Here is a 57671-nt window from a genome sequence, read left to right as displayed (position 1 = left end):
ATTCACGTATGCGTACTATTGTGGGTTATGCGCCGCTTCCGGTTGCAGGATTAACTTCAGAGGATACATCAGGAGATGGCTCAGATGTATTGATAAATCCTTTAACGTCTGTTTCTGATAATGATCGCCAACAGTTTCGTAAGAACTATAATATGTTAGGTAGTTTTGGATGGGAGCTTGCAGATAATTTAAAATTGAAAGTAGATTTAGGTCTGGATAATTATAACACGTTAGATTATCGTTTTTACGGATTAACTACTTATTACATTGCTAATGCTCCGGTAGGACCATTGCAAGGTATGCCTGCCATGATTATGAGTGATACTAAAGACAGACGTTTTAGAAATGCTAATACGCTGAATTATGATTTCAAAAAAATAATGGGTGAAAATCATCATTTAAGTGCTCTTTTAGGAGAAGAAAGCATTACCTACAATTCAAATACGGTAACGAATACTATTCATGGGTACCCTGTTTTTTTTGATTTTGATCAGGCAAAAAAATTAACAACACAAGGAACACCACAATCAGTAGATAATTACTACAGCCCTGATGACAAATTATTGTCGTTTTTTGGCCGCGCCAATTATGACTACAAAAATCGTTATTTATTAACTGCTACATTTCGTGCAGATGGATCAAGTAAATTTTTAAAAGAGAATCGTTGGGGATACTTCCCGGCCTTTGCAGCAGGATGGAAAATTTCTGAAGAGAATTTCCTGAAGGGTAAAACCTGGTTAGATCTTTTAAAAGTAAGAGCGAGTTATGGTGAAGCAGGAAATAATAACATACCTGTAGGACAGCAAATTCAAATTTTTCAATCTACACCCACAACATGGATTAATGGGGTTACCAGCGTTTGGGCACCTTCGAAAACAATGCCTAATCCTGATTTGAAATGGGAAACAACAGTTACTCAAAACGTTGGTTTGGATTTTGGGTTTTTCAGAAATCGCCTGAGCGGTACTTTTGATGTGTATAAGAATGTTACGAGTGATCTATTAATTAATTTTCTAGTTCCAGGATCCGGATACGATTATCAATATCGTAATATGGGTCAAACACAAAATACAGGTTTCGAGGCTACTATAAATGTTGTTGCAATCGATAAAGCCAAATACGGATTGAATTTTTCATTCAATATGGGAATAAACAAAAATCGTATTAACTCATTAGGTGTTATGAATAATTTTGGAGTAGCTACAGGTTGGGCTTCTTCACAAATTGGAGATGATTATCTGGTAGAGGTTGGTTCATCACTAGGTTCTATGTACGGTTATAAAAATGATGGAAGATATGAAGTTTCGGACTTTGATTATGCCGGAGGAAAATATACTTTAAAAAGTGGCGTAATGAGTACTTCTACTTCTTTAGTTGGAGACGGAAGTTCTCTTAAACCCGGAGATATGAAATTGAAAGATGTTAATGGAGATGGTAAAGTAGATATAAATGATAAAACAATTATTGGGAATGTTAATCCAAAAAGTTATGGTGGTTTTATTATTAACGGAAATGCTTATGGATTCGATTTAATGGCAGCTTTTAACTGGAGTATTGGGAATGACGTATATAATGCTGATAAAGTTGAATTTTCGACAGCTACTGCTTCAGGGAAGTACAAAAATTTGAATTCTACTATGGCCGACGGACAGAGATGGACGAATTTAGATCCTGTTTCAGGTCAGTTAGTAACAGATCCTACTGCATTAGCAGCTCTTAATGCCAATACAACGATGTGGTCTCCTTATATGAGAAGTGCTATACTTACTGATTGGGCAGTTGAGGATGCATCTTTTTTAAGATTGAATACTTTAACATTAGGGTATACAGCCCCACAGATGTTTACATCTAAACTTGGAGTTTCTAAATTGAGATTTTATCTGACCGGAACCAATGTTTTTGTTTGGACTAACTACTCGGGTTCTGATCCGGAAGTGTCTACAAAAAGAAAAACGCCACTTACACCTGGAGTTGATTCAAGTCCTTATCCAAGAAGCAGACAAATGGTTTTTGGAATGAATCTTAATTTCTAATTTTAAATTACTACAAAATGAAACATAAAATAATAATAGCGGGATTGATTATTTCTGGTTTATTCAGTTCTTGCCAACAATTTGAAGATGACTATTTAGAAGCACCTGCAGAATCAACATTAGATGCATCTGTGATTTTCTCTACAGCGGGACTTGCTAAAGGAGCTATTGATGGAATAAAAGTACCATTTGCCGAAACTAACTCTTACAGAGGGCGTTTCTTACCTTATTACGGATTAAATACGGATGTAGAATGGTATAGTACTTCGCAAACGGCAGGAGATAAGTCGGATTTGTGTGTTTATGATGCAAAGCCAAGTAATACGGAGATGAATACCACCAATAATGCTTATTCAATGATGTACTCAGGTATTGAACGGGCTAATATTTGTATTAAAGGTTTACGTCAGTATGGAAATCCCTTGCCGGGAACAGAAATGGGGCAATTATTAGGAGAGGCTTTAACACTTAGAGCTATTTACTATGCTGATCTAATTAAAGCATGGGGTGATGTTCCGGCTCGTTTTGAACCTATCACTTCTGCAACTTTATATTTGCCTAAATCAAGTAGAGATATTCTTTACAAACAATTAATTGCAGACTTAGGAGAAGCATCAACTTTGGTGGCATGGCCTAACGAAACGGCATATACAAGTACTGTAGAACACGTAAATAAAGCTTTTGTAAAAGCATTTAGAGCACGTCTGGCTTTGGTAGCAAGTGGTTATCAACAATATCCTGACGCGGTAAGAAGAAGTACTGATCCGGAACTTTCGGTTGGTAATATGTATGCATTGGCATTAAAAGAATCCCGTGAAGTGATCCAAAGTGGTGCTGCGCGTCTGGAATCTACTTTTGAAGGCCTATGGAGAAAATACAATGAGGAAAATACTACTGCCGGAGGAGAATCTCTTTGGGAACTTCCTTTCGCTGATGGCCGTGGTAGGATGTTGTTTACTTTTGCTGTAAAACACACTGCTGCTAGTGATCAGTTTCAGGCCAATGGAGCTAACCGTGGCGGTGTAGCAGGTCCGTTACCATTTGTTTTTTATGATTATGACCAGATTGATGCCCGTAGAGATGTTACTTGTGTACCTTACAAATATGGTGCAGCAGTTAATAATATTGCGAAACAAGAATTAAATACGCTGGATACCTGGTATTTTGGTAAATATCGTTACGAGTGGATGAAGCGTTATGTGACTTCTACCAATGATGACGGAGTTAATAAAATGTACATGCGTTATGCTGAGGTGCTTCTTATTGCTGCTGAAACAGCTAACGAATTAGAAGGTCCTGGTGCAGCTGCACCTTATTTAAAAGAAATTCGCAGAAGAGCATTCCCTACTGCTCAGACGATAAAAGTAGATAATTATGTAAATGCTTTAACCAGTAAAGAAGCGATGTTCAATGCTCTTGTTGAAGAAAATAAATTTGAGTTTACCGGAGAAATGGAACGTAAACAAGCACTTATTCGTTGGAATTTGCTGAAAGTAAAATTAGATCAGGCAAAACAAAAAATGACAAATTTATCAGCTCGCACAGGTGAATATGCAGATGTACCAACCACTTTGTACTATAAGTTTAAAGCAGATAATGTATCTCTTGATATCTATGGATTAAACAGGGGGGAAACAACAAATCCGGGAGTGCTATATTCATCTGCTGCCTGGACATGGACAGGAACCGCCGCAGATGCTAAGATAAATTCATTGTACAAACCAGGTATTAACCCTGATAACAGACAATTCTGGCCAATATGGCAAGTATTTATTGATGGAAGTAATGGTCAATTGAAAAACGATTACGGTTATTAAGATCTTATAAAAAATTAATAAAGTTATTATGATGAAAAAAATAGATATATTAAAAGGATTAATAGCCACAGTACTGCTAACACTTATTTTCGCTAATACAAGTTGTGAAAGTTATAATGAGCCACTATTGGATGGTATAGGGAACACACAGGAATTTTCTCCTATTGGACTAACGGCAAAAGTTAGAAATCAAACTTTTGTGGAGTTGGCATGGACAGTAAAAGAAGGTGAAAATAAATTTGTCGTAGAATTAAGTGCAGATGACACCGAATTCAAAACCATTTATAAAACCATTGAGGTAACTCCAAGTCAATTGCCAATATTGGTTTCATTAGAGGGGGAAACGACGTATTCAATTCGAGTAAAAGCAGTTACACCGGGATTGACGGATTCTAAATGGTCAGTAATAACGGCAACAACTTTATCTGAGCAGTTATTCCTGCCTGTACAAGCAGTAGATATCGAAGCCAAACAAGTAACTTTAAGATGGACCCCTAATAGTAATGTAACGCAAATTACCGTTGCACCGGGTGGTATTACTCACGTTATAACTCCGGCAGAAAAAACAGCAGGAGTTGCGGTAGTAAGCGGGTTAACGGCAGAAACGGCATACACAGCCACTTTGCTTAACGGAGCTAAGAAAAGAGGTGTAATTACTTTTACAACCGGAATTGATATTGGAACGGGTATTTTAGTTAAAAATACAGACGACTTATTACAAAAAATTGCCGATGCAGCAGCTGGTGCTATACTGGTTTTAGAGCCTGGCGATTATACAGCTGCAAATCAGACTGGAGCAATTACATTAAATAAAGCAATTACATTAAGAGGATTACGAAGCTATAACACACCAAAACTTCATGTAAACTTTGTAATGGCAACCGGAGCAGCTAATGTTAGTTTGATAGATCTGGATTTAAAAGGAGATAAAGGCGCTGCCGGAGCCGCAGTTTCAGTTATTAAATATAATGATAACAGTGTAACGTACGGTGCTCTTTTAATAAGTGGCTGTAATATTCATGACTTTGGTGTATCATTGATTAGTGCTAATCTGGCTGCTGCTAAAATTACTTCTGTCATTGTAGAAAATACTGTTGTTACAAATGTATTAACAACTGGTGGTGAATTTATTGATGTAAGAGGTTCTCAACTGGCACAACTTACTCTTAAAAACAGTACTTTTAATAATTGTGCGACTGCAAGATACTTTATTCGTATGGATGCCGGTCTTACCGGTTTAACCACCAATATATTAATTGACAGCTGTACAATCTCTAACCCAAATATGTTAGGTACTGCTGCCAATTCAATTTTATACACACGTTTTGTTACTAATGTAATAGCCGTTCGAAATACATTGTTTGCAAACACACCTGCTCCATACACGAGAGAAGCTGTTACTGCAAACCCAACTTTTGCAAATAACAATTATTTTAATTCGCCTAATTTAAACAGCACTGCTGGTGCATTGGCGAATAATAGACCTGATACAGGCGGAACTGCATTAGACCCACAATTTGTGAATGCAGCGGGCGGTAATTTTACGATCAAAAATCAAACACTAATTGATAACAAAGTGGGAGATCCACGTTGGAGACAATAGTTCATTTTTAAGTTAAAAAAAGGGATGCAGGTTTTTGCATCCCTTTTTTTTTATAAATAAAATCCGTTATAATAACTTACTCTATATCCAAATCAAATTTTTCAAGCAATCCGGCAAGTGCGGCATGAGACACTCTGGTTTTTTTGATTTTATTTTCAGACGGATCGAAAGCATAATTTCGTGAAGACCTGAAATCGGTTTTTTCTAAAATACAATCCTGAAAAGTAGCGTTGGCAAGATCACAGTTTTTAAAAACAGCCAAAGACAAATCGGTATTCGAGAAATCAACATCTTTTAGGGAGCAGTCAATGAAATTGGTTTTCTTTAATTTTTTATATATAAAAGTGGAATAGTCCAGAAGGCAATCCTGAAAGTTCATTGCAAACAAAAAACTATTACCCGAACTAAAATCCAATCCCATTAATTTACAGCCAATAAATGTAATATTCTTTAGACCTGTGCCCTTAAGGGCTGCCAGTGAAATATTGCAGTTTTTAAAAGTACAATCTAAAAAATCGATATAACTAAAATCACTTTTAGAGAAATTGCAATTGATAAATTCACAGTTTACAAATTCATTGTCTGATAGTTTTTGATCTGAATAGTCAATAGTATCAAATGTTTTGTTTTGATGCAGCGCAGTGTCCATAATGCTAAGTTGAGGTTTAAAAAAAGAGGTGTGTAAAGGCGATTTATTCTAATTCGATACAATCGAAAATATCATTTTTTAATGCGACTTCGGTTATTTCGGCTTCACATTCAATTCTCAAAATGTTATCACAATCTTCCAGGTCAAAATTCCATAAAGCATCAGGTAATACTTCCTGAAGTAATGCATTGGCGAACTCTAATTTCGATTTTGAATCAACAGTTGTTTTAAAAACATAAATCATAATTTGCTTTTTTTTACAAGGCAAATTTCAGAAAATGCTTTTGGAGTTAATAGGATTCTGTAATCAATAATTAGGACTTATCAATCAATTTTCGATATTGAATAGGTGTGATACCTTCATTTTTTTTGAAAAAACGACTAAAGTAAGAATGATCTTCGTGCCCCACCTGCATGGCAATTTCACTTACAGAAAGTGAAGTTTGAAAGAGTAAATATTTAGCTTCTAATAAAATGGTTTCATCAATCCATGATGCAGCTGTTTTGTTTGTGACCGCCTTAACAGATTTGTTTAAATGATTGGGTGTCACGTTTAGTAAAGAGGCATAATAATTAACCTGATGATAGGTTTTGATATTCTGATGAATTAATTCCCTGAATTTACCGGTAAGGATTTCTGCTGCCGACAGATTTTTAGAAGTTTTTACCGTATTTTTATTGATCTCATAAAACAGGGCAATTAAATAGGCTTGTACAATATTCAGATTTGCAGTTTCAGTTTCTGAGTATTCTGTTTGCAGCCGATTTAAGATCGCAACAATTGATGCCGCATCATGCGCTGATAAACTAACTTTTGGATTTCCGGATATTTTTAAAAAATCAAAATCATTCAATATTTCGCGATTAGCATATTTTCCAATTAATATATCGGGATGAAACTGACAGACATAACCGGTATGCGAACTGTTAATATTTTTTATGGAAAAAACCTGACCCGCCGGAACCACAATAATTTCATTAGAAACAGTTTCATATTCCTGGTATCCTACTTTCATGGTATGACTGCCGGATGTGATAAAAAGTAAAGTGTGGCAACTGTGTTTAGAAGGAGGAACAGGATATTGCAAGCCCATTATTTCATCCATTTTTAAACAAAAAAAGTGATCTGAATTTGATTTAAAAAGCAAATGTACAGGATTGTCCTCACCCAAAAACTTCTCCCGGAATCCTTTTGCTTCGTAAGTTTTTACCTTTTCAATTGTTTTACCTTTCATGTCTTAATAATACAATCTAAAATCGAGCAATTTGCACAAGGCATAATGTTTCTGGTACAATTCTTCAACAACTTCTATAAGGTCATCATTTTCCTGATATAAACTAAAAAAGGCTTTGTCGATTGTGCTGCAACTGGCAATTTGGTTATACGAAGATCCGTAACCGGAAATAGCACGGGCGCCCGTAATGTCTAAGAAATACTGTGCTTCATCCTCGTTTAAATCCAATACTTTTAAATTGGCAAAATGTATAATTTTTCCTTTCATTTTTCCTTCAAAAAGTTCCGCGATTTCTTCAAGGCTGTAATAATAATCATGAAGACAAATGTTGTTGGATTCGCCTGGCATTACTAAGTAAATGATCTCATAATCCTTAAAATTATGATCTTCATAAAGCAGTACATTTAAACTTTCTTCAAGGCCTTCTATGGTGTCACAGGTTTTATAAATACTGGAAATACCCTGATCAATAGCAATTTCTTCTAAGTTTTTTACTACTTGTGTTGCATTGTCGTTGTCTACGTCCGGAACGCCTTCGAGGCAGAAGATGAATTTTTCGTAATCCATATCGCTATATTTTCTGATTGCAAATAAGTGTTTGGTTTTTTCCTTTCTCACAAAAGTATTTTTTATTGTGGAAAAACCGTTATACAGAAAGTTTTTTAACGCATTTTTGACATTGAAGAAATGTTTTACTGTCGCTGTAAAACAAAATAATCCCTTTTTAGCTTTCTAAAAAAGGAATTAAATATGATATGCTATTTTTTATTACGATTTTAAATATTTCAACTTTTGCTTATATCAAACAAAGAAAAAACTTTAAATAAATGTTTGGCTTTTTTATTAAACCCTTTGTCGATAGATTCCTGGAATTTGCGAAAGAAACCCTGAAAAGCACCGTGATTCAAAATAGAATGCTGCAAACTAATCTAATGTGCTTAATGTGAGTATTTTTTGCCACCATTTTGGTTTTTCGAGAGTTTCAGTATAATTAATTACGGTGGACACCCTTTTATGTCCGCAGGAGGCACAAAAAGAAGCTTTTGAAGTTCTGTACGGTTTAGAGCAACTTTCGCAGGGCGGACCATACAAATCAATTCTATGGTGCATGATGGCATTAGGGTTGGTTAATTTAACTCCCGTTAAATCGTGATAATAATCAAGAAGCTCTTTAAAACGCTGCGACCTGGTCATACTACACTTTCCTTTTTCGAAACCATCGCGATAGAGTTTAGAGGCTACTAGATATTCTTCTGTATTCAGCATCGGAACTTCCATCTTGCAACGCCAACACCAAAGTTTTTTCATGGTTTGTTTTTTTTTATGGTTAGATGAGTAATAATTGTTTTTTTAAGAAATTTGATTTTTTATTTAGCTAAATTAAGTTCTTTTATTAGGAATAATTTACGTGTTTCCTCATTTTGAAACAAAAATCGCTTTTTTAATATTAAAAGCACTACGTATAAATACCTGTTTTTGAATTTAAATTCTTAATAAAAAGGAAAAAGAAAGGATAGCCAGCAGTAATGAACCTGTTTTTTAATGATTCTTTTTTTTTTGTTTTTTACCAAAGAATAATCAGTCTGAAGGGGGCAGAACTAAAAATTGATACAATTTAGAACAGTGAGATTCTGTACTTTTTTACCTCAATTGAGTAGTTTTGATGAGATGAATTTTCATTCCAAAAACAAAAAAATAGCTCAGGATGGTGCACGAAAGAGTAATGGAGAAATTGGCAATCTTAGCCGATGCTGCAAAATATGATGTTTCCTGTTCATCAGGACAAAGTAATCGAAAGAACAAAGACAAAGGTTTGGGAGATTCTTCGGGTTATGGAATTTGTCACGCTTATACTGAAGACGGGCGTTGTGTTTCTTTGCTGAAAATTTTACTAACCAATCATTGCATTTTTGACTGTGCTTATTGTGTGAGCCGAAAAAGCAATGATGTAAAAAGGGCGGCTTTTACGGTACAGGAAGTTGTAGATCTCACCATTGGTTTTTACAGAAGAAATTATATCGAAGGATTGTTTTTAAGTTCGGGCATTTTTGATAATCCTGATTATACGATGGAGCGTTTGGTGCGGATTGCAAAGAAATTGCGACTGGAGGAAAATTTTAATGGTTATATCCATCTTAAAGCAATTCCCGGTGCCAGTGACGAATTGCTGCAGCAAGCGGGAATGTACGCTGACCGCTTAAGCGTAAATGTCGAAATGCCAACCGAGCAAAGCCTTAAATTGCTTGCACCAGATAAGAATCACATCGATGTAATTAAACCGATGGAATATCTAAAAAAAGAAATCACGGGCCATAAAGAAGAAAAAAAGCTCAATTATAAAGCACCGGTTTTTGCCCCCGCAGGTCAAAGTACACAAATGGTGATTGGTGCTACCAAAGAAAATGATCTTGAGATTTTGGGCATGGCCAATTATTTTTATGAGCAAATGAACATGCGACGCGTTTATTATTCCGGATATGTACCCATAAGTTATGACAATCGCCTTCCGGCAATAGGAACTCCGGTACCTATGATTCGGGAAAACCGTTTGTATCAGGCCGATTGGTTAATTCGTTTTTACGGATTTAATGTAAATGAAATTGTGGGGTTTGATCAGCCTAATCTTGATCTGGATATCGACCCGAAATTAGGCTGGGCTTTACGTAATTTAAATCAATTTCCGGTTGATATTAATACTGCCGATTTAGAATTGATTCAGCGTATTCCGGGAATCGGATTTTTGAGTGCAAAAAAAATTGTATCGGCGAGACAATTTAAAAAGTTGCAACCTCAGGATTTACAAAAATTAGGTATTGCTTATAGTCGGGCCAAATATTTTCTGGCTTTTGCAACGCCATTTCAGTTACAAAAAGATTTAACTTCAATACAAATCAAAGATCATATTTTAAAGGCTCAGAACAGTAAATACAAGAATAATTTTTCTAATCAGCTGGCTTTATTTTAATCTAATGACACAAGTAATTTACGATGGTACTTATGAAGGCTGGGTGACAGCGGTATTTGAAATTTACGAATACAAACTGCAGGATATTGTTTTTGCCCAAAACAACGCTCCTGCCGATTTGCTTTTTGCAACCGATCACGTTGTAATTACAGATGAAGCAAAAGTAAAACGTGTTTTAAACGGATTAAAAAAACGCCTTTCTAAAAACGGGTTTCAGGGTCTCTATCATGCCTTTTTATCTGAAACCCATACGATTGAAGAAATTATGTTTCGATATGTGCAATATGTATTATCCAGTTCACGAAATGTTGAAGAAGATTTTGGCAATACCGATGTTCTGGATTTGCGAAAAGCAATTCGGTTAACCGGAAAAGAGGCACATCGGATGGAAGCATTTGTTCGGTTTAAATTGACAAAAGACCAATTGTATTATGCAATCGTTGAGCCCGATTGCGATGTTTTGCCCATTATAGAAAATCATTTTAAAAACCGTTACGCAGATCAGCGTTGGTTAATATATGATGCCAAACGTAAATATGGCATTTACTACGATCTTGAAAATACGGCAACCGTGGAGTTGCAGTTTGATACGAATACAACCTCATCAAAATTTTTAGCTGAGATAAACGATCCCGAAGAAGAATTTTTCCAGGACCTGTGGCGTAATTATTTCAGGAGCGTAAACATTGAATCAAGAAAAAACACAAAACTTCATCTCCAGCACATGCCAAAACGATATTGGAAAAATTTGACAGAGAAAATCCCCAACATTAAAAAATAAGTTGATAAAGTTGAATTGGCAGAAAAATTACTTGTACCAAAATTTATTCTAAACAAAGAAGCCATCTTACTAAGATGGCTTCTTTATGTATTACTTGCTTTTTTTCAAAGCATCTATCAATTCTACCATATCCACTACAGCATAAGTAGAAGAATAATCCGATACAGCATACGGTAAAATAAGACTGTTGTTATGAATTATTGCCCCACAGGAATATACCACATTAGGCACATAACCTTCTCTTTCGTCTTCTAGTGGCGAAAGCAAGGGTTCACTTAGTCTGCCAATTTCTTTCGATGGATCGTCAAGGTCAAATAATGAGGCGCCAATACAATAACGTCTCATAGTTCCCACTCCATGTGTAATCACAAGCCAGCCCTCTGCTGTCCAAAGAGGTGACCCGCAATTTCCAATTTGGGTTAACTCCCATGTATAACGCGGTTCTTGCAAAAGGATTGGCGTGTTCCATTGTGTAACCCGGTCAGAATACATAATGTAATTGTTAACACCATCGATTCGGGCAAGCATCGCATATTTGCCTTTTATTTTTCTTGGAAACAGGGCCAGGTTTTTGTTCTGAGCACCAACGCCATGCAAAGGCATTACTCTAAAAGTATAAAAATCTTCTGTAGAGATAAGTTTAGGAAGTATGGCGTGACCATTGTAAGCTGTATAAGTTGCCATAACACGTGGCGAGTCATCATCGTCGACAAAGCGAACAAAACGGGCATCCTCAATACCGCGACTTTCGGACTCCGAGATTGGAAATATAACACGCTCGGTGATATCAGAGTCGTGTTTGAATTGTAAATCGTAAAAAGAGTCGGCCAGCCAGATAATCTCTTCGAGTGCGGTTCTTCTTTCCTGACGAATTGAAGGATCGCTTAAAGCTGTATTTGCCATACTTTTTAAAACAGCAAACTCAAATTCATTTGGCAAATCCTGCATGATTTGGGCGATATATTTGTCCTGAGTATGCATTTCAGATAATTTCAATAAAAATCGCTCTTTGTTGAATAAGGTTTTATGCTCAATCTCTGCCTTGTCTATATTATGACCAATTTTCATTACTTGCAGGTTATTGTCTTTATCGAGAATCCCTCTTCTGAAAACAATCGATGAAATATGACCTTCGCCCGTTGCCCGAAAAGAAATAATAACGCGCTTTTCGCCCAACTCCAAACCGGACTGATCAAAGTCTTCTATTATGGAAGGATTAAAAATTGCGGCAGATTCTATTGCATATTCCATAGTACAATAAGAACCAATAAGCATTTTTCGATCAAGTGACAAAGCTTCATAATCAATTTGCATTCCTTCGATTATAGGTCTTATTTTTTCGCAATGTTTAAAAAATATGGAAGAAATATTTCGGTGGCGTCTGGCAAACTCGCGAAGTGTTTGTTCTAGGGTTTCTAATACTTGTTTTTCGTCCAGCATCATTATCCGGCCTACCATTTGTTGGGTTCGTTCGTCGCCATTAACAAAATATCGGGCAACAACTCTTCTGGAATCAGGGGTAAACTTTATATTTTTTCGGATGACAGATACGCGCATAGTTTTATTTTTTAATTACAAGAAATTAGGTACGATTTTACTTCTTGGTAAAATACTTTAGTTACAATTCTTTTAGCAAAATGCCGAAAAAAACATAGGTTTGAAACAACATTTATACGGTAAATAAATTTTAATTCTATAACAAGTTAGTGATTTTGATAACTAAAAAAAACTTTATTTTGATTAAATTCACTGCCAATCCTTGTTTTTATGACTCTTTTAGTAGTCCTTCTTAAAAGGAAGCAAATAAATTTAATGATAATAAAGGGAGTTCCTTCTTTGCTAAACCCTTTTTTAAATGTATCGCAGTTTCTCTTCTTCGATATCTAAATAATGCATTTGTTTTCGAATAACCGACTCGTCTAAAGTTTGATCTTGTTTGTTTTTATTTCGTAACCACTCCCGCTGCTGATTTAACAGGTCTAGATAAATTTCCTTAAGATCTGCACTTATAGCTTCGTCATCAACTCCGTTAATTTGCTGTTCCCATTTTTGAATGAGCTGTTGCAAAGAAGGATTGTTTTTTGACTGGTCCTCATAATTTGTCTTTAAATAGTGTAAGGCAAATTCTGCGAGTTCTGTACGAACGATATTATAAGCTTCATCTCGCGGTATCGGATCATAAATATCGGTTAGTTTGATTTTTCTGATAAAATAAGGTAATGTTAATCCCTGAATTACCAGAGTTAAAAGAATGACAATAAAAGTGATAAACAAAATAAGATTTCGTTGCGGAAAACCATTACCATTATTCAGATAAACGGGTATAGACAGGGCGGCGGCTAATGATACAACGCCTCTCATTCCGGTCCAGCCCAATATAAACGGCGTTTTATAACCGGGATTTCTGTTGTCGGCAACGGTAATAAAATTTCGCGCAATAAGCGTAACGACAACAGCACCGTAAGAAGATAAAATTCTGCTGATAATTAAAACAAATGTTATCAGAACGCCATATCCAATTGCTGTCGGGATGCTGACATCTTCTACTTTAAGTCCGTTTGTAATTTGTGGTAAATCTAGACCAATCAGCATAAACACAAAACCATTCAGGATAAAACAGAGGCTTTGCCAAACATTCACACCCTGCAAACGAGATTTACTGCTCAAAAATCGGTGTCGGTTATTAGACAATAATAATCCGCCACATACTACTGCCAGTACACCTGAACTATGAACTTGTTCAGCAGCGAGATAAATAATATAGGGTGTCAGTAAGGACAAAACAATATCGACATTGGCATCTGTGGGCAAATATTTATGGGCTTTCATAAAAAGCCAGCCAATTAATAAGCCAATTCCAACTCCGCCAAAAATCATCCAGCTAAAACTTACTGCAGCTTTATAAAATATAAATTGCTCAGTTGCTACGGCAATCATCGCAAATCTGAAAATAATTAAGGACGAAGCATCATTAAGTAAACTTTCGCCTTCTAAAATAGACGAAATAGTTTTGGGTACTTTTACAAATTTCAAAATAGCGCCGGCACTTACGGCATCCGGAGGCGATACAATTCCGCCCAAAACAAAGCCTAAAGCTAATGAAAAGCCGGGTATCATATAATTGGCGACTAATGCTACAGAGAGTGCAGAGACAAAAACAACTACAAAGGCAAAACTGGTAATAATGCGCCGCCAGCGCCACATTTCTTTCCATGAAACAGTCCAGGCCGCTTCGTACAATAAAGGCGGCAGAAATATAAAGAATATTAGATTGGGTTCGATTTGTATTAAGGGGACTTTTGGAATAAAACTGATAGCCAGTCCAGCCAATACTAATAATATTGGATACGCTACTTTTATTTTGTTAGCCAACATAATCAGTAACAAAATAACAACTAACAGACCTAAATAAAAAGGGAATTTCTCAAGCATTCTTTTGGTTTATGGATTTTTAGTTTAAACTTCTGTATTCAACTGGCGTGTAGCCGGTATTCTTTTTAAACATTCGGTTAAAATGCTGGGGATATTTAAAACCCAGTTCAAATGCTATTTGGCTTACCGACTTATCAGTATCAAAAATTCGTTCTTTAGCTAAGGCAATTAATTTTAACTGAATGTGCTCCTGAGCCGATTTGCCCGTTTCTTTTTTGATTAAATCTCCAAAATAATTAGCAGAAAGATGCAAACGATCTGCAAAATAGCCCACAGAAGGCAATCCTGAATCTTTTGCAATTTCAGACAGGAAATATTCGTTTAACAAATTCTCAAATTTCGATAAAACATCAGTATTGATATTTTCTCTGGTGATAAATTGTCTGTCATAAAAGCGAACACAATAATTTAAAAGCAGCTCTATATTATTACTTATAATGTTTTTGCTGTGTTTATCAATAGACAGGCTTAATTCATATTCTAATTTACTAAATAAATCTCTAATGATCTGCTGTTCCTTTAAAGATAAATGAAGTGCTTCGTGCGAATCATAAGAAAAGAAAGAATATTGGTTTATATTTTTAGCCAATGAAGTTCCCTTTATCAGATCAGGATGAAAAAGTAATGTTAAACCTGTAGATTTATAATTGTCTGTATTATTAACCTCAAGTAATTGTCCGGGTGCTACGAAAACCATTGTACCATCATCGTAATCGTAATTGTTACGCCCGTATTTTAGTTCGCCGCAATTTCCGGCTTTTAAAAATATAGCATAAAAGCTAAAGTGTATGCGGGTATGATTGGGTAGTGCTTTACTATTAGAATTATCAAAAACACTTATTAAAGGATGCTGGGTTTCAACATCTTTTAACTGATTGTACTGTGTCACTTTTTCGAGTTTTATGATAGGATCCATGATGCGTCTGTGAAATTATATACACAAATATACTACTCAGATTTTTAATAACTTAGCGTGATTATGCAAATCAGTAAAAATGGTTAGAAAAGCAGTAATATGTATTATAGACAGCTGAAATTATTGGGGGAAATTTGTAGTATTAAAAATGATAGTCAACATATCATGTCACTATTTTAAAAAAAAATTATGGAAAAGAGAATATTAGGAACTCAGGGTTTAGAAGTTTCTGCACTGGGCTTAGGTTGTATGGGATTAAGTTTTGCTTATGGTGCCCAAATCGAAAAACAGCATGCTATCAAAATAATCAGAGAAGCGTATGAACAGGGCATTACTTTTTTTGATACCGCCGAAGCGTATGGCATTGCCAATGAAGAATTGGTAGGAGAGGCTTTAAGCCCGTTTAGAAAAGAAGTAGTTATTGCGACCAAATTTGGTTTTAAAGACGGACAGGCGTTTAACGGACAAGATAGCCGACCGGAAAATATAAGAGCAGTGGCCGAAGAATCTTTAAGACGTATGAAAACCGATGTTATTGATTTATTTTACCAACACAGAGTAGATCAAAATGTACCGATTGAAGATGTAGCCGGAACGGTAAAAGATTTGATACAAGAAGGAAAAGTGAAATATTTTGGAATGTCTGAAGCGGGTGTAAGTTCTATTCGAAAAGCACATGCCGTTCAGCCTGTATCTGCTTTGCAAAGTGAATATTCGATTTGGTGGAGAGAACCTGAATTGGAAATTTTACCAGCACTAGAAGAATTGGGAATTGGTTTTGTACCGTTTAGTCCTTTAGGAAGAGGATTTCTAACGGGTGCAATTACCGAAAGTACGAGTTTTGAAGCGACCGATTTTAGAAATTCGTTACCTCGTTTTAGTGAAGAAAACAGAAAAGCCAATCAAAAATTAGTGGACTTACTATCTGTCATTGCTTCTCAAAAACAGGCCACTCCTGCACAAATTGCATTGGGTTGGTTATTGGCACAAAAACCTTGGATCGCGCCAATTCCGGGAACAACAAAATCGCACCGACTAACAGAAAATATTGGTGGAGCCTCAATTAAACTATCGGTAGAAGATATTAAAAAAATTGATGATGCTTTTGCCCAAACCACCATACAAGGAGATCGATATCCTGCACAATTGCAAAAATCGGTAGACAAATAAAAACCAAAAAACTTGGTATAATTATTTTAACACATAGAAACATAGATTTTGCAAAGTTATAAAGGCGTTTCACTAGCATTAACAAACATAGCTATGTTTGAAGAAACTAGTTTCTTTTTTATCCTCTTTTTACATTTCTATAACCTATGTTTCTATGTGTTAAATTGTTTTTTAGTATCGTTTTAGAATCTGTTAATTCCAGATTCCGTTCATTTCTGTCAAAATGATAGGTTTGCCGTTCGTAACCACAATCGTATGTTCGTGTTGTGCCATATGTCCGCCTTTGTTGCCTACCATCGTCCAGCCGTCCTTGAGTTCTACCGCAATAGAGGAAGATGTTGCTATAAAAGTTTCAATTGCTACAACAGAATCTTTCTTAAAACGTCTTTGATCAAATCGGTTTTTATAGTTTAATAATTCATCCGGTTGTTCGTGTAAGCTTCTGCCAATACCGTGTCCGCCCAGATTTTTGATCACTTTGTAACCTCTTTTTTTGGCTTCGGTTTCGATAAGATATCCTATCTCGGAAATCTTTACGCCGCCTTTTATATTGTCTATTGCTTTTTGTAAAATATCTTTTGAAGCGTCAACCAGTTTTTGATGTCCGTTTACATCTTCGCCAATTACAAACGAACCTCCGTTATCTGACCAGAAACCATCCAGTTCTGCCGAAACATCAATGTTGATTAAATCCCCTTCGTTAAGGATTCTTTTATCTGATGGGATTCCGTGGCAAAATTCATTGTTCACACTAATGCAAGTCCATCCCGGAAAACCATAGGTTAAATAAGGAGCCGATTTCGCACCTAATTCGTTCAGGATTTTTCCGCCATAATCGTCTAATTCCTTTGTCGTCATTCCTGCTTTGGCAAAGTTTCTCATTTCTTTCAAAGTATAAGCCACAGCTTCACTGACCTTTTGCATTCCTATTAATTCTGACTCTTGTTTTATTGACATAAGTTATGTTTTTTTAATTTTTTTGCCGTTTAAAATTTTAATCTGAATACAAACTAAAACCAACTTCTCCGGCACCTACGTTTTTTACTTTATAGTTTCTAAATTCAATCCCAAGTCCATGATCGCCCTCAAAAGTACTTCTAAAACAAATACCAAAATATCCTTCCTCGATTGTGCCTGCCATATAAATTTCTGATGGTTTAATCATTCCGTCTATAATTGTACTTTTATTTATTTGCGGATTTGGATATTTAATTTCGTCTTCAAATTCATTTAAATAATCATTCCACAAAAAGGTATAATATTCAAAGACTTGCTCTCTAATATCTTCAATAAAAGATTCTTGATTAGCTACTATATAATCGATAGTTATTTTATGATTTTGCGAAAGTTCCAGGTTATCAATTACCAACTGACAATTATTAGACCCGAAGATATGAATAGGCAATTGACACACTAATTGATCGTCACTATTTCCAAATTCAGGATACGAATAATTCTCCCAAACATATTGACTTGGAAATTCTCGTCTGTGCCATTCTTCATACGTTTCGCCTGTTTTCATTATAAAGTCATCTTTTTAATTTGCTTCAAAATTATTTAAATGTTTTTATTTCTCAACATAAATTACCAATGCACCTGAGTCAATTACAATATTTCCATCAGGATATTTTTGATGACTTTCATTGGGTTTCGCGCTTTCAAACATTTTTTTTCTAAAAAGGGAATACTGCCAAACCTCTTCCGGGTGTTCTTTAAAATATTTATAAGTTCCAAATTCCTCCGGTTTATGAAACTGAGTTCCTTTTATCCATATACCATCTATTCCTCTGTAAGTCGGTATTCCGCTATCAGCAGAAATTCCGGCACCGGTCAAAAAGGTGAACAAATTTCGGTTGTTTTTATCATAAACCTTCTTTATTATTTCATAAAGTTGTTCTTCTATACTTTGATTTTTGTTTAATAAAAGAGCAAATAGCGTTGTCTTTAAGAATTTGAAAGTAAATTATTAAATTCAAAATTAATTATTTTCGACCAGAATTAAGGACACCATTTGCAAAAGCAAAAAATGAATTTTCTAAATGCTTTTTTTATTGAATCAAAAGTATTTTGATATATTTGAAATATGACTAAAGATAGTAAAAACATAACGATCAGGCCGGCTGTCAACGCTGATTTGCCAACGCTTGCCCAATTCCTGCAGATTCTTGTTGATGCAGAACGACCATTTGATCCAACACTAAAAGAGGGTGAAATATTCTATTATGATATACAGGAATTGATATTGGATAAGGCAACAGAAATTATGGTTGTCGAAAGCAACAATGAAATTATTGGAAGTGGTTACGCGCAAATTCGATCTGCAAAACCATACGAAAAACACGAAGTATTTGGATATCTTGGCTTTATGTTTGTAAGCCCGGAATTTAGAGGAAAGGGGATTAGCGGCTTATTACTTGATGCTCTTAAAAAATGGATTCTGTCTCAGGGAATAACAGAGGTGAGATTACAGGTATATGATGAAAATGAATCTGCAGTGAAAGCGTACGAAAAAGCAGGTTTCAAAAAAATAGTAACGACAATGCGCTGCGATATTGGTTAAATAACTTTCTAAAACAGCAAAAAGAGACTTGATAGTCTCTTTTGTAATTTAATATACTTTATAGAAGATTATTTTCCTTGTAATAATTTTTCTAAATATTCGATTTTATCTTTTTCAGCCTGCAGTAAACGTTCGTAAAGTTTTTTGTTTTCTTCAAAAGATTCTACAAGTTTATCTAGTGGATTGAAAGTACAATTATTTGAATTTGTATTGTTAACTAGACCATTAGCGATGCTGTTATCATTAAAAGTATTAAAATAACTAATCATACTTTCTTCAGAAAAATTCTTAATAGCTTCTACTGTTACACCAAGTGCTTTTGCAACTTCTGCAAGTTTTTCATCATCAATAGTTTCGCTGTTCTCTATGGCAGATACAGTTTGTTGAGATGTTCCTAAAGCTTGTGCCAAAGCTTCTTGCTTCATGTCTTTCAGTTCACGAATACGGCTAATTTTTCGCCCTATATGATATGGTTTTGATAGTGTGCTCATAGTTCAAAGATATTTAAAATTCTTTAAAATTTTTCTGGTTTGGTAAAACACATTGCTGCAGCTGTAAAATACATTTTATAAGTTCAGAACAAAAGATATCATGCTAATTGTGTATTTGATCAAAAATACAATTTTTCGTACAATATAAAAATTTAAAGATTGCTTATTTATTTTCCTCTTCTAAACCGTCAACGGCAGAAATCTGGTCCAGTATATTGGTTTGGTTGGGCGAAATGTAATTTTTTACTTCGCTGGCATTTTCTTTCTTAAAAAGAAGGTCTAATGCATGGTATAGTTTTAATAAAACATCCTTGTCTTCTTTTTGAATTTCTAAGGCAGTATTGAAATTGAAAACATAATTATTCGAATTGCGTACTTCTACTTTTATCGTTTTTGATGTGATTTTAAATTTAACGATATCCATTTTATTTATAAATTAATTAGTTTGCAAAAATGCTATTTTAACGGCAGTTATTTTCAATACTATGGTGTTTTTTTTTTCTCTTACTGAAGTTTTTTTACTAAAAGAATTAATTTACATAATAAACAGGATTAGAAAATAGTTTAAATTCTTAGGCAAGTATATATTGAAAGTTTAACTAAATTTTGAAATAATAAAGCAAAAATGTCACTAGTAAGCCAAAGGTTAATATAGAAAATATTGCAAGGGCATTAATTATTTTTTTTTGTTTATTCTGGATATCAATAAAGTGGTCTTCTGATCTTGTTTTTAATAATTTTTCGATCAGCAGTATTTTTCTTTCATTTTCAATATTAGCCAATTTTAAATTTTCATTTAGTTTATTAATTTCACCAAAATTATATTCAATTTGATCTGCTTTATTTTTTTCTTCTTTTATTTTATTGATATGGGCTAAAATGACACGTTTAATCTGACTAGCCTGTTCCGTATTTCCACTTGAACTTTCTTCAAAATTCTGTGCCATTTCTTCAAGCTGCGCTGTTGTTTCACTAATTTTTTCAAAAGATAAACCTGATAACATTGCTAATTTACTAATCATTTCAGCTAGTAATTTTGTGTTCTCATTATTATTTTGGATTAACTTAGATATTGAAGAAGTAGAGGAATGAACAGCATTATTGCTTTCATAAATTAATTCTAACAAAGACTCGGAACTAAAACCAAATACTTTTCTCTTTATACTGGAATCTTCTTTTGCTTTTTGGATATGTTCTGAACTCTTATTTACCTTATCGATTAAATCGATAGCCTCTTTTTTTGATCCTTCATATTTATTATTTATTAATGAGATCGAATCAAATATTTTTTTTGCGTCAACTATACTAGTTGTATTTTCTGAAATAGTTACATCTTTCATCCGTTCTTTTAGTCTAAAGTGGCTAATAAGTCATTAATTTCATTGCTTGTGTGTTTTGCTTCTTTAATATTGTTGGCTATTATTAAATTTGAGTTTTTAATATTTGCTAGGTTTTCTTCAATAAAAATTGTAAAAGATGAGATTAAAGGCATTGTATTTTCAAAAATTACTATTGACTGAATAATAGTTTCTGTTGTTTTGACATTGCTTATACCCGTTTTTGCTAAATGAATATCTGCGAGTTTACTTGACGAAGCATTTTCGCTTGCTTTTAAATTTTTGATCTCAATGTTATTCTGATATTTTTGAAAAGCCTGCAGAATCAAAATTGAACCGATACCGGCTATTAGCCCGCTCAGGACAGAAGATATAAATCCTGCGAAAGGTGCAGTAAAAGGAAGTGCACCAACCAAAGCTTTTTCAATGATCTCTTCTAAAGCAATGCTTACTAGCCCTAAAACTGCAACACCTAAAATTTTAAGTGCTTCATTGATTCGGTCTTGCATTGGCATTTCAGATTTAAAAAGAATTTTAATTGCATTTAAGATAGAATTAAATGCCATTTTAACAAATTTGAAAATGTTTTTTGCAATTTTAAAAAGACAGTTTAGTAATGCATCTACTAAGCCTGAAACAAAACTATTTATGGAATGATTTTTAAAAGTATCTAAAATATCCTTTGCTTTGGACTTTATATTGTTGGTAATGTTTACAGCACTTTCTTTAATATCCCTTTCGCCATCTTTTTGATATTCATTAATTACTTCAATTATAGTTATGGTTAAGAGCTTTCCAACGGCCGCTTTTGCAGCACCTTTTGCAGTATTTCCTAGAACTATCTTTCCTTTAGTTTTTAAACTGTAGTCAACTTTTTTGTTTTGTTTTATTTCCTTTAGTTTTTCAACAGATTTATTTACGGTTTCCTGCAGTAGGTTCTCTTCAACATCGTGGTATTCTTTGTTTGTTTTATTAGAATCTTTGTTCGATTTCTTATTAACCCATTGTACTTTATCTTCTACTTTAGTCTTTCCCAGAGATTGGTTCAATTCACGACCTATTACTACAATATTTTCTTTAGAATTTGTAAACTCTCTTCGTTCCTCAACATTGGTGATATAATGAAGAACCCGATCCTGACTAATTTCATGAGCAGATGTTACATGTTCGAAATCATATTTTTCTCCATGTTTGTATTCTTTTCCAGTATAAGCGCAAATGAAACCTTCCGGATTTTCTGTTCTGCTATCTTTAATGGCTCTTTTATAGGCATCTCCAGTAAGTTCATTTCTATTGTATTGTAAATTTTTAGTTTGATCTAAAAATTTATTGAATTCATCAGAATGAATGTTTTTTGGCTTGTATGTTTTTGATTTTTCATAGGCAGGTTTTTTATCCCATTCCTGATAGTCCTTAAATTCTTTTTGTAAATCAAGACCATTTTTATGCAATTGGCTCTCCATGATGTCTGAAATGCCTAAAGAAATAGTTACAGATTCTATGGCTTTGCTTTTAATTGATGCAAAAAGCTGCCCGGTTAACTTTTCCGGATCTAAATCATTTATTTTGTTTCGAAGATTATAAATGTCTTCAATTATTTCCTTTTCATTGTTTTCTAATTCAATTTCTATTTTTTCGAAATCCATAATTTGGTACTTACATTGTTTTGATATATTGAAAACTGGCAATTGTATATTTTCTAAAAATACTTTTTTAATTATAATTAACAATACTTTTGCAGTTCTATTTTCTTATTCAAAAAAAATATCAAACTGCCATTTTGTGTCAGTTTTGTTTTTATTTAAAATTGATTTTACTACCGTAAAACTGCAGCCTTTATAGTTAATTATTCACACAAGCGGCACACTGTCTGAGTATGGTGTGATCCTTTTTGAAATTTTTTACCCTCTTTTGTGCCAACTCCTGCCATTAGTAGTTGAATAGTATAACCCTTTTGTAGTACTGGCCAATATTTCCTTTCCATTATCTGTTAAGTTTTGGAAATTTCCATACGAAGATCCCAGGTAACGCGTATGCCAGGATCTTCCTGAAGTAGTTGAATATTCGATTTTATTACTGTTTGCAGGATTGATTCTGATTAATTCATTGTCCTTGCTAATCATTTGTGACATAATTATTTTTTTATAGTTTTTGCTTACTCTAATTTGGTTTTCGGCTTTCGCAAAGACAAAGTTATTGCTGACATAAGACAAAAGATGGCAGACTAAATTTTTAGATAAAAAAAGACACTCAAAAACGAGTGTCTTTTTAAATTGTTTTATTTCTATTTTATCTGTTTGCATTTCTCAACGCCTTCTCTGGAATTTGCTACTTTAGATTGCGGAATAAGCCAGCAACAACTTTGATCCTCTTTTATTGCAATGTAGTGTTGATGACTGGCATCAAGTATACCTTTTTCTTTAATTATAATTTTTTTCCAATTTGGCATATTACTCGGAATTTCATAATTTGAAATAATGGTTTCTAAATCATTTTCTGTTAATTTTTGGACTAATTCGATTAAATATTTTTTGAAATTATCGTTGTACGCAAAATTCTTTAAATCAGTAATGTTTTCTATCAGGCATCTTTTTGGGGCATTAACTGCGTATAACCAAGACCACCAATAATTATAAAACTGATTATCCTTAATAGTGAATAAACCACGTCTGAAATCATTAGAGATGTCATTTTCATTAAAATGAGTTTCAATTACTGTTCGAATTTTTTCTAGTTTCTCTGGTGAAAAAGATTCTGGATTCTTTTCGTCAAATTCAAGGCAATCGAGACTAAATTTGATTCTTCCTTTACAAAAATTAGTGTCTTCCATTACTGAAATTACATTTTTAAATTTGCTAATTGATGCTTTTAATTTCTCTTCTGAAACTTGATTAGCAGACACACCTGATTTTATTTCATTTTCTGTCAGATACTTATAAATATCATTAGAACCTTTTGATAATTCATTTATTAAGCCAATAGCATTAACGTAACCAGAAGCACTATCAATAGTTGTGTTTTGAACAATATTTCGAATTACTCTCATCCAGGCTGAGAAAAATTCTTGATTAACTTCCTTTGTATTTAATAAATATTGTGTCTGTGCAAAGAATAAGCTACGTTGTTTATAGGTTGTTTCATTATTCTTTATAAACTCAATAAATAAATTGTTGTCAATTTTTGTTAAACTATTTATATCAACCTTTTCTTTTTTACAATATTCCCAGAGTGGTACATTACCCGGTATAATTTCATCATTTGTGCCATTTGAATAAGTATCTAAACATTGAACTAAATAATCAAAAGCTTTTTTGGTAGGAAAGTCATCAGGACTTATTTCATTAGGAAAACGAAAAAGCAGTTGTATTTTTCTTTCTATTCTTTCTTTTTTTATAGCTTCGTCAGTTATAGCTATTTTATGATTTAATTTATTTTCAAGTGCTTTTTTTACTTTTTCATGATCTTGTAGATTTTCGGCTATTTCTGAATTTTTTGCGTAATTAATTATAGCAATACCAGCTATAAATTTTACAAATTCATCATCAATTACATCATCATTGCCGCGGTGTTTCCAAAATAAATCGGTCCAGATAGTATCGATCTTATGAGAAAAGGTTTCCGTGGGGCTGTCTTTTAAATCTGCTTCCCAGTCAATTTGTTCCGGATTGCTTTCTTTAATATATTTTTCAAATTGGGCTTTGAAATTTTCAAACTCAGTTAGTGCTTTTCCTCTTGCGTTCATTTTGATATACAAGTCGTCTGTTAATCCAACATCGTTAAGCTTTTTGAAATAAAAAGTAACGGGAGGCTGGTGGGATGTGATTTTTTCCCAAAAAAGAAATAATTCTGAAATTGTTTTGTCTTTTAGTTTTTCTTCAATAGCATCAAGCATTGTTAGCATTGCTTTAATTGTGGGGTCTTTTTTCCAGGACAAAAAGAACCATTTTGAATCTGCTATTTTTTCGCTCAGAATTTCCCCTTCTCCTAAATCACTCCAGTTTTTGGTAAGTTCGTTGCAAAACTCTCTGGAAGAAATTCGTGTTTCGTATGTGAATTTCAGAAAATTATCTATGTTCTCCTGTACATTATTTGTCTTAAATGCCAGAAACCAATGTAAAAGGAAAAGAGTTGTTAGACGTTGCTGTCCGTCAAGTGGTTGCAAAATATTGTTTTCAACATTTCCGTAAACAAAGTCAAGTTCTAAAAAGCTATTTTCTTTTTCTAAAGTCGTAATGATACTTGATAAGAACCCATTTCTGATTTTTTTAGTTTTTTCATCATGTCTTCCTTGTGCGTAGTCACGTTGGATTATTGGAATTTCGATTTTGTTAGTTATTTTGTCGGTAGAAATAAGTTGCCAAAAGCTTACTCCGCGTTCTTCTATATTGCTCATTGAATTGGATTTTTAGTTTTGAAAAATGATAGCATTGATATTATCAAAATAGGATTCTCTGTCTGATTCATTCCATAATTCCAGATGAATTAATTCTTCTGAATAATATTTCATAAAGACGTTTTTGGTACAAATAGGTATAAAAACCCCCTTTTTCTCATTTTCGATTATTTTCTTTCTCTTCGATTTAAAAGAATCATTTTTATAAGATCGATTTGTTCCACGATCCAGCAAGCATAGATTTCTAATGTTGTTGTCTTCTTCACCAAGAACGTAACTTACAATTTCTTGAAAATTTTTCTCTTCAATTGGTAAATTTGTACTTTTTATACTTTCAATTTTTTCATTTAAAAGTTCATTTATATGTAATGGCGTTTGTACAAAATTTTCTAAAAGCCAGGATGCCTGATTCTCTTTTTTGACATTTACTTCTGTTGCAATGGCGTGAATATGTTCAATGTCCCATTTTTCAGTTTTATATCTGTTAAAAGGAAATCTACTCGTTTCTTTCTTAAAATTAAGCATGGTTTGAATATTTTGGAACAATAGGACATTCCTGACAGCTCTGTTTTTGTATTCCAATTTGCTTAAGTCAATATTAACTTTGCTTTTAATTTGGGTATCAAGAAATTTTTTGAATTCTTTTTTGCTTTTAGATTCTTTTAATAAAAATTCAATTTTAACGTCAGTAGCCAGCAAATAACCTATCTTGTGATATAATTCACGATCATTAAACCATTCTTCGATGGTTTGGAACATCGTTTTTATTGCTTTCCAGTTAAAATCAATTTCTTCCTCGCTTTGTAACTTGAACTTTTTAGAGAAGAAACGAAAAGTAGAATACTCATCTTGGTAGTTAATAGGTGCTTCCATACTTTCCATCACCTTAAATAAGTATTCAATTCTGGTTGGAAGTATGCTTTTATCTAATTGATTTTTGTCTTCATTTAAAAAATACCAAAGTTCATCTTTTTGTAGAGCATATTCGATTCTGTCCCATTCAGATGCAATTTCTAATTGACGCAATCTAATTTTTTCTTTATCCGAATTATGAAAATTAGAGCTATTAAGAAACAAAGCCTTTATTAATTCGGCATTGGTCAATGGAATTTTACCCATATTAATACGCGTAAATATTTCAATTGAATCCTTTGCAGCATTAACTTCATACCAAATCACTTTTGTGCTTTCCAAAAAAGGAGTTATAAATTTTGAACTTATCGAGCTATGCCCCTGATTAGCTTTAGCCTGAAACCAATCCTTGGTTTTTTGAAAGACCTGATAAATATGATAATAGTCAATATTGGTTATAGCTTCATTTAGCGTTTTAAGTTCAATATTCTGTAAAAATTCTTTACTGTTTGAGGTTTCTGTATTTCTTGTTTCAAATTCAATCTCAAAACTTTTTTTGTCACTTTCTATGAAGCGTTCCAGTTGTTTTAGTATTAAAAATAGAGTAGTTAATCTTTGCTGTCCATCCAGGACTTCGTATTTTTCTGATTCACCATTCTGCGAAGCAATTTTTTTTACCACAATGGGTTGCAGACAATACCATTCGTTAGGTTTCTTATCGGGTTTGTTTATAAAATCCCAGACGTCATCTAATAAGTCTTCAGCCTGCCTTTCTGTCCATCGATATCCCCTTTGGTAAGACGGTATGAAAAAATTTAATCCTAACAGTTCTGCGATTGGTTTTTCGGTTAGATTACTCATGTTTATTTTTAATGTTGTGTTTTAATGTTATACAAGTTAATTTGTCTTTTAAATTTTGTAGCTGTGAAATTTATTATTTATAAAGATTAGTCATTTGTGCAACCCTTTCTCTCATTTGATTTTGAAGAGTAACAGGAGAAATAACTTTTACATTCGAACCATATTTTAATAATTCCATAATAATATCATTTGTGGTGTGAATGTAGATTTCTAAAGTAAGTATATCTTCGTTTTCTTCCAGGATTTGTTGTGAATCATGAAGCGGAAATGTTTTGATGTAGTTTCCTTGTTGATTTGAGAATTGTAAAACCACTTTTTCTGCCGTAGAATAAGTTTCGACCCCAAATGCATGTTCAAATTCTTTCTCAACATTATAAGGAATTGCTACGAATTTGGTATCTGTAATTTTTAGATTGGAGATTCGATCTAATCCAAAAGTTTTTACAACTCCATCTTTTTTGTCCTGAGCAACCAGATACCATCTTTGTTGGGATTCTTTTATTGCAATTGGTTTTACTTCGCGTTGCGTTCTAAAATTTTCCCAATGCTTTTGATGGCTAAATTGTAAAAGATTCCTATTTTGTATAGCCTGAATAATTCCATAGATATGTTCAGTTCCTGATGATTTTCGCTTTTCTAAAAATATACTGGGAGATAATTTATTACTTTCCTGTAAAGCGTGATGAATTGAAAATGCATCCATCATTCTGGTAACAGACTGATCTTCTATTTCTTCTTCATCGATATTATAGCTTTTGTCTTTACGGTCGTAGTGAATATAAATTCCAAAAAGTGTTGCAATGTCTTTTTTGTCTCGTTCAAAAGTGCGTATCGAATATTCAAAACTAGTATCAATGTCATCATTTTCAAGTTTACGCATAACATGTTCCTGCAACTCGTTAAAGTTACAAGGTCTGCTTCTTAAACGATCTATAATGTAGAGGTATCTTTTGAAATATATTAATTTGGACATAGTGATTGGATTTGAATCTCAAAGATAATTTATTGGCCTGCCATTTTATGGCGGTATAAATTATGATGATTTTTTATCTTAAACGACAAATTGATTAGGCTAAGATATCTTTGCTTTTTGGCAGAGCTTTATCTACTAGTTGATCCAAAATTTTTATTTCGTTTTGACTTAGTATATTCCGACTTTTCCTTTTTGCATTTGAAATATACTTACCAATAAATGGATTAAGTAGCGCGTAATTGGAATTAGTGCTAATTCTGATTTGAACTTTACGATTAAGTTCTCTTTCTAATTCATTAATTTTCTGTTTACTTTCAAATCTCTTTTCTGCCTCATCTTCGTATTTCCCAAATTGGCAATAAAAATATTCGTATTCATACTCTTCTGGTCTTTCAACTTTATTTCTAATTTGTGAATGTATTTTATTATATGAAAAATGATTTCCTATTCTTGAGATTACAGGATTACATCCATCCCGGTTATCACCAACTTTCCCAACATAGAGTTTTATTTTTTCGGCATTGTTTTTCGGAGTTGCGATGAAAAGATAAACCGCCCATTCTCTTTTTGTTGAATCACCAGATATTTTTAAACTTTTTATTTCCATATTTATTTATCATTAGGGCCTGCGTTTAGAATTGTTTTTTTATGTTTTATATTCACAGCAAAGAACAGCGCTAATATTTTTTTTATACTTAAAATCAATATTTTAATTCGCAATAGATTTTTGCTTTACTATTTTCATTGGTATTAATTTAAATTTCTTTTGATGAAAAGTATTAAAATAGGAAGAGAGAAAAAAAAGGTTTTCCGTAATCAGAAGCATTATTTGATTAATTATAGTGTAATCTTAATCTCCAATAACAAATCTCGTTATTTTTTAATACAGACTTTCAGGTAAAAACACCTGATTTAGGAAGTAAGGGGGAATAATGCTCATAAAAAAGCAGATAAGTCTAAGCTAATTTGTTGTTTTTGAAACAAAATTCCAATAAAAAACCCCTAATCAATTGATGATTAGGGGTTTGTTTTTTGTAGCGAGGACGGGAGTTGAACCCGTGACCTCAGGGTTATGAATCCTGCGCTCTAACCAACTGAGCTACCTCGCCAAGATTGCAAGTGAACCGTGTTCCTCATTGCGGGTGCAAATATAAAAATAATATTAGAGCTTACAAGCATAAATTGAAGAAAAAAAAATATTTTTAAAAATGCATTGTTTTTGGACATATATTCTTATATTTCCAAAAAAATTAAAAGTAGCACATGGATCCAAAAATACGTTACGAAATCGAGTTTCCCATAAATTCTTCGCCGCAATTATTATATCAATATATATCAACGCCGTCAGGTTTGTCCGAATGGTTTGCAGACAATGTGAATTCAAGAGGCGAATTTTTTACTTTCATCTGGAATGACTCGCAGGAAAAAGCGCGTTTGGCTTCTAAAAAAACAGGAGAGAAAGTAAAATTTAAATGGGTTGACGAAAGCAGTAAGGATACTGAATATTTTTTCGAACTTCATATCTTAGTCGATGAACTGACAAAAGATGTGTCGTTGATGGTAGTCGATTTCGCAGAAAAAGAAGAAGTAGGAGAAGCTAAACAATTGTGGGAGAATCAGATCTCAGACCTGAAACATCTTATAGGTTCTGTTTAGTAAAATTCTATTTTATACCTTATATTTGCCCTGAACAAAATTCAGGGTTTTTTTATGATCAATTTTAACGGAAACATAGTAGCACAAAACGATAATATATTAACGCAAAATCGTGCTTTCTTGTATGGAGACGGCGTTTTTGAAACGCTAAAAATAGTTAATAATAAAGTCTTGTTTCTTGAAGATCATTATTTTAGGTTAATGGCTTCGATGCGTGTGGTACGAATGGAAATTCCAATGAATTTTACAATGGAATATTTTGAAGAGCAAGTTTTAAGTCTTGTAAATCAAAAAGATATTTCGGCATCAGCCAGAGCACGAATTACTGTTTTTAGAAATGATGGAGGTTTTTATTTGCCTAAAACAAATGAAGTGTCTTATTTAATTCACGCTACTCCGCTTGAAAATGTTTCTTATGCTGTAAATGAGGGTGAATATGAAGTTGATTTGTATAAAGACTTCTATGTAACCAAACAATTATTATCGTCTATTAAAACGACTAATAAAATGATAAACGTTACCGGAAGTATTTTTGCTCACGAAAATGGTCTGGCCAATTGTCTTTTAGTCAATGATACTAAAAATGTGGTAGAGGCATTGCAGGGTAATTTGTTTATGGTTGTAGGAAAAAAAATGATTACACCACCAATTTCTGAGGGATGCCTGAACGGAATTATGCGGAAACAAATACTGGCATTGGCTAAAAAAGTAGAAGGCATAGAAGTACTTGAAGAAATAATTTCGCCATTTGATCTTCAAAAAGCTGACGAATTATTTCTGACCAATGTAATCACAGGGATACAGCCGATAACTAAATATCGGAAAAAGGAGTTTACAAGTAATCTGGCTCATTTATTAGTGCAAAAACTAAATGAATCCATCTCTGAAAATTAATTCAGATATGGATTTTCGGGTGCATTTGACCAAATAAGATAATCGCCTCCGAGCTCAATAATTTGCTCTTTCCAAAAATGGGTGGTCGATTTACCGATAATTTTATTTTTATAACTATTATCAGTGATAATCCAGGAGTTTCCCTGCATTTCATTCTCAAGCTGATTTTCCTCCCAACCGGTATAACCTAAGAAAAAACGAATATTGTTTTTACTAATAGATCCGTCGTTTATTAAGTCTTTAGTCGATTCGAAATCACCGCCCCAATATATCCCGTTAGAAATCTCGACACTATTCGGGATTAATTCGGGAATATTATGAATAAAATAAAGGTTGTCCTGTTCAACAGGGCCTCCATTATATATCTTAAAAGTAGCATCAATTTCAGGTATTAAATCATTAATAGTATATTTTAATGGTTTATTAATGATAAATCCTATTGATCCTTCTTTGTTATGGTCTGCTAATAAAATTACCGATCTATTAAAAGATAAATCTCCAATTATAGAAGGTTCAGCAATAAGCAGGTGTCCTTTTTTTAATTTTTCTGAAATCATACGGCTACAATTTTTATTAAATTTAATCATAAAATTTTTAAAATCCCAAATAAAATCGTTAAACCGCATAAAAAAACCCTCCATAAGAGGGTTTTGATTATATTATAAGTTTAGAGAACTTTCTTACTTAGTTCACTGCACCTTCTAATTCAGCTCCAGCTTTGAATTTTACAACATTTTTAGCTGCGATTTGAATAGTTTTTCCTGTTTGAGGGTTTCTACCATCTCTGGCAGCTCTAGCAGATACTGACCAAGATCCGAAACCTACTAATGAAACTCTTCCTCCTTTTTTCAAAGTAGCTCCTACGTTTCCTAAAAATGATTCTAAAGCCAATTTTGCCGCAGCTTTTGTAATTCCTGCATCAGCAGCGATAGCATCGATTAATTCTGATTTGTTCATAATAATTAGTTATTAATTGTTGGTTAAAAAAAATTGTTAATACACAAATTTAGTAGGAAATCCGTTCCTTGCAAGTGTTTTCTTTAATTTTAGCCAAAATTGTTGATAACTTCGTTTTTTTGTTCATAAAGCAGGTTGTTTGTCGATCCAAAATAGGTAAAAACCCCTGTTTTACTGACCTTAATAGACCTTTGCCTGATCAGAAAAAGTTATACCATTTAGCAATTCAGCTACCTGCATTCTCTTTTTGCCCGGTAATTGCAAACTTAAAAGCTGAATAAAGCCCTCTTTGATAGCGATTTTGATTTCTTTTTTGCTGCAAATTACACTCCCGGTCTCATTAGAATGAGTTTCTGAAATTAGTTTTGCTTCGTATATTTTAATAGATAATTCTTCATTTTTGTCTTTCAAAAAACACCAGGATGCAGGATACGGACTTAAGCCACGAATTAAATTATTGATTTCTTCGCCGGATTTTGTCCAGTCGATCTTAGAATTCTCTTTGTTTAATTTGTAGGCCGTTTTAATTTCGGCATTATCTTCCTGGATAGTTGTGGTTACATTTCCGTTTTCAATGACTTTTAAAGTGTCAATAACCGTTTCACTTCCTAATTGCATTAAGCGGTCGTGTAATTGTCCGGCATTTTCTTCAGGTTCAATTGCAATTTCCGAATTTAAAATCATGGCTCCGGTGTCAATTTTGTCATCGATAAAAAAAGTAGTAACGCCTGTTTTAGTTTCTCCATTTATTATAGCCCAGTTAATTGGTGCTGCACCACGATAATTTGGCAGTAAAGAAGCATGAAGGTTAAAAGTTCCTAATGCGGGCATTTCCCAAACCACTTTTGGTAACATTCTAAAAGCAACTACAATTTGTAAATTGGCGTTTAGTGCTTTTAATTCGGTTAAAAAAGCTTCATCTTTTAAATTGGTTGGTTGTAATAAGGTAAGGTTGTGGGCCAGGGCATATTCTTTAACAGCCGAGTATTTTATTTTTTGCCCGCGTCCTGCCGGTTTATCTGCAGCAGTTATCACGCCAACAACATCGTAATTGCTTTTAATAATGGTATCCAGAATGCCAACTGCAAATTCAGGAGTTCCCATAAATATAATTTTCAATTTTTCCATTATGATCTTAAAGTGTATTTATTATTTGGTTGAATGATGATATGATTGTTTTCCAGTAATTCCTGAAGTACCAAAATTACATCATTAGTATCTACTTTTATTTGTGCCTGGATTTCTCTCGAACTCAAAGCAGTTGTTTTTAATACATGCAGAATCTTATCTGCAATTGAATCGGCTTCGGTAATTTTTCCTTTTTGAGTGATGCAATAGGAGCAAACCCCACAATTAGAATTGGTTTCTTCTCCAAAATAATCTAAAATCAATCGGTTCTTGCAGGTTTTATTCTCCTTTATATAATGTAGGACAGATAAAAGTTGCTCTTCTTTTAATTGATTTTGTTTTTCCAGATATTTCGAAACCCTGTTTATGGTAAGTTCATCTTCCCGTACTTCATTAAATAATATAGTAGCATCGTTGTTTTTTGATTTGTATTCAATGATTTCTTTTTCCCTTAATTTTTCCAGGACTGCGGAAACTTGCTCTTCGGTATGATGTGATTTTTTTGCAATTAGCGAAAGGTTAAAAGGTGTCTTCATTTCATAGACGCCGGGATACGTTCTCAAAATCGCCAAAATGATTTCTTCATCATTTGGATTCAGGCTCATGTATCGAATAACTTCTTTAGATTCGATTAAAAATTGTAATGTAATCTTTTCTGAAAATTCCTGTGACATTGTAATGATTCCCTGTTGATTTAAAAACTGCAAAGCATTATAGGTTTTTAAAGTTGGGAATTCGTATTTATGGCAAAAATGATTGAGTTTAAATGAGAACGATTCGTCTAAGCCTTCTCCGTATGCAATCTGAAAATAATTGCAGAGTTTGACATACATGGTTTTGAGAAATTTTTTATCAGGCAGAATACTTAAGAATTGTTGTTCGGTTTGATTGGCATCTGAATTATTAAAAAGTAAAACCGAAAAAGCTTTTTCTCCATTTCGTCCCGCTCTTCCGGATTCCTGATAATAGTTTTCGAGATTTTCCGGCAGTTGTGTATGAATGACGGTTTTTACATTGTCTTTGTCGATTCCCATTCCAAATGCATTTGTCGCTACGATAACCTGTGCTTTTTGTGACATCCACAATTGCATGTTTTTATCTTTTTCTTTGGCAGAAAGTCCGCCATGATAGTAAGTTGCCTTAAAACCCAGTGATTCTAATTGGGTGGATATATTGAGGCACGATTTTCTGTTTCGTACATATATAATAGAAGGTTGTGGATTTTTCTTTAAAATTTGTTCAACGCGATACAATTTGTCTTCGACTTCAAAAACCATATAGGCAATGTTTTTTCTTTCAAACGATTGCTGAAAAAGTATCGGGTCTTTCAGGCCTAACTCTTTTTTGATGTCCTCAATAACTCTTGGTGTCGCGGTGGCTGTTAAGGCTAAAAAAGGAATTTTGGGAAAGTGTTTTTTGAGCTCTGAAATTTTTAAGTAAGCCGGACGAAAATCATGTCCCCATTGCGAAACACAATGGGCCTCATCGATGGCGATTAAGTTTATAGGAAGATTTTTAATACGCTCCAATATCCAGTCTGACTGAAGACGTTCCGGGGAAAGATATAGAAATTTATAGTTTCCGTATTGGCAATTATCCAGAAGATCAATGATTTCTTCTGTATGAATTCCGCCAGTAAGGGCGATGGCTTTAATTTCTCGTTTTTGCAAGTTTGCTACCTGATCTTTCATCAGGGCAATCAAAGGTGAAACGACAAGACAAATGCCTTCCTGCATCATTGCGGGAACCTGAAAACAAATCGATTTTCCGCCACCTGTTGGAAGCAAGGCAAAAGTATCCTGACCGTCTAAAACCGAATCAATAATTTCTTTTTGTAACGGTCTGAAACTGTCGTGTTTCCAGTATTTTAAAAGAATTTCTTGTGCTTCAGGCATGGATCGTATGTTTAAAGTTAAAAAATTTAGAAAAGAGTTTCTAGTTTTGCAACTTTAAACACACGCCTAAATTTTATCTAAGATATAAAGAATTCTGTTTTCAACCGTATCTTTAGGTACTTCAATTAAGTCGTATCCGTATTTTTTATAGGTTTCAACAAGGTGTTTTTGTATGGTCAATGCCTGTTCGAAATTCTCATAACGCTCTGTATCGCTTTCGTAGATTTCTTCCCAAGGCGGTAAAATAAAAGTTTTAGAATATTTATAATCCTCGCAAGCCTTGTTAAAGTGCTCTGGATATTCGTCACCAATATAATCCATGTAAGCTGTAACATCGGGAATGCCGCGATCTATAAAAACTACATCCGAAGGTTCTTCAACGGCACTTTTAAACTGCTTAATGCGGCCTTCAAGTAACATTTCGCTAAACAACAAAGGTTGTTCAAGGAACAATTGTTCTATGCCGCGTTGCTGTGCTTCGAGTGTAACTTGTCTTGAAATTTCAGGATAACAGCAGTAGCCACGAGCCACTAATTCGTTGATAAGAGTAGATTTTCCCGTACCCGGGCCACCAATGAGAACTATGATTTGTTTTTGCACTTTCGTAAAATAAAGCGCAAATTTACCTAAAGTTATTGTATTTAAAAAGATTATTTTGCCTTGAGCGAACGATTTCGCAATTTTTAGAATATAACGTTGCTGTTGTTTGCTAAAACATTAATTTTTTTGAAGTAAAATACAAAAGACTCTCCCTTTATTTAAGTATGATATTTTCGGCTGTAGTCTCTTTCTTGTCATCATAAAGCACTAAAAATATAAGATTAATAGTATATTAAGTGCCCTTAATTATAAAATTATAAAAATAATCCTATATTTGTAAATTATGAGATTATTTTTACAATATTCATATTGTAAATTTAAAAGTTTGATACTAAATAAATATTTTTACTTATGAGAAAGACGATTAATTTTTTGTTGCTGCCATTTTTTATGATGGCAATGGTAAGCTGTAGTGATGACAACGACGATTCAATAGATGCAACTGTTCCTCAGCCTTATCCTGCTTCTGTTCAGAATAATTATCCTATTATTTTGACACACGGTATGTTAGGATGGGGACGTGATGAAATGAACGGATTTCATTATTGGGGCGGAAAAGGAGATATCCAGGAAGATTTAAAGAAACAAGGATACAACGTATATACGGCTTCGATCGGGCCTTTGTCAAGCAACTGGGACCGGGCAATAGAACTTTATTACTATATAAAAGGCGGTACAGTTGACTATGGAGCGGTACATTCGCAAAAATACGGACATGAACGTTATGGTAAAACATATCCAGGTGTTTATCCGCAATGGGACGGGGTTAATAAAGTAAATATAATAGGGCATAGTATGGGAGGGCCAACTCCTCGTTATCTCATAGAACTTTTAGAAAATGGAGATTCGCAGGAAATGGCTTACGTAGCGGCAATGGGTGAAGCGCCAACATCAGACCTGTTTAAAGGTGGGAAAAAATGGGTACACAGCCACACAACAATTGCCGGCGTGCACAATGGAGCGTTGACAGCTGATTATTTTGAATTTAGGGAAACATTAGAAAAAATGTTTTTTGGATTAGCAGGACTTGCAGGAGTTACAAATGAGAATTTATATAATTTTGATTTAGAACAATGGGGAATTAAGCGAACTGAAGGAGAGACAATTTCAGCCTATTTTGCGAGAATAAAGGGTAGTAATTTTTGGAATAGTCAGGATAATTGCATGTATGACCTTTCTGTAAAAGCATCTGATTTGCAAAATCGTTACGCAAAAACATCTTCCAATGTTTATTATGCTTCTTATAGTATTGATGGTACTGAGGATGATAATAATGATGGTATACGAGAGCCTCTAAAGTCAATGTTTGAAATATTGAAACCAGATGCAAGAAAAGTGGGGGCAACTACAATATCTCTTCCTTTTGGATATATGGCCTGGAGGCCAAGTGATGGTTTGGTAAGTATTCCTTCTGCCCAATATCCTATTGGAGATAAATATCAAATCATGGACCCTAAGAAAAGGATGTTAGCACCAATGGGAACATGGGATGTGCATCCTGCTATTATGGGATTGGATCATATGAGTATTGTTATACCTGATGATAAAGCGTCAACGTATCAATATTTATTAGATTTCTATTCGCAAATTGCTAAAGATGTATCTTGTTTGCCGAAATAAAGTTGAGAACGATATAAAAAAAGAATAACTGAAAGGTTATTCTTTTTTTTTGCAATTTAAATAGGATATTAGCTTGTATAAAAATTAAATTTCAGATGGATTTTTTAACTAGTGATGATTGATTTAAATTGGTCTTGTTTAAATTATTCAGTCACAAAATAAATATTTCCCGGAAAGAATGCCTGTAACTTTCTTCTTCGTTGGAATAATCAAATGTGATTCAAACTTTTTTCCTTTCAAAACATCATTTACAAAATCCAAAACATATTGCTGTCCTTCATGAAATAAGTAACCTGAAAATTCATGACCGCCGCCACAAAATGTAATGAGTTCAATGTCTTTGTGTAAATCATTCATCTGGTTATAAACTGCATAAGAGCCAAACAGAATCAGCCAGCCCGAAGCATTTGTCGGACAGGAGCGATGAGAGCCGGCTGCATACGGAACGGTATCGTCATTATTTCCGTGTGCCAGTAACATAGGAATCGCTTTTTCTTTAGTAATCAGGTTGATGTCCTGAATGGCACCCGATCCTCCAATAAAACCTTTGTATTTAAAATTTTCCGGAAGATTATTTTGATATAAATTCATCAGTTTATAATCCCAAAAAGAGGCTTGAAAACCAATTTCGGCCCCTGCACTAATTCCTGAGATGAAGAATTTTGAAGGATCAAGATTGTATCTAGTCGCATTTTCAATTAAATATGAAGTGGCCTGCCACATATCGCTCACACCAATCTGAATCGCTTTTATTTTTTCGGTTAAAGTTCCTTTGCAGCCAAAATCTTTTCCTTTCATGTATAGGCTATACGAAATACTCGCTACCGCATAACCGTTTTTAGCCATAAACAGACCAAATTCTTTCTCGCTTGTACGTTCTCCGCCGGAAAACCCTCCGCCAAAAGCAAAAAGGATTAACGGAATTTTTTCATTTGATTTCTTTTGAGGTAAATATAAATCCAGATCCAGTTTGATAGTATCATTCTGAAAATACGTCATTGTTTTGATTTCCTGTGCTTTTATAGAGTTGAGTGTGAGTGTTATAAAAAGAATAAGAATGTAATTTTTCATAAGAATATGTTTTGAATCGTGCAAAACCGCGAAGACGAAAAGTAAAAATATTCAAAGCTTAAAAAACTTTGCGTCTTTGCGACTTTGCGAACAAATTTCTGTGCAATGTTTTCTCAAATATAAGAGGAAATTTTACAAAGAAATAAAGTTACAAAGCTTTTTTCTTCGCACCTTTGCGCCTCTGTAGCTTTGCGCCTTTTTCGAAAGAAAAAAAATCTAAAATCTAAACTCAAAACCGTATATTTGCGTTTATTTTTTAATTACGAATGGAGAACGATAAAGAAAAAAACACCGCTGAATTTTACGAAAGACTAAAGGTTGAGTTAGATAATTCAAATACCTGGCCAGCAGAATATTTGTATAAATTTATAGTACCTTCAGTAGACGATAATGTAGAAAGAGTTGAGAAAGCTTTTGACAGCATGGGTGCGGTTATTAAAACAACAAAATCTAAAACCGGTAAATTCACCAGTGTTTCGGTTGATGTTACTATGCATAGTGCTGACGAAGTGATCATTAAATACAAAGAAGTTTCTACCATAGAAGGTATAGTTTCATTATAACTTATGAACGAAAAATATAAAAAAGAAGTCGCGAATGACGTTGTTTTTAATTTAGAATATAATTCTGAAAGACAGCGTTTACTTATTCCGGAATACGGTCGTCATTTACAAAAACTGATCGATCAGGCTACTATTATTGAAGATGTTGAAACGCGTAATAAAGCGGCAAAATACATCATTCAGGTTATGGGAAGTTTGAATCCGCATTTGCGTGATGTACCCGATTTTCAACACAAATTATGGGATCAGCTTTTTATTATGTCTGATTTTAAATTAGATGTAGAATCCCCATATCCAATTCCGTCCCGCGATGTTTTGCAATTAAAACCGGATGTTTTGCATTATCCGCAGAACTTTCCAAAATACAGGTTTTATGGTAACAACATCAAATACATGATTGATGTTGCGAATAAATGGGACGAAGGTGAAATGAAAAATGCCTTAGTGCTGGTCATCGCCAACCACATGAAAAAATCATATTTGAGCTGGAATAAAGACACTGTAAAAGATGATGTGATCTTTGAACATTTATATGAATTATCAGGAGGAAAAATCAACTTGTTGCAAAGTACAGAAGAGCTTTTAAATACAACTGATTTATTGCGCACCAACAAGCGTATTTCGAATAAAATTACGCCGGCAGGACAACCAAAAATTCAGGGAAACAAAAACAATAAAGGACCGGGAAAACCAAAACCTTTTCAAAAAAACAGCAATCAGAAATAAAAAAGGCTAAGTGTCCAGAAGGCTAAGTAGCTAAGTATTTTTAAAAAGAAGAACTTAGAGACTTAGAACCTCAGTAACTCAGAGCCTTAAAAAATAACAATCAGAAATAAAAAAGTTGCTAAGTATCTAAGTAACTAAGTTGTTAAGTTTTTTTTAGAGAAACTTAGAGACTTAGAATCTCAGTAACTCAGAATCTTAAAAAACAAATATGGGAATTTTTAAAATCGAAGGAGGAACTCCTTTAAAAGGAGAAATCACTCCGCAAGGAGCAAAAAATGAGGCATTACAAATTTTATGTGCCGTGCTTCTAACGGGGGATAAAGTAAAAATTAATAATATTCCCGATATTATAGACATCAATAAATTAATCACATTGTTGGGTAATTTAGGGGTAAAAATTCAACGAAATGAACCGGGTTCGATTACGTTTCAGGCAGATGAAGTTAATGTTGGATACTTAGAAACCGAAGCTTTCAAAAAAGAAGGAGGAGCGCTTCGTGGTTCTATTATGATTGTTGGGCCTCTTTTGGCTCGTTTTGGAAAAGGATATATTCCTAAACCGGGAGGAGATAAAATCGGGCGTCGCAGATTAGATACACACTTTGAAGGGTTTATAAACCTGGGAGCAAAATTCAGATATAACAGAGAAGATCACTTTTACGGAGTAGAATCTCCAAAAGGGGGACTTACCGGAACAGATATGCTTTTAGATGAAGCGTCTGTAACCGGAACGGCAAATATTGTAATGGCGGCTGTTTTGGCAAAAGGCACCACAACAGTTTATAATGCTGCTTGTGAGCCATACCTGCAACAATTATGTAAAATGCTAAACTCTATGGGAGCTAAAATTACCGGAGTTGGATCTAACTTATTGACTATCGAAGGTGTTGAAAGCCTGGGTGGTTGTGAGCACACCATTTTACCGGATATGATCGAAATTGGATCCTGGATTGGTCTTGCAGCTATGACAAAAAGTGAAATCACAATTAAAAATGTAAGCTGGGAAAACCTTGGTTTGATTCCGAATACATTCAGAAAATTGGGTATTACAATCGAAAAACGTGGTGATGATATTTATATTCCAGCCCACAAAAATGGGTATGAAGTAAAAACAGACATCGATGGTTCTATTTTAACTATTGCTGATGCACCTTGGCCAGGATTTACACCTGACTTATTGAGTATCGTTCTGGTTGTGGCAACACAAGCAAAAGGAGATGTTTTAATTCACCAGAAAATGTTCGAAAGCCGTTTGTTTTTCGTAGACAAACTAATTGATATGGGAGCAAAAATTATGTTATGTGATCCGCACAGAGCGGTGGTTATGGGACATAATTTTGAATCGCAACTAAAAGCAACAACAATGTCATCTCCTGATATTCGTGCAGGGATCTCATTATTAATCGCAGCTCTTTCTGCAAAAGGAACAAGTACGATTCAGAATATTGAGCAAATTGATCGTGGATACGAGCGTATTGACGAACGTTTAAGAGCAATTGGAGCAAAAATCGTGAGAGCGTAGATAAAAACCTCATAATGACGAATGAACAAAAAGCTATAAAAGCTACTTATTTTAGTATAGCTGGAAACACCTGCTTGGCCATTGTAAAAGGGCTGGCAGGTTTTTTTGGCAATTCTTATGCCTTAATTGCAGATGCAATTGAATCAACTACAGATATTTTTTCTTCTTGTTTGGTTTTATTCGGAATTAAATATTCTAATAAACCGGCCGATGAAAACCACCCTTATGGCCATGGCAGGGCAGAACCTTTAATTACCTTTTTGGTGGTAGGGTTTTTGATTACTTCGGCTACAATTATTGGTTATGAAAGTATTGCCAATATTCAGAATCCGCATAATTTGCCAAAATCGTGGACTTTATATATTTTAGGTGCCATCATAATCTGGAAAGAATATTCTTTTCGTCTGGTGATGAAACGCAGCAAGCAAACCAACAGTTCTTCTTTGGCTGCCGATGCATGGCACCATCGAAGTGATGCTATAACTTCTGTAGCAGCGTTTATCGGGATTTCGATTGCGCTAATTATGGGAAAAGGATACGAATCTGCAGATGACTGGGCGGCACTTTTTGCAGCATTTTTCATCTTATACAATAGTTACAAAATTTTCAGACCTGCACTGGGTGAAATAATGGATGAAAATTTAAATGATGATCTGGTCGAAGAGATCAGGATTAAATCATTAACCGTTGTGGGGATTTTAGGTACTGAAAAATGTTTTATCCGTAAAGCCGGAATGAAATATCATGTAGACCTTCATGCTATAGTATCAGCTAAAATTTCGGTAAAAGAAGGACACGATTTATCACACAAGTTACAAGATACCTTAAGGGAACAAATACCTGAATTAGGAAATATCTTGATTCATATAGAACCCGATGATTATCACTGATTTTTTAAGGTTCTAAGATGCTAAGATGATGAGGTGCTAAGATTTCTTAGTAAAGATAAAATCACAAAATCCGCTTATTCTAATAGAGTAAGCGGATTTTTTTATGGGTGTTTTCGCTGTAGGGAATGGGTTATCCAGTGTGTTTTTGTTTTTTTAAGAAAAAAGGATATCGTTTCTGTCCCTAACGAATTCCTGGGTAATGCGAAGATTTTAGGTTTTTTAAATTATTGTTTTGTATGTAATTGGTCAATTCAAGTAAGTATTAATTTTATGTAATCCTTATCAATATTAGGTTTCAGCTTATATGATCTCTTATTCGTGGGTATGACAAATTGCAGAGATTTTAAATTGATTTTTACATCTGCTAAAAGCTGTCAGATTTGCGTAAAAAAGTAGTATTAATTCAATACATTCAAAATCTTAATTCCAAACAGGATACCATTTTGTTCAATTCCTCCCTGATAAGAATGTACATAATCTAATCTGAACAATTTAAATTTCCCAAAACCTAAATTATCTAAACCAATAGTAAATTCAGTATAAGGCTTTCGATCCGGAATGGCCAAAGAATGGAAGCCAATATTCATAGTAGATTTTAAAAGATTCAATAACGGAATTTTATTCATAATAAATCCCGTATCGTTGTGTTCTAAATGCATTTCAAAATAACTGTCGTTTGTACTGTTGCTGTAATACGGCATTAAGTTGAATACATTCAGATAGCGATCACTTGTCCCGATATGAGTTTGATTTCCGTTAAAATGCCTGTAATCAATAAAAGATATATTCTCAGCATTAAAGAATTTTCCGGCTTTGAAATTCATACCTAATATTCCTTTATTACCTAGAGATAAATCGTAAAGAACAGAAGCGCCAATGCGTTCAAATTCATATTTTTTCTCACTTGCGGCAAATGCTTTTTCAAAAGTTAAAAACAGTGTTGGATATTTATCGTCTTTAAAATTATATCTTCCGTCAGGTCTTGAAATGTATTTGGTTCCAAAATTAATCTGGCCGGTTAAAGTGCTTTTAAATAAATGATGCTGATCAAATGCGGGTGTTATAAAGTCATTTGGTGCCAACGGGTTATTTGACGAGTATTGATCCTCTCTTTTAAAGAAGGAATAATCAGTACTGTTAAAAAGAGGTTTTCGTTGTTCGTAGCCTACTTTTGCGATCAACTTAACGCCATTTAAGATGTTTTGCGAATAATTAATCTGAGCAAATTCTAAATTATACAGTTTCATATAATTGTCTTTAAAAAACAAGGAACTTACAGAATTGATTAATTTACTTATTGGTTCAGCTGCATTAAACTGTGCTACTTTTGTTCCTCCCGATGCTCCGATTGTAGCATAATTTACATTGTTAAATTTGTGGGAAAATTGTCCAGTTGCCCTAAAACGCTCATCTGAAAAACCATAATTAAAAGTGGTACTGATAGCTGTTGTTTTTCCTTCCTCTTCATTGCCTTTTTTAAAGGAGAAGCCGGAATCAAGATTAAATCCCTGAACGGTATTGAAACTTAGTGAAGTAAGATTCAGTAAGCCCTTATAATCAAAGGAGTATTTTTCGAAAGTATTTTTATAATCATACCCCATTAAGACGTCTGTGATCCTGAATTTATTGTTTTTTGTGTCTAAAGAGTCGGTGTACTTCTTAGATTTCCTGATAGTTTGCAGGCTGTCTTTTTTAGTGTAATCGGTACTTTCTTCTATGGTTAAAGGAATTGGGCGAATTTCATTCCAGAATGCATCATCTTTTTTATTCGCATTGGCTTCAAAAGCCACAATTTCATTTCCAAAAGTTTTCTTTTCGAAAGAAGCTGGAAACTCATAATTAGAATACACGTAATTGAATTTTCCGGAAAATTTTATTCCAAAAACCCCGGCATTAAAATCCAGTGTCTGGGCATTTTTTGTCCAGATTTTGTTTTTTGTATTGTAACTAAAACTTTGATTTAGCTGCATTATTTCGGTAAACTCATTTTTCATGCGATAGCCTTTTATGTCTAAGTCTATGGCATAAATAGCAAAGCTGTCGTCTACAATATAAATGTAGCCTTCAAAAACAGGCTCTTTATCGCGTTTTGGAATTACTTTGATCTTGTTGATCTGGTGATTGTTTTCGTCGAAAAAAGTGCCTTCTAGTTTGTATTTGTAATAGCTGAAAGCATTATCTGCGATCGGAGAGATCAGTTTAATGTCGAAGTCCAGCGTATTGTCATAAAAATCATAAGTAGATAAAGAAGCCGTGTTGTAGCTGTATCCTTTATTGTTTCCTGAAATCTTAGAAGCAATAATCTTCTCCTTTAATTTGTTGGGTTTTTCAAAAGTAATTTTTGAAATGGTTTCGGACAAGTATAAAATTCCTGTCCCTGTAGAATCTAAATTTGAAGCCATATCGGCACCAAGGTCTACTTTTTTGCCAAGGATTTTTTTAGGTAAATCTTTAACTTTAAACATTCCTTTCGAATAGAAATCAGCTGTATATCTGCCCGTTTTATCGGAGTTGTCTTTTTTGTTTGCAATCGCACTTTTTATAATTGCGTTTGCAGGATTATTTTTTGGATCAATAACAACTTCATTTAAGGCAAAACTTTCTTCGGTCATTTTTACATCAAGGGTCGGTGTTTTGGAATCCGTTGAAACGGTTATCTTTTGTGTTTTAAATCCCAAATACTGAAAAATGATTTTGTTTTTGCCAACTTCTTTTACGTTAAGCTGGTATTTTCCCTGTTCGTTAGAAGTAGTTCCGCTATACGTGTTTTCTTCAAAGACAGAAACAAACGGCAAAGGATTGCCTTTTTCGTCGGTTATGGTGCCTTTTATTTGAGCAAAATTTGAAATCGAAAAAATTAAAAAGGCGAATACTATATAGTTTTTCATGAAAGTAGTTTCTCTCACAAAAATAGAATAAGTTAAAAACGAGCCTATTAAAAATTTGTTAAATTGTATGTCATGCTGAACAGAGTTGTTGGTTTTATTGTGTTGAAAATCTTCTGCTTCAGTTCAGGATTATCCTGTTTTACAGGAAAGACTGAATGGCTAATTCGTAGCTTTTGAGTCCAAAGCCCAGGATTACTCCTTTGGCATTTCCGGATAAATACGATTGATGCCTGAAACTTTCGCGAGCATAAGTATTTGAAATGTGTACTTCGATAACCGGAGTAGTTACGGCTTTCATGGCATCACCCAAGCCTATAGAGGTATGTGTATAAGCTCCTGCATTTAGAATAATTCCGTCAAATGTAAAACCACATTCCTGGATTTTGCCAATCAGTTCGCCTTCAATATTACTTTGGTAATAGGAAAGTTCGATATTTGAAAATTTTGCCTGCAACGTTTCAAAATAATCTTCAAAAGTTTGGCTTCCGTAAACTTCCGGTTCTCTTTTTCCTAAAAGATTCAAATTGGGTCCGTTGATAATGCAGATTTTCATATAATAATTTTGATTTATTTAATTGTAACGGGGTCTGTTTTATATTTTGCCAAAAACATTTCACAAGCATGTAAAAATAAAAAAACCGTTCTAATTAATAGAACGGTTTTTGTAAAAGTATGTGATATTATTTTTAGAACAAGAATCCGGCAGAGATTTGGAAAGTTGAATTCTTAACATCTGCGTTCTTAGATGCTTCTGTTAATCCTAAACCATAACGACCCTGAAGAAAAATGCTTTTCGTAAGTTTTACTCCTAATCCGGCATTAAGACCAAATTCAAAAGTTTCAGCATCTTTAACATCGAAATCATTTTTCTCGCTTAATAAAAATGAGGCTTGAGGACCAACTTCTACACTAAATGTATTATTTAAATAAAACTTAGCCATTACAGGAATAGACAAGTATCCTAATTTATTTTTAAACTCATCTACTGCATTTTTATAAGTTGCACCTTGTGTTGAGTATAAAAGCTCAGGTTGAATAGAGAATTTTTCAAGTAATTTTATTTCAGCAAGTACACCAACGTGGTAGCTTGTAATTCCGTCTTTATCAAATGCAACTCCGTTAAGACCAGCATCTCCGGTTTGGCTAGCAAAGTTAACCCCTGCTTTAACTCCAAATTGCACTAATTGTGCCTGAATCGTAGCTGAAGTTGCAATGAACAAAACAGCTGCTAAAATTATTTTTTTCATAAAAGTGTTTTTAAAATTTGGTATTTTTTAACGTTATCTATTAGTCAAAACTACATTTTTTTGATTTTATTGCTTTATATATTGGATTAAATAATTAATAAAATTTGCATTTGTTTTAGATTATTTTACCTTTTTTTTATTGTTTTAAATTTTAGTTTGTTGAATTTCAGTTGATTGTTTTTAATTAAATTCTGTCCTATTTTAATACTTTATAAACGTCTTGTGGAGTTTTATTTGTAGGTTAAGTTTTACTTTTGGTTTATGTAATTATAAAAATAAATCATGAGAAAAATTATTTTAACTGCTATTGCGGTGTTCGGTTTTACGTTTGCAAATGCACAAACAGGAGGATTTAGTAAAGGAGATGTTTTTATTTCAGGAGCCTTAACGGTAGGTTCTGTAAAAACTGGCGATGTTAAAACAAGTAGCTTTGAAATCGAGCCAAAAGCAGGGTATTTTGTAACTGAAAACATTGCTATTGGTGCTAAGTTAGGTTACGGAACTGTAAAAGACGTATCTGATGCTTTTACAGCGGGTGCTTTTGGTAGATATTATTTTACTCCGGTTTCTCAGTTTTCGGTATTTGGTCAGGCAGGTCTTGATTATACAAGCATAAAAGATAAAGTAACTGATACTAAATCTAATGAATTTGGCGTAAATGTAGGTCTGGGACTTAGCTATTTTTTGTCTAATCATTTTGCTATCGAAGCTACATGGGCCGGTTTAGGATATAGTGTAAATGATAACGGAGGTGACGGGGCCGATAAAACCAATTCTTTTGGCTTTGGTTCTGATTTAAGATCTGTGAACTTTGGAGTAGTTTACAAATTCTAAACTTTTTTTAGTTAGTTGTAAAAGGTCTTCCTCCTGGTGAGGAGGGCTTTTTATTGAGGAATACACATTCTTATTACTATTTTATTTGTTAAAATAAAAATTGATTTTTGTGAAGTAAATTTTTATATTTGACTATTAAATTTAACCAATACATTTAATATGAAAAGAATTATTTTAGCTGCTATTGCAGTAATGGCATTTGGATTTACAAATGCTCAGGAGACAAGATTTGGAGTAAAAGGAGGTCTTAATCTTACTTCTTTTGCCGGAGGAAATTATTATGATGCTAAATCTTTGGTAGGTTTTCAGGTTGGAGGTTTTGCAGAAATTAAAATTATAGAAAGATTAGCTATTCAGCCGGAGGTTTTGTTCTCTACTCAGGGTGCTAAATTTGATGGTGGTGTGGATGGTGATTTTGATAGTAAATTGAATTATATAAATGTACCGGTTTTAGCTAAATTTTATATTACAAAACAATTTACTGTTGAAGCTGGTCCACAAATAGGATTTTTAGTATCTGCTAAGCGTGATGGGAATGATGCTAAAGATGCGTATAAATCTATCGATACAGGTTTCAATTTTGGTGTTGGATATAACTTTACAGAAAATGTTGCTGTAGGGCTTCGTTATACTGTAGGTTTGGCCAACATTGGCGATTATGAAATTGATGATTTTGATCAATATTACGATAGTCCAAAAAATAGTGTTTTAGCGCTGACTTTAGCTTATAAATTCTAATATTTCCAACAAAATATTTTAAAACCTTCCTTAATACGGAAGGTTTTTTTATGCTCAAAAATGTTTTACTTTGTAAATATGAACTGGAACCGATATATAAAAGATTATCAATCGTATTTGCGAATCGAAAGAGGTTTGTCTAAAAATACTATTGAAAATTATAGTTTTGATATTGAGCGATTGTGCCTTTTTTTAGAAACCAGTCAAATTGAAGTTTCGCCTTTGAAAATTACAGATGAAACCGTACAGCAATTTATATATGCCGTTTCTAAAGAAGTAAATCCTCGTTCGCAGGCCCGCATCATATCTGGTTTAAAAAGCTTTTTTAATTATCTGGTTTTTGAAGATTACCGACTTGATAATCCACTGGAATTAATAGAAACGCCAAAAACAGGCAGGAAGTTGCCCGATACTTTGTCTGTTTCTGAAATTGATTCACTTATTGCTGCAATAGATTTGAGTTCAAATGAAGGAGAGCGTAATCGCGCCATGTTAGAAACTTTATACGGTTGCGGATTGCGGGTTTCAGAATTGGTTACTCTTAAAATATCAGATTTGTTCTTTGAGGAAGGCTTTATAAAAATTACAGGAAAAGGAAATAAAGAGCGTTTTGTTCCGATTGGAAAACTAACTCAAAAATACATGCAGATTTACCAAAAGGAAGTTCGGGTGAATTTAAATATTAAAAAAGGGCATGAAGATACTTTGTTTTTAAACCGCAGAGGGAATCAGCTTACGCGGGCGATGATATTTACCATTATTAAAGATTTGGCTGTAAAAATCAATTTAAGTAAGAATATTAGCCCACATACTTTGCGTCATTCCTTTGCTACTCATTTGCTTGAAAATGGTGCTGATTTAAGATCGATTCAGTTAATGTTAGGCCATGAATCAATAACAACCACTGAGATTTATGTACATCTGGATCGTAGTTTTTTAAAGGAAGTCATGCATTCCTTTCATCCAAGAAGATAATTTTTTGAGTGAGAAGTTATTTTTAAATCAAAAAATTAATATATTGTATAATATTTTGTAGTAATAAGGAATAAGGTTTTGAATTTGAGGTCTTTATTCTTTTTGGAATCAATTGTTGTTATAATTCAGTCTACATAAATAAGTGATATATGGTTTTTGATTTATATGGAAATGGAGATTGCTTAGAGGTAAATAACTTTTATAAAAAATTGTTTGCCGAAATGCCGGATTTACTATTTCAGTTTGTTATCGATTGCGATAATAATTATTCTTTTCCTCTGGTCAGTAAGTCAGCAGATGAAATTTTTGAACTTACAGCCGAAATGTTTTCTAATGATCCCAAGTTAATTATTTATGATAGAATTTTTCCGCAGGATCGGGATTTCTTTTTTCAGTCTTTGGTGAAGGCCCGTAAAGAGATTGAGCCCTGGGAAATTGAATTTAGAGCGGTTTTACCTGTAAAAGGACTTCGTTGGTTTAAGGTTTCTTCTAAAACAGAATTATCGGCAGATGGTTGCGTTAGCTTTTATGGTCATGTTTCTGATATTACCGAATTAAAAGATAAAGAAGAGAGATTACGTATTTCAGAAGAGCGATTTTAGTTTGCTCTTGAGGCTTCTACTGCCGGAATTTGGGATTGGGATATGGTCACCAATAATGTTTTTTATTCTTCTCTTTCATTAAAAATTTTAGAATTAGAATCAGCAGATATTTTTGACGATCCGGAGCGTTGGGATAAAATAGTGCATCCTGACGATCTTCCAAAATACTATTCGGATATACAGGAGCATTTTGATAATAAAATACCGTATTATGAAAATTACCATCGGGTAATGACTTCCAGTGGTAATTATAAATGGATTTTAGATCGTGGAAAAGTTATTAAAAGAGACGAAAATGGCAAGCCATTACGTGTTATTGGTACACATACGGATGTTTCGTTGCAAAAGGAAAAAGAGCTTGAGCTTTTAAAAACAATGAAATTATATAGTGATCAAAATAGCCGGTTGGTGAATTTTTCACATATTGTTTCTCATAATTTAAATACACAGGCAGGAAATATAAAATCAATTTTGGATTTTATAGATGCCGATGTTGAGAAGCAAACAGTAAATGAGATGTTAGAACATTTGCGAACGGTTTCGAATGATTTAAATGATACGATTTCAAATTTAACACAGATTGTTAAAACGCAAAGCAATATTAATATTGCGGTGATTCCTTTAAGTGTGTGTGAGTATATTGATAAAACGATTACGACCATTAAAGGATATAAAAAGCAAACTAATGTCACGATTATAAATAACGTTCCTAAGTATTTAAAAGTTAATTTTAATCCGGCTTATATGGAAAGTGTGTTGCTGAATTTTGCGACCAATGCGATAAAGTATGCACATCCCGACCGTGATCCGGTTATTATCTTTGATTTTGCAATTGAGCCTGAAGGCTATAAGTCATTAAAAATTACAGATAATGGTTTAGGAATCGATCTTAATGTTTATGGGGACTTATTGTTTGGAATGTATAAAACATTTCATAAGCATCAGGAAGCACGAGGGATTGGTTTGTATATTACCAGAAATCAAATTGAGGCGATGAAAGGGAGTATTTCGGTAGAAAGTGAAGTTGGAGTAGGTACAAGTTTTAAGATCGTTTTTAACGATGTTTAAACACTTTTTTAAAATAATATAAAACAAGAAAGGCTATCTGTTCAGATAGCCTTTCTTGTTTTTATCAAAAAGAGATTATTTAGCAATATTAACTGCTCTTGTTTCTCTGATTACAGTAACTTTTACCTGACCCGGATATGTCATTTCGGTTTGGATTTTTTGCGAAATCTCAAAAGACAGGTTCGCAGCATTATCATCAGAAACCTTTTCGCTTTCTACGATAACACGTAGTTCTCTACCAGCCTGAATCGCATAAGCATTTTTTACACCACTAAATCCGTAAGCCACTTCTTCAAGATCTTTTAGACGCTGAATGTATGAATCCAATACCTGACGTCTTGCGCCTGGTCTTGCACCTGAAATAGCATCACAAACCTGAACGATTGGAGATAATAATGATTTCATTTCGATCTCGTCGTGGTGAGCTCCAATAGCGTTGCAAACTTCTTCTTTTTCGCCATATTTCTCAGCCCATTGCATACCTAGCAATGCGTGAGGTAAGTCACTTTCGGTATCTGGTACTTTACCAATATCGTGAAGTAAACCTGCTCTTTTGGCCAATTTAACATTTAAGCCTAATTCAGCTGCCATGATACCACAAAGTTTAGAAACTTCTCTGGAGTGTTGCAATAAGTTTTGTCCGTAAGAAGAACGGTATTTCATTCTACCCACAACTTTAATTAATTCAGGGTGTAAGCCGTGAATTCCTAAGTCGATCACGGTACGTTTACCAACTTCGATAATTTCGTCGTCGATTTGTTTGGCTGTTTTAGCAACAACTTCTTCAATTCTGGCAGGGTGAATACGTCCGTCTGTTACTAATTTGTGTAATGACAAACGGGCAATTTCTCTACGAACCGGATCAAAACAAGAAAGTATAATAGCTTCCGGTGTGTCATCAACAATGATTTCTACTCCGGTTGCAGCTTCAAGTGCTCTAATGTTACGACCTTCACGGCCAATAATTCTACCTTTTACATCATCAGATTCAATATTGAAAACGGATACGCAATTTTCTACTGCTTCCTCAGTTCCCACTCTCTGGATGGTATTGATAATGATTTTCTTTGCTTCCTGTTGTGCTGTAAGTTTTGCCTCTTCAATGGTATCCTGAATATGAGACATTGCTTTACTTTTAGCTTCAGCTTTTAAACCTTCAACTAATTGTTCTTTTGCTTCTTCTGCAGAAAGTCCTGAGATTACTTCAAGTTGTTGTAATTGACTTTTGTGTAATTTGTCAACTTCAGCTTGTTTTTTATCTAAAACCTCAATTTTGTTATTGTATTCATTGGTCTTAGCTTCAAAATCATCATTTACTTTTTTAGCTTTTGATAATTCATTTGAAACCTGAGATTCTTTATCGCGTACTCTTTTTTCTACTTCAGCTACTTTTTTGTCTCTAGCTAAAATAACTTGTTCGTGCTCTGATTTTAATTCGATAAATTTTTCTTTTGCCTGAAGAATTTTATCTTTTTTAATGTTTTCTGCTTCTAAATTAGCATCTTTTAAAATGGAGGAGGCTTCTTTTTTTGCGTTTTTGATTAAATTAGAAATATTGCTTTTTTCGATAATTTTAGCGATTGCAAAACCTGCTGCAATCCCTACAATACCTGAAATAATGATCGTTATTATGTCCATGTTTGTTAAAATTTATATATAAAAAAAGCCTACATTAATTGCTTGAATAAACTCGTAAAGACAAGTTTTGAGCTAACTCACTGTTCAAGTTTCCAAGCCGAAGCATGGCATACTATAGTAGCGACGATTTGCTCATTCTAAATTGTTAGTGTTGAGTTTACCAATTGTGAACTAATGTAGGCAGTATCTTAGTTTCTGTAAAGAACGTTTAATTTTCGAGATATTGATCCAATAGCGAATTTAATCTTTTAATTCTTTCGATAGTTTCTTCGCCATCGATTGCGTTATCAATTTGTTTTTGTTCTACTTGTGATGCAAATTGCAAAGCACACATCGCCAGAACATCTTGTTTGTCACGAACTGCATAACTTTCTTCGAATTGCTTGATCATAGCATCAATTTTTTTTGAAGCACTTCTAAGTCCTTCTTCCTGAGTGGGGTCTACCGTTAACGGATAAACTCTGTCTGCAATTGATATTTTAATTCTTAGCTTTCCGTCCATGTCTTTCTAATCTGATAGTTGTGCTATACAGTAGTCAATTTCGCGAATTAATGAATTTATTTTAAGCTTTGTCTCTCTCTTGTTATTATCGCTGCCCAGCAACGAATTGGCTATTTTAAGTGTTTCATATTGCTTCTTCAAAGCCTCCATTTCTTCAGATTGTTTCTGGATAATTTGCACAGCTTTGGCTAGTTCTAATCGTAAAACCTGATTGTTTTTCTCTAAGCCTTTTGATTTCTCAAAAAGCTTTTCGACTTTATATTCAAGAGTATCAATTATTTCGGCAATTACACTCATTAATAAATCCTTTTCATTACTTAATCATACAAAGTTAGTATTCCTTTTTATTAATGCAATTTTTTATCGATTTTTTTGCATTAAAAATAGACAAATAAATGAAATTCAATCAATTGTATTTTTGTGGCTTTTTGCTCGGTTTTGGCTCCTTAATTTTTTATCTTAGCAAAAATGTTGCTTATGAGATTTTCATTACTTACCTTGTTTTTTTGTCATTTTGCTTTTGCTCAAACGCAATATCCTAAAAATGATTTTCGTCCGCCGCTGGATATTCCGATGCAACTTTCGGGCAATTTTGGGGAGTTACGGCCAAATCATTTTCATGCGGGCTTCGATTTAAAAACGAATCAGCGGGAAGGATTAAATGTTTATGCCATTGCAGACGGATACGTTTCGAGGATCAAAATTTCAACTTTTGGAAACGGAAAATGTATTTACATTACACATGCAAATGGATACACTTCAGTTTACGGGCACCTGCAAACTACTGTTGGAGAAATTCAGGAATATGTTAAGAAAAATCATTACAAAGAAAAGGCGTATGAAATTGAAATGTTCCCAAAACCCAATGAATTGCCTGTTACTAAAGGTCAGTTAATTGCATTGTCAGGAAATACTGGTTCTTCTGAGGGGCCGCATTTGCATTTTGAAATTCGTGATACAAAGACGGAGTTTGTTATTAATCCGATCTTTTTTGGATTTGATAAAAATATAAAAGACACCAAAAAGCCTACTATTTCCAGTGTTTATGTTTATCCATTGGGTAATTCTACAGTAAACCAGTCGAGACAACCTTTGTTGCTAAATGTTGCTTTGCAAAAAGACGGAACTTATCTGGCCAGCAAAGTAAAAGCAAATGGAAAATTTGGTTTTGGAATCTCAGCAGTTGATTATGATGATGTTTCGTTCAACAAAAATGGCGTTTTTAATGTTTCGACTTTTTTAAACGGAAATGAAAATTATAATTATCAGTTTAATACCTATTCATTTGATGAAATGCGTTTTGTAAATGCTTTAATTGACTATGGGAAATATAAAAAATCAGGTCAGCGCGTTCAAAAGCTTTTCATGAAAACACCTTATGCTTTAAGTATCATTAAAACCGATTCACTTCGCGGTATTATTCCGGTCGAACCAAATTTAGCTTCTACGTACAGGATTGAAGTTTCGGATTATTTCGGAAATTTAAGTGCTATAACGGTTCCAGTCGAATATGATGCTGCAACTCCCATTGTGGCTGCAGAACCGGTGATGTCAAAATATTTAATTAAAGTTAATAAAGATACTAATTTTGAAAAAGATAATATGTCTGTCTTTTTTCCTGCAGGAACTTTCTACGATGATTTTAATTTAAATTTTGATGTAAAGAACAACCGAATTTACATTCATGACGATACTGTTCCGGTTCATTCTAATTTTACGATTACAATTAAAGATGATTCTTATCCGGAAACGTTAAGAGATAAGCTTTTTATTGGACGAATTAGCGGAAACAGCAGCAGTTATAACGGTACAATCAGAAAAGGTGATGTTTTTACGGCTAAATCAAAAACATTGGGGCAATTTGGGATTGTTTTAGATACTGTCGCACCGGTTATAAAAATTACGAAGCCGGTGGAAGGAAAATGGATTAGTGACCAGAAAAAAGTAGAGTTTATAATAAGTGATGCTTCGTCGGGAATTAAATCGTACAATGGTTATTTAAACGGGAACTGGATTTTGTTTGAATATGAAAATAAAACTAAAAAAATCACACATACATTTGATGACAGCTTGTTGGCCGAAGGGGCAAATGATTTAAAAGTAGAAGTAATTGATAATGTAGGAAATTCTACTATCTTTGAAACTCATTTTTTTAGAAGCCAACAAAAATAAAACCCCAAACGTTTGAATCAGAATAAATTAATATTCGTTTTTCTTTTTTTATGGATTGCTTGTGTTTCATTTGCTCAAAATGCTCATGTTAAAGGTGTTATTTTGGATAATGAAAATCGTCCGGTTAGTAATGTAAATATTAGTTCAGCTAAAAATAATACGCAATCAGATTCGAATGGTTATTTTGAAATTGATATACTCTCTAATAAAAAAACATCCCTAATTTTTACCCATATTTCGTTAAAAATGATAAGCCTGACCGTTAGCTTAAAACCTAATGAAGTTTTTGTTTTTAATCCTGTAATGAGTAATTCTGAAGAGCAAATGGGAGAAGTCTTTGTTTCTTCCAAAAATAAAAAACGTGTTCAGGGAATTACAACCATTGATGTGGCTACGATTAAGAAAATCCCGGGAGCAAATGCCGGAATCGAAAATATTCTTAAAACTTTGCCAGGCGTAAATTCAAACAATGAACTGAGTACACAATATGCGGTAAGAGGTGGGAATTATGATGAAAACCTGGTTTATGTAAATGAAATTGAAGTATATCGCCCTTTTTTAATTCGGTCAGGCCAACAAGAAGGATTAAGTTTTACCAATACAGATCTGGTTCAGAATGTTGATTTTTCGGCAGGTGGATTTCAGGCTAAATTTGGGGATAAATTATCTTCGGTTTTAGATATTACCTATAGAAAACCAACTCAGTTTGGAGCTTCTCTGGAAGCGAGTTTACTTGGGGGAAGTGTTTCTGTTGATGCGGTTTCTAAAAATAAAAAATGGTCAGCAGTAACGGGAGTCCGTTACCGAAATAATAGTTTACTTGTGAATAGTCAGGATACGCAAACTAATTACACCCCAACTTTTGCCGATATTCAGACGAATATAAATTATGATATTTCTAAAAAATGGCAAGTGAGTTTTTTAGGTAATATTTCTCAAAATAAATATTTATACCAGCCTTTAACGCGCGAAACAAAATTTGGAACAATAGATCAGCCAATGGCGCTTGCAGTATATTATGAAGGGAAAGAAAGAGATCAGTACGATACTTATTTTGGTGCGCTAAAAACAACTTATAAAGTATCGCCAAGTCTGACTTTGAAATTCATAGGTTCATTATTTCATACTACAGAACAGGAGCATTTTGATATTTTAGCGCAATATCGTTTAGGAAGTGTTGGTGAAGATGAAACAACCCAGGTTGATTTTACACGCGGAATAGGGTCGCAATTGAGTCATGCCCGAAATGATTTAGATGCTTTAATTGCAAATGCTGAGATTAAAGGATTTAAAGAATGGAAAAATGATAGTCAACTGGAATTTGGTTTAAAATACACAAGAGAATCAATTCGTGACCGGATTGTAGAATGGGAGATGATTGATTCGGCCGGTTTTTCTATCAATCCGCCAGTAGTTGCTTTGCCTAAAAACAATCAGCCTTACGAACCGTATACAGGACCACTTTTACCTTATCAGGATGTTCGTGCTACAAATTACAACACTATTAACAGATTTTCGGGGTATGCACAATTTAATAAAAAATCAGAAATTGGGTCTAGTCAGATTTGGTATCATTTAGGAGCCCGTTTCCAAAGTTGGAATGTTTCCGGGGCTGCAGTCGAAGGAAAAAATCAAATCGTAGTTAGTCCGCGTGCGCAATTTGCCATAAAACCGGATTGGGATATGGATATGGTTTTCAGGCTTTCGGGAGGACTCTATCATCAACCGCCTTTTTATCGCGAACTTCGTGATTTAGACGGAGTAGTAAACCCGAATGTGAAAGCCCAGGAAGCGGTACATGTGGTGTTAAGCAATGATTATAATTTTAAAATATGGGATCGTCCTTTTAAATGGGTGACAGAACTGTATTATAAATCACTTTCAGATGTAAATGTGTATTCGATCGATAATGTGAGAATCCGATACCTCGCTAATAACAATGCTAAAGCCTATGCTCAGGGCCTTGATTTTAGATTGAATGGAGAATTTGTTCCCGGAACAGAATCCTGGATTAGTTTTGGATATCTAAAAACAGAAGAAAATTATGCTGATAAAGGATATATCGCCAGGCCAACTGATCAGCGGTTAAAATTCGCAATGTTGTTTCAGGATTATATGCCTAGTATACCGAGTGTGAAATTATATTTGAATTTAGTTTATAACACAGGTTTACCGGGTGGTGCTCCGGCATATTCTGATCCTTATTTATATCAAAGCAGACTGAATGATTATCGTAGGGCAGATGTTGGTTTTGCTAAAGTTTTTGTAGACAGTAGTACAAAGGTAGCTAAGGCAAACTGGCTGAGAAGTTTTAAAGAATTGTCTGTGGGAGTGGAGATTTTTAATCTTTTCAATAATCAAAACGCAATAACTAATACCTGGGTTCGTGATGTGTATTCTAAAAATCAATATGCAATTCCAAATTATATGACTTCCAGGGTTTTTAACTTAAAAATTAATGCGAGGTTATGATAGAAAGACGTGAAAAAAGAAAGAAAATTTTTTACGTTCCGGGAATGATTTCACTAATTTTAATTCCTTTCTTTTGTTTTTATCATTTTTATAAAGTTGATGCTTTTAAGGTTGAAAGTTGTTTTGGTATAAGTTTTCCGGATGCTATTCAGAAAAAAGGATTTTTAGCAATCAAAAGAAATTATCAGGTATTTAATCTAAATAGTACGGAGGATTTAGAGAGGCAAAAATTGAATGAACTTCAGCTTGCTTTAAGAAAAATAAAGCGAGAGAATGATACTGTAAATGCTATTAAGGTTCATTTGGGAACTAAAATGCGATACGAAGTTTATGTTAGGGTTTTAGAGATTTTTGCAATTGAAGGCATGCCTGTGTTTATTCAAAATGATAATGATTTTCTGGTTTTAATGATGCCAAAACCTAAATTCAAAAATGATTCCGGAAAAATTGTTTCTTTTAAATGTGGTTATTGGGAGGCCAATAAAGATTTTATTCTGGAAGAGGAAAGAAAAAGACAACTGGAATATAATCTTTCTCTATATAAAAAAAATTGGGTTCTGCTTTTGGCTTATTCCGGTCTTGTGTTTTTAAATATCTTCGCACTAGTAAAATTCAATAAAAATAGATAATACAATCAAAAATGCTATATTTGATATTCTAATATAATTTGCAGACATGAAAAATTCCTTAAAATATATAGCCTTAGTAATCATCGGAACATTAGTGAGTTGTAAAGATGAAGCACAGAAGCCAAAAGTGATTTATGATGCTTCAAATAAAGCAAATGTTGTTGCAAAAACAGATTCAACGCAGATTGAAGTGGCAGATTTGCCTATTCAGATGGAAGGAACCGGCTATTTGATTCATCCGGTTGGAGATTTACGCGTTTTTGAAAAAGGAACAAAAGCACGTTACGGCTCTTCGAGTGTGAACGATGTTAGTTTT

Annotated in this window: 55 protein-coding genes and 1 tRNA gene (2 of these 56 running past the window's edge); 23 read left to right on the top strand and 33 right to left on the bottom strand. The window is 33.7% G+C overall.

The genetic code is table 11. From position 1 onward, the window contains the following. The 3 genes in view from ACHRWY_RS14595 to ACHRWY_RS14585 are tightly spaced (at most 28 nt apart) and all read left to right on the top strand, a layout consistent with a single transcriptional unit that may run on beyond the window. Positions 1–2033, top strand: the 3' portion of a protein-coding gene (locus ACHRWY_RS14595; RefSeq protein WP_395355604.1) for a SusC/RagA family TonB-linked outer membrane protein. The gene continues 1210 nt to the left of window position 1, outside the view; the window shows 2033 of its 3243 coding nt (coding positions 1211–3243); the start codon falls outside the window, past its left edge; the stop codon is at positions 2031–2033. Between the two features lie 17 nt (positions 2034–2050). After that, positions 2051–3850, top strand: a complete 1800-nt coding sequence (locus tag ACHRWY_RS14590) for a RagB/SusD family nutrient uptake outer membrane protein (protein WP_395355602.1) — start codon at positions 2051–2053, stop codon at positions 3848–3850. Between the two features lie 28 nt (positions 3851–3878). Then, positions 3879–5453: a DUF4957 domain-containing protein gene (locus ACHRWY_RS14585; protein WP_395355600.1), complete on the top strand. Its 1575-nt coding sequence runs from the start codon at positions 3879–3881 to the stop codon at positions 5451–5453. 76 nt (positions 5454–5529) lie between these two features. Here ACHRWY_RS14585 and ACHRWY_RS14580 read toward each other — a convergent pair whose 3' ends face one another. The 5 genes from ACHRWY_RS14580 to ACHRWY_RS14560 form a co-directional block, all read right to left on the bottom strand. Next, positions 5530–6102: a pentapeptide repeat-containing protein gene (locus ACHRWY_RS14580; RefSeq protein WP_395355598.1), complete on the bottom strand. Its 573-nt coding sequence runs from the start codon at positions 6100–6102 to the stop codon at positions 5530–5532. A gap of 43 nt (positions 6103–6145) precedes the next feature. Next, positions 6146–6346 (bottom strand): hypothetical protein, encoded by a 201-nt coding sequence (locus tag ACHRWY_RS14575; protein ID WP_395355597.1) that lies wholly within the window; start codon positions 6344–6346, stop codon positions 6146–6148. Positions 6347–6416: 70 nt separating this feature from the next. Continuing rightward, positions 6417–7337 (bottom strand): helix-turn-helix domain-containing protein, encoded by a 921-nt coding sequence (locus tag ACHRWY_RS14570; protein ID WP_395355596.1) that lies wholly within the window; start codon positions 7335–7337, stop codon positions 6417–6419. 3 nt (positions 7338–7340) lie between these two features. Then, positions 7341–7904, bottom strand: coding sequence for a DUF6642 family protein (locus ACHRWY_RS14565; protein ID WP_395355752.1), 564 nt, complete (start codon positions 7902–7904; stop codon positions 7341–7343). Between the two features lie 357 nt (positions 7905–8261). Continuing rightward, complete coding sequence (locus tag ACHRWY_RS14560) at positions 8262–8645, bottom strand: hypothetical protein (protein ID WP_395355595.1); 384 nt, start codon at positions 8643–8645, stop codon at positions 8262–8264. A 397-nt stretch (positions 8646–9042) separates the two neighbouring features. Here ACHRWY_RS14560 and ACHRWY_RS14555 point away from each other — a divergent pair, with 397 nt between their 5' ends. Beyond that, positions 9043–10302 (top strand): putative DNA modification/repair radical SAM protein, encoded by a 1260-nt coding sequence (locus ACHRWY_RS14555; RefSeq protein ID WP_395355593.1) that lies wholly within the window; start codon positions 9043–9045, stop codon positions 10300–10302. A gap of 4 nt (positions 10303–10306) precedes the next feature. Further along, entirely contained in the window at positions 10307–11083 is a 777-nt protein-coding gene (locus tag ACHRWY_RS14550) for a TIGR03915 family putative DNA repair protein (protein WP_395355591.1), read from the top strand. A gap of 90 nt (positions 11084–11173) precedes the next feature. Here ACHRWY_RS14550 and ACHRWY_RS14545 read toward each other — a convergent pair whose 3' ends face one another. The 3 genes from ACHRWY_RS14545 to ACHRWY_RS14535 all read right to left on the bottom strand — a co-directional run bounded on the left by ACHRWY_RS14545 (position 11174) and on the right by ACHRWY_RS14535 (position 15431). Next, positions 11174–12640, bottom strand: a complete 1467-nt coding sequence (locus tag ACHRWY_RS14545; RefSeq protein WP_395355589.1) for a glycoside hydrolase family 130 protein — start codon at positions 12638–12640, stop codon at positions 11174–11176. Between the two features lie 294 nt (positions 12641–12934). Further along, positions 12935–14515, bottom strand: a complete 1581-nt coding sequence (locus tag ACHRWY_RS14540) for a Na+/H+ antiporter (protein WP_395355588.1) — start codon at positions 14513–14515, stop codon at positions 12935–12937. A gap of 19 nt (positions 14516–14534) precedes the next feature. Next, positions 14535–15431, bottom strand: a complete 897-nt coding sequence (locus tag ACHRWY_RS14535) for a helix-turn-helix domain-containing protein (protein ID WP_395355586.1) — start codon at positions 15429–15431, stop codon at positions 14535–14537. Positions 15432–15620: 189 nt separating this feature from the next. On the opposite strand from ACHRWY_RS14535, the gene ACHRWY_RS14530 reads away from it, so the two are divergent. Continuing rightward, positions 15621–16601, top strand: a complete 981-nt coding sequence (locus tag ACHRWY_RS14530) for an aldo/keto reductase (RefSeq protein ID WP_395355584.1) — start codon at positions 15621–15623, stop codon at positions 16599–16601. A gap of 192 nt (positions 16602–16793) precedes the next feature. Here ACHRWY_RS14530 and map read toward each other — a convergent pair whose 3' ends face one another. The 3 genes from map to ACHRWY_RS14515 are packed head-to-tail and all read right to left on the bottom strand — an operon-like array spanning position 16794 to position 18447. After that, positions 16794–17558 (bottom strand): type I methionyl aminopeptidase, encoded by a 765-nt coding sequence (gene map, locus ACHRWY_RS14525; protein ID WP_395355583.1) that lies wholly within the window; start codon positions 17556–17558, stop codon positions 16794–16796. Between the two features lie 37 nt (positions 17559–17595). After that, complete coding sequence (locus ACHRWY_RS14520) at positions 17596–18123, bottom strand: DUF6985 domain-containing protein (RefSeq protein ID WP_395355581.1); 528 nt, start codon at positions 18121–18123, stop codon at positions 17596–17598. 45 nt (positions 18124–18168) lie between these two features. Beyond that, positions 18169–18447 (bottom strand): Sir2 family NAD-dependent protein deacetylase, encoded by a 279-nt coding sequence (locus ACHRWY_RS14515; protein ID WP_395355579.1) that lies wholly within the window; start codon positions 18445–18447, stop codon positions 18169–18171. A 237-nt stretch (positions 18448–18684) separates the two neighbouring features. Here ACHRWY_RS14515 and ACHRWY_RS14510 point away from each other — a divergent pair, with 237 nt between their 5' ends. Next, the gene (locus tag ACHRWY_RS14510; protein WP_395355577.1) at positions 18685–19161 is read left to right on the top strand and encodes a GNAT family N-acetyltransferase; all 477 of its coding nucleotides are present in this window, start codon (positions 18685–18687) and stop codon (positions 19159–19161) included. A gap of 68 nt (positions 19162–19229) precedes the next feature. On the opposite strand, the gene ACHRWY_RS14505 is transcribed toward ACHRWY_RS14510, so the two are convergent. From ACHRWY_RS14505 to ACHRWY_RS14460, 10 genes are all read right to left on the bottom strand, one after another. Continuing rightward, positions 19230–19652, bottom strand: a complete 423-nt coding sequence (locus ACHRWY_RS14505) for a helix-turn-helix domain-containing protein (protein WP_395355575.1) — start codon at positions 19650–19652, stop codon at positions 19230–19232. A 163-nt stretch (positions 19653–19815) separates the two neighbouring features. Then, positions 19816–20076, bottom strand: coding sequence for a hypothetical protein (locus ACHRWY_RS14500; RefSeq protein WP_395355573.1), 261 nt, complete (start codon positions 20074–20076; stop codon positions 19816–19818). A gap of 175 nt (positions 20077–20251) precedes the next feature. After that, positions 20252–20992, bottom strand: a complete 741-nt coding sequence (locus ACHRWY_RS14495) for a hypothetical protein (protein WP_395355571.1) — start codon at positions 20990–20992, stop codon at positions 20252–20254. Between the two features lie 8 nt (positions 20993–21000). After that, positions 21001–22635 (bottom strand): hypothetical protein, encoded by a 1635-nt coding sequence (locus tag ACHRWY_RS14490; protein ID WP_395355569.1) that lies wholly within the window; start codon positions 22633–22635, stop codon positions 21001–21003. A gap of 255 nt (positions 22636–22890) precedes the next feature. Then, positions 22891–23121: a hypothetical protein gene (locus ACHRWY_RS14485; RefSeq protein WP_395355567.1), complete on the bottom strand. Its 231-nt coding sequence runs from the start codon at positions 23119–23121 to the stop codon at positions 22891–22893. A gap of 152 nt (positions 23122–23273) precedes the next feature. Beyond that, entirely contained in the window at positions 23274–25382 is a 2109-nt protein-coding gene (locus tag ACHRWY_RS14480) for a DUF262 domain-containing protein (RefSeq protein WP_395355565.1), read from the bottom strand. Positions 25383–25394: 12 nt separating this feature from the next. Further along, on the bottom strand, positions 25395–27095 hold the full coding sequence (locus ACHRWY_RS14475) for a DUF262 domain-containing protein (protein ID WP_395355564.1): 1701 nt from the start codon (positions 27093–27095) through the stop codon (positions 25395–25397). Between the two features lie 73 nt (positions 27096–27168). Then, positions 27169–28068, bottom strand: coding sequence for a helix-turn-helix transcriptional regulator (locus ACHRWY_RS14470; protein ID WP_395355562.1), 900 nt, complete (start codon positions 28066–28068; stop codon positions 27169–27171). Between the two features lie 94 nt (positions 28069–28162). Beyond that, entirely contained in the window at positions 28163–28675 is a 513-nt protein-coding gene (locus tag ACHRWY_RS14465; protein ID WP_395355560.1) for a hypothetical protein, read from the bottom strand. 428 nt (positions 28676–29103) lie between these two features. After that, positions 29104–29177: transfer RNA gene (locus tag ACHRWY_RS14460), tRNA-Met, on the bottom strand. A gap of 154 nt (positions 29178–29331) precedes the next feature. Between ACHRWY_RS14460 and ACHRWY_RS14455 the strand changes: the two genes are divergently transcribed. Then, on the top strand, positions 29332–29724 hold the full coding sequence (locus ACHRWY_RS14455; protein WP_026984135.1) for an START-like domain-containing protein: 393 nt from the start codon (positions 29332–29334) through the stop codon (positions 29722–29724). A gap of 54 nt (positions 29725–29778) precedes the next feature. Next, on the top strand, positions 29779–30618 hold the full coding sequence (locus ACHRWY_RS14450; protein ID WP_395355558.1) for an aminotransferase class IV: 840 nt from the start codon (positions 29779–29781) through the stop codon (positions 30616–30618). Here ACHRWY_RS14450 and ACHRWY_RS14445 read toward each other — a convergent pair. The 5 genes from ACHRWY_RS14445 to ACHRWY_RS14425 all read right to left on the bottom strand — a co-directional run bounded on the left by ACHRWY_RS14445 (position 30615) and on the right by ACHRWY_RS14425 (position 35198). Continuing rightward, the gene (locus tag ACHRWY_RS14445; protein WP_395355557.1) at positions 30615–31175 is read right to left on the bottom strand and encodes a YqgE/AlgH family protein; all 561 of its coding nucleotides are present in this window, start codon (positions 31173–31175) and stop codon (positions 30615–30617) included. The genes ACHRWY_RS14450 and ACHRWY_RS14445 overlap by 4 nt on opposite strands. 127 nt (positions 31176–31302) lie before the next feature. Further along, the gene (locus ACHRWY_RS14440; protein WP_017498096.1) at positions 31303–31575 is read right to left on the bottom strand and encodes an HU family DNA-binding protein; all 273 of its coding nucleotides are present in this window, start codon (positions 31573–31575) and stop codon (positions 31303–31305) included. A 180-nt stretch (positions 31576–31755) separates the two neighbouring features. Continuing rightward, a complete protein-coding gene (fmt, locus tag ACHRWY_RS14435) occupies positions 31756–32703 on the bottom strand; it encodes a methionyl-tRNA formyltransferase (protein WP_395355555.1) in 948 nt (315 codons plus the stop codon). After that, complete coding sequence (locus ACHRWY_RS14430) at positions 32703–34598, bottom strand: ATP-dependent DNA helicase RecQ (protein ID WP_395355554.1); 1896 nt, start codon at positions 34596–34598, stop codon at positions 32703–32705. The genes fmt and ACHRWY_RS14430 overlap by 1 nt, the downstream gene beginning before the upstream one ends. Before the next feature lie 66 nt (positions 34599–34664). Further along, complete coding sequence (locus ACHRWY_RS14425; RefSeq protein WP_395355552.1) at positions 34665–35198, bottom strand: AAA family ATPase; 534 nt, start codon at positions 35196–35198, stop codon at positions 34665–34667. A gap of 351 nt (positions 35199–35549) precedes the next feature. Here ACHRWY_RS14425 and ACHRWY_RS14420 point away from each other — a divergent pair, with 351 nt between their 5' ends. Then, positions 35550–36818 (top strand): esterase/lipase family protein, encoded by a 1269-nt coding sequence (locus ACHRWY_RS14420; protein WP_395355551.1) that lies wholly within the window; start codon positions 35550–35552, stop codon positions 36816–36818. 147 nt (positions 36819–36965) lie between these two features. On the opposite strand, the gene ACHRWY_RS14415 is transcribed toward ACHRWY_RS14420, so the two are convergent. After that, on the bottom strand, positions 36966–37889 hold the full coding sequence (locus tag ACHRWY_RS14415) for an alpha/beta hydrolase family protein (protein ID WP_395355549.1): 924 nt from the start codon (positions 37887–37889) through the stop codon (positions 36966–36968). A 266-nt stretch (positions 37890–38155) separates the two neighbouring features. Here ACHRWY_RS14415 and ACHRWY_RS14410 point away from each other — a divergent pair, with 266 nt between their 5' ends. From ACHRWY_RS14410 to ACHRWY_RS14395, 4 genes are all read left to right on the top strand, one after another. Then, positions 38156–38452 (top strand): DUF493 family protein, encoded by a 297-nt coding sequence (locus ACHRWY_RS14410; protein ID WP_121329059.1) that lies wholly within the window; start codon positions 38156–38158, stop codon positions 38450–38452. Between the two features lie 3 nt (positions 38453–38455). Further along, positions 38456–39178 carry a DUF4290 domain-containing protein gene (locus tag ACHRWY_RS14405; protein ID WP_395355547.1) on the top strand — a complete coding sequence of 241 codons (723 nt, stop codon included), beginning with the start codon at positions 38456–38458 and terminating at the stop codon, positions 39176–39178. Between the two features lie 208 nt (positions 39179–39386). Continuing rightward, positions 39387–40700 (top strand): UDP-N-acetylglucosamine 1-carboxyvinyltransferase, encoded by a 1314-nt coding sequence (gene murA / locus ACHRWY_RS14400; protein WP_395355546.1) that lies wholly within the window; start codon positions 39387–39389, stop codon positions 40698–40700. 14 nt (positions 40701–40714) lie between these two features. After that, entirely contained in the window at positions 40715–41590 is an 876-nt protein-coding gene (locus ACHRWY_RS14395; RefSeq protein WP_395355545.1) for a cation diffusion facilitator family transporter, read from the top strand. Positions 41591–41988: 398 nt separating this feature from the next. Here ACHRWY_RS14395 and ACHRWY_RS14390 read toward each other — a convergent pair whose 3' ends face one another. The 3 genes from ACHRWY_RS14390 to ACHRWY_RS14380 all read right to left on the bottom strand — a co-directional run bounded on the left by ACHRWY_RS14390 (position 41989) and on the right by ACHRWY_RS14380 (position 45725). Next, positions 41989–44478, bottom strand: coding sequence for a DUF5686 and carboxypeptidase regulatory-like domain-containing protein (locus tag ACHRWY_RS14390; RefSeq protein WP_395355543.1), 2490 nt, complete (start codon positions 44476–44478; stop codon positions 41989–41991). Positions 44479–44617: 139 nt separating this feature from the next. Next, positions 44618–45031: a type II 3-dehydroquinate dehydratase gene (gene aroQ / locus ACHRWY_RS14385; RefSeq protein ID WP_395355541.1), complete on the bottom strand. Its 414-nt coding sequence runs from the start codon at positions 45029–45031 to the stop codon at positions 44618–44620. A gap of 133 nt (positions 45032–45164) precedes the next feature. After that, the gene (locus ACHRWY_RS14380) at positions 45165–45725 is read right to left on the bottom strand and encodes a porin family protein (RefSeq protein ID WP_395355540.1); all 561 of its coding nucleotides are present in this window, start codon (positions 45723–45725) and stop codon (positions 45165–45167) included. Positions 45726–46007: 282 nt separating this feature from the next. On the opposite strand from ACHRWY_RS14380, the gene ACHRWY_RS14375 reads away from it, so the two are divergent. The 5 genes from ACHRWY_RS14375 (at position 46008) to ACHRWY_RS14355 (ending at position 49942) form a co-directional block, all read left to right on the top strand. Further along, positions 46008–46559: an outer membrane beta-barrel protein gene (locus ACHRWY_RS14375; protein WP_395355539.1), complete on the top strand. Its 552-nt coding sequence runs from the start codon at positions 46008–46010 to the stop codon at positions 46557–46559. Between the two features lie 159 nt (positions 46560–46718). Beyond that, positions 46719–47297 (top strand): porin family protein, encoded by a 579-nt coding sequence (locus tag ACHRWY_RS14370; protein WP_395355537.1) that lies wholly within the window; start codon positions 46719–46721, stop codon positions 47295–47297. A 78-nt stretch (positions 47298–47375) separates the two neighbouring features. Then, the gene (xerD, locus tag ACHRWY_RS14365; RefSeq protein ID WP_395355751.1) at positions 47376–48272 is read left to right on the top strand and encodes a site-specific tyrosine recombinase XerD; all 897 of its coding nucleotides are present in this window, start codon (positions 47376–47378) and stop codon (positions 48270–48272) included. Between the two features lie 149 nt (positions 48273–48421). Continuing rightward, positions 48422–48874, top strand: coding sequence for a PAS domain-containing protein (locus ACHRWY_RS14360; protein WP_395355536.1), 453 nt, complete (start codon positions 48422–48424; stop codon positions 48872–48874). Between the two features lie 42 nt (positions 48875–48916). Further along, positions 48917–49942: a PAS domain-containing protein gene (locus ACHRWY_RS14355; RefSeq protein ID WP_395355534.1), complete on the top strand. Its 1026-nt coding sequence runs from the start codon at positions 48917–48919 to the stop codon at positions 49940–49942. 75 nt (positions 49943–50017) lie between these two features. Here the strand turns inward: ACHRWY_RS14355 and rny are convergent, their stop codons facing one another. The 3 genes from rny to ACHRWY_RS14340 all read right to left on the bottom strand — a co-directional run bounded on the left by rny (position 50018) and on the right by ACHRWY_RS14340 (position 52379). Then, entirely contained in the window at positions 50018–51580 is a 1563-nt protein-coding gene (gene rny, locus ACHRWY_RS14350) for a ribonuclease Y (RefSeq protein WP_395355533.1), read from the bottom strand. A gap of 208 nt (positions 51581–51788) precedes the next feature. Next, complete coding sequence (locus tag ACHRWY_RS14345; RefSeq protein ID WP_395355531.1) at positions 51789–52082, bottom strand: cell division protein ZapA; 294 nt, start codon at positions 52080–52082, stop codon at positions 51789–51791. Between the two features lie 6 nt (positions 52083–52088). Next, a complete protein-coding gene (locus ACHRWY_RS14340; protein WP_395355529.1) occupies positions 52089–52379 on the bottom strand; it encodes a hypothetical protein in 291 nt (96 codons plus the stop codon). Between the two features lie 180 nt (positions 52380–52559). On the opposite strand from ACHRWY_RS14340, the gene ACHRWY_RS14335 reads away from it, so the two are divergent. The 4 genes in view from ACHRWY_RS14335 to ACHRWY_RS14320 are tightly spaced (at most 46 nt apart) and all read left to right on the top strand, a layout consistent with a single transcriptional unit that may run on beyond the window. Next, complete coding sequence (locus tag ACHRWY_RS14335; protein ID WP_395355527.1) at positions 52560–54254, top strand: M23 family metallopeptidase; 1695 nt, start codon at positions 52560–52562, stop codon at positions 54252–54254. A gap of 12 nt (positions 54255–54266) precedes the next feature. Further along, on the top strand, positions 54267–56726 hold the full coding sequence (locus ACHRWY_RS14330) for a carboxypeptidase-like regulatory domain-containing protein (protein WP_395355525.1): 2460 nt from the start codon (positions 54267–54269) through the stop codon (positions 56724–56726). Then, on the top strand, positions 56723–57355 hold the full coding sequence (locus ACHRWY_RS14325; RefSeq protein WP_395355524.1) for a hypothetical protein: 633 nt from the start codon (positions 56723–56725) through the stop codon (positions 57353–57355). Before ACHRWY_RS14330 ends, ACHRWY_RS14325 begins: the two co-directional genes overlap by 4 nt. 46 nt (positions 57356–57401) lie before the next feature. Beyond that, positions 57402–57671, top strand: the start of a protein-coding gene (locus ACHRWY_RS14320) for a hypothetical protein (RefSeq protein WP_395355523.1). 453 nt of this gene lie beyond the right edge of the window; the window shows 270 of its 723 coding nt (coding positions 1–270); it begins with the start codon at positions 57402–57404; the stop codon falls past the right edge of the window.

Origin of the sequence: Flavobacterium sp. FlaQc-48 (assembly GCF_044007335.1) — a bacterium.
Classification (GTDB): Bacteria; Bacteroidota; Bacteroidia; order Flavobacteriales; family Flavobacteriaceae; genus Flavobacterium.
The sequence above is the reverse complement of the archived record's forward strand: the minus strand, read 5'-3'. Positions and strand labels throughout refer to the sequence as shown.

What these genes read in the sequence shown, in the direction of transcription:
- ACHRWY_RS14590 (WP_395355602.1), top strand. Translation starts at nt 2,051, where the DNA reads ATGAAACATAAAATAATAATAGCGGGATTGATTATTTCTGGTTTATTC.
- ACHRWY_RS14585 (WP_395355600.1), top strand. Translation starts at nt 3,879, where the DNA reads ATGATGAAAAAAATAGATATATTAAAAGGATTAATAGCCACAGTACTG.
- ACHRWY_RS14580 (WP_395355598.1), bottom strand. Translation starts at nt 6,102, where the DNA reads ATGGACACTGCGCTGCATCAAAACAAAACATTTGATACTATTGACTAT.
- ACHRWY_RS14575 (WP_395355597.1), bottom strand. Translation starts at nt 6,346, where the DNA reads ATGATTTATGTTTTTAAAACAACTGTTGATTCAAAATCGAAATTAGAG.
- ACHRWY_RS14570 (WP_395355596.1), bottom strand. Translation starts at nt 7,337, where the DNA reads ATGAAAGGTAAAACAATTGAAAAGGTAAAAACTTACGAAGCAAAAGGA.
- ACHRWY_RS14565 (WP_395355752.1), bottom strand. Translation starts at nt 7,904, where the DNA reads ATGGATTACGAAAAATTCATCTTCTGCCTCGAAGGCGTTCCGGACGTA.
- ACHRWY_RS14560 (WP_395355595.1), bottom strand. Translation starts at nt 8,645, where the DNA reads ATGAAAAAACTTTGGTGTTGGCGTTGCAAGATGGAAGTTCCGATGCTG.
- ACHRWY_RS14555 (WP_395355593.1), top strand. Translation starts at nt 9,043, where the DNA reads ATGGTGCACGAAAGAGTAATGGAGAAATTGGCAATCTTAGCCGATGCT.
- ACHRWY_RS14550 (WP_395355591.1), top strand. Translation starts at nt 10,307, where the DNA reads ATGACACAAGTAATTTACGATGGTACTTATGAAGGCTGGGTGACAGCG.
- ACHRWY_RS14545 (WP_395355589.1), bottom strand. Translation starts at nt 12,640, where the DNA reads ATGCGCGTATCTGTCATCCGAAAAAATATAAAGTTTACCCCTGATTCC.
- ACHRWY_RS14540 (WP_395355588.1), bottom strand. Translation starts at nt 14,515, where the DNA reads ATGCTTGAGAAATTCCCTTTTTATTTAGGTCTGTTAGTTGTTATTTTG.
- ACHRWY_RS14535 (WP_395355586.1), bottom strand. Translation starts at nt 15,431, where the DNA reads ATGGATCCTATCATAAAACTCGAAAAAGTGACACAGTACAATCAGTTA.
- ACHRWY_RS14530 (WP_395355584.1), top strand. Translation starts at nt 15,621, where the DNA reads ATGGAAAAGAGAATATTAGGAACTCAGGGTTTAGAAGTTTCTGCACTG.
- map (WP_395355583.1), bottom strand. Translation starts at nt 17,558, where the DNA reads ATGTCAATAAAACAAGAGTCAGAATTAATAGGAATGCAAAAGGTCAGT.
- ACHRWY_RS14520 (WP_395355581.1), bottom strand. Translation starts at nt 18,123, where the DNA reads ATGAAAACAGGCGAAACGTATGAAGAATGGCACAGACGAGAATTTCCA.
- ACHRWY_RS14510 (WP_395355577.1), top strand. Translation starts at nt 18,685, where the DNA reads ATGACTAAAGATAGTAAAAACATAACGATCAGGCCGGCTGTCAACGCT.
- ACHRWY_RS14505 (WP_395355575.1), bottom strand. Translation starts at nt 19,652, where the DNA reads ATGAGCACACTATCAAAACCATATCATATAGGGCGAAAAATTAGCCGT.
- ACHRWY_RS14500 (WP_395355573.1), bottom strand. Translation starts at nt 20,076, where the DNA reads ATGGATATCGTTAAATTTAAAATCACATCAAAAACGATAAAAGTAGAA.
- ACHRWY_RS14495 (WP_395355571.1), bottom strand. Translation starts at nt 20,992, where the DNA reads ATGAAAGATGTAACTATTTCAGAAAATACAACTAGTATAGTTGACGCA.
- ACHRWY_RS14490 (WP_395355569.1), bottom strand. Translation starts at nt 22,635, where the DNA reads ATGGATTTCGAAAAAATAGAAATTGAATTAGAAAACAATGAAAAGGAA.
- ACHRWY_RS14485 (WP_395355567.1), bottom strand. Translation starts at nt 23,121, where the DNA reads ATGTCACAAATGATTAGCAAGGACAATGAATTAATCAGAATCAATCCT.
- ACHRWY_RS14480 (WP_395355565.1), bottom strand. Translation starts at nt 25,382, where the DNA reads ATGAGCAATATAGAAGAACGCGGAGTAAGCTTTTGGCAACTTATTTCT.
- ACHRWY_RS14475 (WP_395355564.1), bottom strand. Translation starts at nt 27,095, where the DNA reads ATGAGTAATCTAACCGAAAAACCAATCGCAGAACTGTTAGGATTAAAT.
- ACHRWY_RS14470 (WP_395355562.1), bottom strand. Translation starts at nt 28,068, where the DNA reads ATGTCCAAATTAATATATTTCAAAAGATACCTCTACATTATAGATCGT.
- ACHRWY_RS14465 (WP_395355560.1), bottom strand. Translation starts at nt 28,675, where the DNA reads ATGGAAATAAAAAGTTTAAAAATATCTGGTGATTCAACAAAAAGAGAA.
- ACHRWY_RS14455 (WP_026984135.1), top strand. Translation starts at nt 29,332, where the DNA reads ATGGATCCAAAAATACGTTACGAAATCGAGTTTCCCATAAATTCTTCG.
- ACHRWY_RS14450 (WP_395355558.1), top strand. Translation starts at nt 29,779, where the DNA reads ATGATCAATTTTAACGGAAACATAGTAGCACAAAACGATAATATATTA.
- ACHRWY_RS14445 (WP_395355557.1), bottom strand. Translation starts at nt 31,175, where the DNA reads ATGATTTCAGAAAAATTAAAAAAAGGACACCTGCTTATTGCTGAACCT.
- ACHRWY_RS14440 (WP_017498096.1), bottom strand. Translation starts at nt 31,575, where the DNA reads ATGAACAAATCAGAATTAATCGATGCTATCGCTGCTGATGCAGGAATT.
- fmt (WP_395355555.1), bottom strand. Translation starts at nt 32,703, where the DNA reads ATGGAAAAATTGAAAATTATATTTATGGGAACTCCTGAATTTGCAGTT.
- ACHRWY_RS14430 (WP_395355554.1), bottom strand. Translation starts at nt 34,598, where the DNA reads ATGCCTGAAGCACAAGAAATTCTTTTAAAATACTGGAAACACGACAGT.
- ACHRWY_RS14420 (WP_395355551.1), top strand. Translation starts at nt 35,550, where the DNA reads ATGAGAAAGACGATTAATTTTTTGTTGCTGCCATTTTTTATGATGGCA.
- ACHRWY_RS14415 (WP_395355549.1), bottom strand. Translation starts at nt 37,889, where the DNA reads ATGAAAAATTACATTCTTATTCTTTTTATAACACTCACACTCAACTCT.
- ACHRWY_RS14410 (WP_121329059.1), top strand. Translation starts at nt 38,156, where the DNA reads ATGGAGAACGATAAAGAAAAAAACACCGCTGAATTTTACGAAAGACTA.
- ACHRWY_RS14405 (WP_395355547.1), top strand. Translation starts at nt 38,456, where the DNA reads ATGAACGAAAAATATAAAAAAGAAGTCGCGAATGACGTTGTTTTTAAT.
- murA (WP_395355546.1), top strand. Translation starts at nt 39,387, where the DNA reads ATGGGAATTTTTAAAATCGAAGGAGGAACTCCTTTAAAAGGAGAAATC.
- ACHRWY_RS14395 (WP_395355545.1), top strand. Translation starts at nt 40,715, where the DNA reads ATGACGAATGAACAAAAAGCTATAAAAGCTACTTATTTTAGTATAGCT.
- ACHRWY_RS14390 (WP_395355543.1), bottom strand. Translation starts at nt 44,478, where the DNA reads ATGAAAAACTATATAGTATTCGCCTTTTTAATTTTTTCGATTTCAAAT.
- aroQ (WP_395355541.1), bottom strand. Translation starts at nt 45,031, where the DNA reads ATGAAAATCTGCATTATCAACGGACCCAATTTGAATCTTTTAGGAAAA.
- ACHRWY_RS14380 (WP_395355540.1), bottom strand. Translation starts at nt 45,725, where the DNA reads ATGAAAAAAATAATTTTAGCAGCTGTTTTGTTCATTGCAACTTCAGCT.
- ACHRWY_RS14375 (WP_395355539.1), top strand. Translation starts at nt 46,008, where the DNA reads ATGAGAAAAATTATTTTAACTGCTATTGCGGTGTTCGGTTTTACGTTT.
- ACHRWY_RS14370 (WP_395355537.1), top strand. Translation starts at nt 46,719, where the DNA reads ATGAAAAGAATTATTTTAGCTGCTATTGCAGTAATGGCATTTGGATTT.
- xerD (WP_395355751.1), top strand. Translation starts at nt 47,376, where the DNA reads ATGAACTGGAACCGATATATAAAAGATTATCAATCGTATTTGCGAATC.
- ACHRWY_RS14360 (WP_395355536.1), top strand. Translation starts at nt 48,422, where the DNA reads ATGGTTTTTGATTTATATGGAAATGGAGATTGCTTAGAGGTAAATAAC.
- ACHRWY_RS14355 (WP_395355534.1), top strand. Translation starts at nt 48,917, where the DNA reads ATGGTCACCAATAATGTTTTTTATTCTTCTCTTTCATTAAAAATTTTA.
- rny (WP_395355533.1), bottom strand. Translation starts at nt 51,580, where the DNA reads ATGGACATAATAACGATCATTATTTCAGGTATTGTAGGGATTGCAGCA.
- ACHRWY_RS14345 (WP_395355531.1), bottom strand. Translation starts at nt 52,082, where the DNA reads ATGGACGGAAAGCTAAGAATTAAAATATCAATTGCAGACAGAGTTTAT.
- ACHRWY_RS14340 (WP_395355529.1), bottom strand. Translation starts at nt 52,379, where the DNA reads ATGAGTGTAATTGCCGAAATAATTGATACTCTTGAATATAAAGTCGAA.
- ACHRWY_RS14335 (WP_395355527.1), top strand. Translation starts at nt 52,560, where the DNA reads ATGAGATTTTCATTACTTACCTTGTTTTTTTGTCATTTTGCTTTTGCT.
- ACHRWY_RS14325 (WP_395355524.1), top strand. Translation starts at nt 56,723, where the DNA reads ATGATAGAAAGACGTGAAAAAAGAAAGAAAATTTTTTACGTTCCGGGA.